Consider the following 57671-nt stretch of genomic DNA (forward strand, 5'->3'; position numbering starts at 1 on the left):
ATCGTCGAGTCGGGCCCGGTGGAGCAGGTGCTGACCGCGCCCCGGCACCCGTACACGCAGGCGCTGTTGTCGGTGCTGCCGGAGTCGCCCGAGCGGGTGGTGCTGGCCGGCGAGCCGCCGGACCCCACCCGCATCCCCGCGGGGTGCCGCTTCCACCCCCGCTGCCAGGTGCTCGCCTCCGGCCGCGCCGCCGAGGCGGGAGTGGACGGCAGGTGCCGGTCTGAGCCGCCTGCCGTGCTGCCGGCCCGTCCCGGACCGCAGGCCGCCTGCCACTACGCGGCCGAGGCACGGGACGCCCAGATCACCCGCGACCCCGGCTGAGGGTCACACCCGATAGCCCTTCTTCACGTCCTCGACGAAGCCGAGGTAGTCCCGCAGCGGCCAGACCTGCTCGTACTCGAGGTACTCCCGCATCGGGAGCCGTCCGAGCGCGGTCCGGTCCAGTTCCTCGGCGTCGGGCGAGTCGACGATCGCGATCAGCCGCTTCTGCGCGGCGACCTTCCATATGCCCACGCAGAACCCCGATTCGATCGACTTCAGGACGTGTTCCGCCTCGTCGACCTCGATGTCCCACAGTTCGTCGAGGTGGATCCGGCCCTCGTGATTCCACTTCATCTGGACGTAGAAGAGCATGGGTCTCCTAATGCTCGGAGCATGACGGTGGTCACGGCGCCGGAACAGGCCCGCCGTGCGACGGGATGCCCGCGCCGGCATTCCGGCCGCGAGCGGTTCGGCGACGGCCGTCATGGCCGGAGGGCGGGGCGAGGCGCCGGCATCCGGCGGGATCCCGGCGACGTGCTCATAGCCATGCCACAGTGCGTCGTGCAGTGGAGCGATCGTCCGTGACCTCTGGAAACGAGATCCGTCGAACCTGTCTGCCGCCAGTCTTCCCGCGTCCCGGGAAAGGCACAAAGACCTACGCCACATCCACTCCGATTACGTCATATACGGATATGTCGCACAGGGCGATCCGTTCACCGGTTACCAGAAAGCAGCGCCGCCCCGCGCCGTGCCGGCGCGGGGCGTTCATCTCGTACCGACGTCGTGGTGCGGACCGTGGGGAAGGCCGCGGTAAGGCGGCGAATGTCCCGTCTTACGGGACGCTCCACAGGAACCACAGGTTGTACTGGTACTCGCAGCGGTACCAGGTCCACAGGTGGTTCTGGACGCCGTAGTCCCCGTACCGGTAGCAGTCGGAAGAGGAGTAGTAGACGTTGCGGAGGGTGTCAGCGTGCGCGGGCGTGGCGCTCCCGGCGACCACCAGCCCGCTGATCAAGGCGCCGGCGACGGCCAAGGCTCGGATCTTGCGCATCAATCCTCCGTCGAGTGGACGATCGTGGGACTTTCAATGCGGAGCATTACAGCGCGAACGGCGTGAATCCAGATCATGGTGTCCTCCGTCGCCGATCCCGGCGATATGACCTGGGACGGCCCCGGACAGGCCGGCCGCGATCGGTGAAACTTTCCCGTCCGCCTGCTGAAGCCCTTCGCGGGCGACCGGGATCCCGCGGCCGGTGGTCTCCCATTTCCGGTGAAGTGGCCGTATCGGACAGGCGACCGGGGACGGCTTTGTTTCCGTGGCGCGAAAGCGATGTCGCTCGCCGGTCCGGCATCTGGGCATAGTGAGACCACCGTTGATGACCGCCACGAGGCGTCGCCGCGGATTCTCCTCTATCGCCACGGACGCCGTCGTGTCCGCTCGAATCACGAAACGAGGATCACATGAGGATGACCGCGACACGGAAGAACGATTCGTGACCGAACCCGGCTTCGTCATGGCCGAGGACCGAGACGCCGTCACCGCGAGGCTCCGCGCGCAGCTCGCCGGGCTGCCCGCGCGCTCTCCGTTCTACGCCGGCCTGTTCGCCGAGCACGGGGTCGATCCGGCGGCGCCGGTGTCCTTGGACGACATGCGCAAGCTGCCCTTCACCGACAAGCGGATGCTGCGCGACTCCCAGGCGGCCTCACCTCCGCTCGGGCGGCACGCGGGCGTGGACATGGTCGAGGTGATCCGCGTCCACGCCTCGACCGGCACCACGGGCACCCCGAGCTGGGTGGGGGTGACCAGGCGCGACGCCGAGGCGTGGACCGCGATGGCGGCCCGAGCGTTCGTCACCATGGGCGCGAGGCGCGAGGACGTCGTCCTGCACGGCGCGGGGCTGACCCTGTTCGTGGGCGGGCTGCCGATTCGGGACGCGCTGGAGCGCATCGGCTGCACGATGATCCCGGTCGGCACCGGGGCGTCGGAGAAGGCGGTGCAGGCGCTGGACACCTTCGGCGTCACCGCGCTGCACGCCACTCCCTCCTACGTGCGCTACCTGGCCGAGTATGTGCGCAATCTGGGGCGCGACCCCCGGGAGTTCGGCATCCGCAAGGTCTTCGTGGGCGGTGAGCCCGGCGGCGGCGAGCCGGCCTTCCAGCGGTACATCGAGGAAGAGTGGGGCGCGCGGGTCACCGAGGGCCTGGGCAACGCGGACATGGCGCCGGTGCTGTTCGGCGAGCCTCCGGGCGCCGGCGGCATGCGGTTCACCGGCGGCCGGCACGTGGTGGTGGAGCTGGTCGACGCCGGCAGCGGCGAGTCGATCACCCCCGAGCCGGGCGCTTCCGGTGAACTCGTCTACACCTCGGTGGACCGCGAGTGCTGCCCCCTGGTCCGCTTCCGCACCGGGGACCGGGTGCTGGTCACCGGGCTGGCCGCCGACGGGGCGCCGCTCATCCGCTGCGTGGGCCGCACGGACGACATGCTGATCGTGCTGGGGGTGAACGTGTTCCCCACGGCGATCCGCGATCTGGTGCAGACCGTCCGTCCCCGCGCCAACGGCATGGTGCAGATCGTCCTGCCGGGCCCCGGCCCGCGGGTGGAGCCGCCGCTGCGGGTCGAGGTCGAGCTCGGAGACGAGCCCGGCGACCGCGAGCGGTTGCGCCGCGAGATCGAGGAGCTGATCCGGGCCCGGCTGACGGTGCGGGCCGAGGTGATCCTCGTCCCTGCGGGCTCGCTGGAGCGCACCGAGATGAAGTCCCGCCTGACCCGCGTCTCCGGCTGACCCACTTCTCAGCGGGCTCCGCCGGCCGGCCTCGGCCCCTGACGTCTCGCCGGGGTGGAGTGCCCGACCTCGCGCGCCTGCCAGTGCGCGGGCGTGCGAGGCGCCCCGGCGGCGGCCGACGGCGCTCCGAGGGCGCGAGAGATGCTTCGGGCGGTCGAGGCCAGAGCGGGCACCAAGGAGTGGGGGGAGCGCGATCTGCTCGGCACAGTGATGCCGACCGCGGCCACGACGTGCTCCTGAGGACCGCGGATCGGCACCGCGACGGCCATCACGCCGGGGGTGAGCTGGCTCTCCGCGACGGCGACGCCCGACCTGCGCACCTCGGCCAGGAAGGGCCTGAGCGCGTCCGGCTCGGTCAGCGTGTTCGCGGTGTACCGGCACAGGTCGGAGGCGAGCACCTCCTCCTGGAACTCCTGGGAGGAGTGGGCGAGCAGCACCAGGCCGGTGCCGGTCGCGTGCATGGGCCAGCGTCCGCCGAGCCTGCTCCGCACCGGCACGGTGTCCCTGGCGCGGAGCGACTCGACGTAGACGACGTCGTGCCCGTCGGGCACTCCGAGATGGATGTTGGCCCGGGTGGCGTGCTGCAGATCGTGCAGCAGCGGAAGCGCGATCTCGCGAAGCTGACCGCCGTCGGGAGCCAGGGTGCCGAGCTCCAGGATGCGCAGGCCGATGCTGTACTTGCTGTCGCTGTGCCGGGACAGCGCGCCCCAGCAGCGGAGCTCGTTGACGAGCCGATGGGTGGTGCTGAGCGTGAGGCCGGTTCTGCGGCTGATCTGGCTGAGGGACAGCGTCAGGTTCTCGGCGTCGAAAACGCCGAGAATCGAGAGCACGCGCTGGGCCGACGTCAGGCGACGGGATTCCGCAGACTTGTCTGCCAGGACAGTCACCTACGCACCTGCCTGTCCACATCGTGATTTAAGTTTCAAGGACATTAACCCAGGCTATCCAAACGGTCAATCCTGCAATGGCAGAATGAAGTCACCCAAATTGTCTTCCGCCTGACGGAAGTGGCCTTCCCTCGCGGTCGCGGCGGAAATAACCAGAGGCGCGCAGGTCAGGGCGCGAATAGGGTGACCGGGTGCTGAAGCCCTCGTATCCCATCGCGACTCCCCGGCTGCTGCTCCGTCCCTTCACCATGGACGACCTGGACGACCTGTACTCCTTCCACTCGCTCCCCGACGTCGCCCGCTACCTCTACTGGGACGCGCGCACGCGCGACGAGACCGGCGAGGCGCTGGCGACGAAGATCGGACAGGCGGAGCTGCGCGAGGGTGGTGACGTCCTCGCCGTCGCCGTCGAGCTCCGCGAGACCGGTGCGCTGATCGGCGACCTTTCCCTGTTCTGGCGGAGCGCCGAGCACCGCCAGGGCGAGATCGGCTTCGTGTTCCATCCGGCCTGCCACGGGCGCGGTCTCGCCACCGAGGCGTCCCGGGAGATCCTGCGCCTCGGCTTCGACGGTCTCGGCCTGCACCGCCTCTACGGCCGCTGCGACGCTCGCAACACCCCCTCGGCCAGGCTCATGGAGCGGCTCGGCATGCGGCGCGAGGCCCACCTCGTGGAGAACGAGATGTTCAAGGGCGAGTGGAGCGACGAACTGGTCTACGGGATGCTCCAGCGGGAGTGGAACTCCTGACACGGCCCCTCACCGGGCTCGATCCGGTGGAAGGGTGAGGCGCCGCCGGGCGCCCGTCCTGGGCGGGCGAACACATGCTTGACGATCAGGGCGATTCGCGATCTCTTAGGTGAAGCGGCCGAGCCTTACGGAGATCTTGACGCCGTGGGCGAGGCATGCTGTGATCAGAATAACCGGTATTTCCTACGTGTTTAGTGGAAAATGGGGAGTTGTGAGGGTTCTCCGGCACGCTGCCGCCATGGCCGCGCTTCTGATGGGCGTGGTCGGCATCCAGGTCATCCAGGGCGGAGCGGCGCATGCGGCCCTGCCCACCGCCGCCGTCGCGCTCGGCGACAGCTTCATCAGTGGGGAGGGCGCGGGCGACTACCAGCCCGTCGTCGACGCCTCCGGGACGGCACAGGCCTTCCCCGGCTGGTCGGCCGCCAACGGCAACGCCTACTTCTGCCACCGTTCGGCGAACGCCTCGTTGTTCAAGGGGTCGCTCCCGGGCATCCAGGACCGCTTCAACCTCGCGTGCTCCGGCGGCCAGCCCGCCGACATCGCCAACCCCTCCGGCGCCCGCCCCCACGGCCGCGACGTCGCCTCGCAACTCGACCAGCTGCGCGCCGTCGCCCAGACCCACGACATCGACGTCGTCCTCATCGGCCTCGGCTCCAACAACGCCCAGTTCACCTTCGGCGACGTGGCCACGCTCTGCGCCAACCGCTTCATCGCCGACGCCTGGACGGGCTGGTGGGAGTTCTGGGCGTACCTGAACGGCGAGGTGCCGCAGGAGCCCTGCGCCGTCTCCGACCTGGCCACCGACGCCGAGGTCGCCGCCGCCACCAGCGAGACCACCGCCGCCCTGCGCCAGGTGCTCGACACCCTCGCCCAGGTCGACGCCGACGGCGTCCACCAGGTGGTCCTGCAGACCTACACCAACCCGCTGCCGCTCGACGTCGCCCCGCAGTACCGCGACGAGGACGACCGCACCGACACCCGCGACAAGTTCCGCGCCCTCGGCGCCGAGCGGTACGCCGCCGGCTGCCCGATCCACCGCGCGAGCCTCGCCCCCGGGCACGTGTTCTCCCAGAACCTCGGCTCCCTGGTCAAGAACGCCTACACCACCCTGGCGGCCGAGCGTCCGAGCGCCGACCTGCGCGTGCTGGACGTCCAGAGGGCCTTCGACGGGGCCCGGCTCTGCGAGAACCCCGGCAGCCCGGCCGGAACGCTCGCCACGCCGCTCCGGGTGCAGGACGGGCCGTCCGGCACGTTCATCACCAGCCTGTCCGGCTGGGACAAGATCGGCATCCAGCGGCTGGCGAACACCTGCGTCACCTACTTCCAGACCTGCCAGGAGTCGTGGCACCCCAACGCCGCGGGCCACGCCGTCCTCGGCCAGTGCCTGTCGGGGGCCCTCACCGCCGCGCCCCGCACGGTCGTCACGTGCGCCCGCAACGCGAACGGCACCCTCACCATCTCCTGACATCTGCCTCCGTGCACCACAGCGCGCGCCCCGCCCCCGGGGCGCGCGCTGTCGCGTCGCGCACCCCGACGAGGGCGTCGCGGAGTCGGCCAGCAGCGTCCCAGAAAGTGTCAAACGCGCTTTGTGGATCTTCCCTGCCGTGCATGGTCTCGATCTCGGCTCCGTCCGGGTGGGGCAATCAGCAGCCACGTCTCGACCCGGTCGTCGCTCCTGTCCTGGAGATTGATCCCGGCGAGCCAACCGGTTCGATCCGCCTCGGCACCGCTGCCGGCCTCAAGGAGCACCGCATGGGCCCCCGACATTCGCGAGCCGGCCGAAGGCTGATTTCCGTCATCCTGGCCGGCGTCCTCGCGCTCGCCGTGCCCGGCGTGGCGCTGTCAGGCTCCCACGCGGCGGCGCGGGCCGAGGCCGAGTGCATCTCCACACCGCTCGCGTACAGAACCGCTTGGGAACAGCGGGAGGTCCGGTGCGTCTCGCCCAATCTGTTCGGGACCGCGCACACCCGCGGCAGCACTTCGCTGTATCCCAGCGGCTTCTGGTACGCGTGGGCGGGCTCCAGCACCAACCTTGAGCGTTACCTGGCGCTGCACAAGATCTACGGTGCCACTCCGCCGAAAGTCGGCATCGGAATCCTGTCGTACATCGGGTTTCCGGGCCTCAATGACTGGTCCATCCCGATGAATCTCGCCGTCTACACCCTCCCGGCCGGCGTGCAGGCCCGGGTGCCCGGCTTTGAGACCTGGTTCCGCCTGCTCGACGAGGAGTTCGGCACGTCCGCGGCGTATCCGCTCTCGGCCCAGACCGACCTTGTCGTCGCCTACTCCCGGCTCGGCCCGCACGAGGACGTCGTCGGAGCATTCCAGACCGTGACCGGCTGCAGCAGGACCGCCCTGCTCAGGGGGAAGGAACCGTCGGCGGACATCGGCTGCGACGCCTCCTTCCTCGATGCGCTGGCCGCCGCCGGACCCTCTCCTTACGACACCGGCGAGTCGAAGTCGTGTTTTCAGAACTTCGCCTCGGGCTACAAGGGGCCCCGCGACGCCGCCGCGATGCGCGCTGTGCTGTACCAGTGTCAGGACGTGGGGTTCCTCAACACCGGCGTCGGGCTCGGCTACAACACCTACGCCAATCCGTTCGTCTGCAAGCCCGCCGTCAAGCAGTCGGTGCTGCAGAAGTACACGGGCAGGGAGTTCATCGTGCCGAACGCGAACTTCGACGCGCTCCCGAGCCACATCGACATCGAACTGGACCTTGGGGAGCCCTCGGAACGAGGTTTCCTGGAGGCCGGTTACTGCTCGACGGGTTGCTGGTTCCCCAGGTTCGCGAACGTGCTCGGGGCGCTGCCGAAGCGGGCCCGGCCCGGCGCGAGGAAGGCCCTGGCCGCGATCTGGAACGCCGAGGACAGGAACCACACCCTGCTCGCGGTCAGTGACTTCGAGACCGCCTACGGCGCCAAGTACCCCAAGGCCGTCGCCAAAGTGGTCGACCATCTCGATGATCTGCTCGTCCGCTACGATCCCCCGGCCGAGTCCTGGGTGCACCTGCGCGCGACCAACACATGGCGGGGGTGAGGACCTGGCCGGTGGCGGTGGTCCGCCGGTTCGAGGACTTCGAGCACCGGGAACGCCTCGCCCTTGAGCGATCCACTATCGAGTCAGGGGGAACGACGGTGCCGGGCAACGCGGCGAGCGGTCGCGGCGCTGACGTCGGCGCGTCAGAACCGGAACCGGACGATGCGGGTGGCCCGTCTCATGCCCGGCAGCAGGTTCAGCAGGCGGTAGACGCGGCGTATGTTCGCGGGCGCCTTGGCCATCAGCACCGGTGAGTCGGACAGCGGCGCCTCGTCGACGTATTCGAGCCGCGGGTGCCACTCGGCCAGCGCGGCCGGGTCGTTGAAGCCGCAGTGGAACTGGGTGCCGTATCTGCGCAGCGTAGGGTCCCATTTCGAGGTGCGCCACGCCCAGACCGCCACTGTGTCGAACTGTAGTTGGCCGGTGGGGAAGGCGTCGACGACGCCGGTCAGCAGCCGCCGGGCGTCGGTCTCGGTCAGGTAGGGCACCAGTCCCTCGGCGATCATCAGCACCGGGCGGCCGCGGGGGACGCGTTCCAGCCAGGTCAGGTCGGTGACGCTGGAGTCGATCAGGGTGTAGTGCTCGCGCGGCGGCAGGAAACGTCGCCGCAGTTCGATGACGGACGGGTAGTCGAGGTCGTACCAGTCGACGGTGGCGGGCGGGTCGATCCGGTACACCCGGGTGTCGAGGCCGCAGCCCAGGTGCAGCACCACCGCGTCGGGGTGGCCGGCGAGGAAGCTTCGGGCCCAGTCATCGTGGGCCTTGGCGCGCACCACCGCGACGAGGCCCATCTGGCTGGTGCCGAACCTGCGCTTGTCGTAGTCGGGGTCGAGGCGGCGCATCGCCCGCTCGGCGTACTCGTCGCCGAGGATCGGGTGCGGCAGTCGGTTGTCCAGCGCCTTGGCCCTGAGCACGGGGCTGAGGGTCTTCTGCACGCCGACGAGTTCGGTGTCCTTCATGGCAGTGACGTTAGCCGTACTTCACGAATTTTGTGAAGTCCATGAATGGTCTAAACTGTTGAGGCCACGCCAAGGAAGGGAGCTTCGTGACGCGAGCGGACGAGGGCGCCATCGCTGTCTTCCGGGAACGGTTCGCGCAGATCATGGTCGAATCCGGCATGCCCCGGATGGCCGCGCGCGTGTACGCCGCGCTGCTGGTCACCGACTCCGGCAAGCTGTCGGCCGCCGAGCTCGCCGAGCGACTGGAGGTCGGCGCGTCGGCGATCTCGGGGGCGGTCAAGTACCTCGTGCAGGTCCGGCTGGTCGAACGCGGCCGCGAGCCCGGCACGCGGCACGACTTCTGCCGGATCCACGAGCACACCTGGAGTCACTTCGTCGGCCAGTCCGACCCGACGTTGGTCCGGGTGCAGGTCGGCGTCGGCGAGGGCGTCGCGCTGTTGGGGCTCGACTCCCCTGCCGGACGGCGGCTGGACGAGACTCGCCGGTTCTTCGAGTTCCTCCGGGAGGAGATCAAGCTGTCGATGGAGAAGTGGCGGCGACTCCAGGCGGCCGAACGCGAGGCCGGCCAGGCGGCCGAACGCGAGGCCGGCGGCATCTCGCCGAGTTAGCCGCCGGCCTCCAGCAGCCGGTGCGCACCTCGGCGGCCCGGGAACGGGTGCGGGTCACGCAGGCTCGCTCACCGAGCCGGAGGATCTCGTACGGGCCGCCGCACCGAGCGCGAGCAGCAGCAACCCTGCCGAGGCCCATGCCGCCCAGTCTCCGAGGGTGGTGTAGAGGGTGGACGAGCCCTCCCGGGGCAGGGTGGCCGTGACCGTGGTCATGCCCGTCAGGTCGCTGTAGCGCTCGGTCAGGATCCGGCCGCGGTCGTCGCTGACCGTCAGCCATCCCTCGCGTGCGGCACGGGCCACCGCCAGGCCGTTCTCCACGCCGCGCACCACCGCCATGCGGCTGTGCAGCCACGCGTCCTCGTCGAAGTCCCAGGCCGGCGCGAGCAGGGCGGCGGCGCCGGCCTTGCCGTACTCCCTGACCAGACCGGGGAAGTCCAGGTCCTTGCAGATGATGAGGCCGAGCCGGCCGCCGTCGAGGAAGGCCAAGCCGGTGCCGGGCCGGAATCCGCGCTCCACTCCGGGGATCATGTGGTGCTTGTCGTAGCGCACGCCGGAGGGGAGGCTCACCGCGCTGTTGGTCTCCATGGCGATCCCCGCGACCACCTCCGCGCCCGGGCGGGCGAACGGCAGGTCGGCGGTCTTGAAGACCTTCTCGGGCAGCACCACGATCTCCGCGCCGTGGGCCACCGCGGTGTCCACGGCCTCGCCGTACCGGCGGACGAGATCCGCGGAGTTGTCCGTCGCGACCAGTGCGACCTTCCGCCCTCCGGAGTCGGCGGGCGCCGCGAGCCGTACGAGACCATGGCCGAGCGTGAGCGCGACCAGCACACCCGAGACCGCCGCCGCGCGTGGCCGCAGGACCGCGACGGAGGCGGGCACGAACAGCAGGAGAAAGGTGATGCCCCATACCCCGGTGACCGAGGCGGTCTGCAGCACGGGCAGGAAGTCGGCCTGCGTGTACGCCAGGCTCCACCAGGCCCCGTGCGGTCCAGCGACGTTCATGACGTACTCGGCGGTGACCCAGACGGCCGGTACGCTGACCGCCGCCAGGAGCGGTCTGCCGCGCACGAGCAGGGTGCGGAAGAGCAGCACGCCCAAGCCGTAGCAGAGCGCGGGGCCGGCGATGAGGGCGGCGGCCGGCGCGGGTGGCATTTCCAGGGGTCCGGTGAAGTACGGCCACATCTGCGCCTGGCCGGCGAGCCAGACGAGCGTCCCGCCGACGAAAGCCGTGCCCCTGCCCGCCTGGCGAGCCAGGAGCAGGACAGGTAGCGGCGCGAGCCAGGTGAGCCACCAGACGGGGTGGAGGCCGGTGCCGAAGTGCGTCAGGACGGCGGAGGCGAGGATGAGGAGGATGCGTTCCATGCCGATGATCGTGCTTTTCACCACCTCGCGGGCGCGTCACTCGCGAGGGTGATCTCCGTTGTCACTCCCGCCGGCGACCACCAGCCCGGACTCGTAGGCGAGCACCACGGCCTGGACCCGGTCCCGCAGGTCCAGTTTGGTGAGCATGCGGCTGACGTGCGTCTTGACCGTGTGCTCGGTGACCACGAGCGCGGCGGCGATCTCCGCGTTCGACAGGCCGTGCGCGACCAGCCTCAGCGTCTCGCGCTCGCGTCCGGTCAGCGCGTCCAGCCTGGCCGTCAGCCGGGGGGCGACGCCGTGGGCGGGTCTGCGCACCAGGTCCTCGAGCAGCCTCCTGGTCGCCGCCGGGGCCAGCAGGGCCTCACCTGCGGCGACGGTACGCACGGCGTGAGCCAGTTCGTCGCGCCGGATGTCCTTCAGCAGGAAGCCGCTCGCTCCCGCCCGGACCGCGTCGTAGACGTACTCGTCGAGGTCGAACATGGTCAGCACGAGCACCTTGGCGGCGGTGGTGGCGCAGATCTCCCTGGTCGCCTCGATGCCGTTCTTCCCCGGCATGCGCACGTCCATCAGGACCACGTCCGGCTGAAGCCGCCTGGCCGCGGCGATCGCCTCATCGCCGTCGGCGGCCTCACCGACCACCTCCATGTCCGGCTGCGCCCCGAGGATCAGCCCGAACCCCGCGCGGAAGAGGTCTTGGTCATCGGCGATGAGCACCCGCAACATGCGGGCTATTCAAGCGGAAATTCAGCTGTCACCATGAATCCCCCGCTTCGCCTCGCCTCGGCCCTGAGCGTCCCTCCGCATGCCGCCGCCCGTTCTCGCATCCCGGCCAGCCCGTACCCGCCGCCCTCACCCGGACCTCGCCCATCGTCGGCGATCTCCACCGTCAGGCGCTCCCCCCAGGTCAGAGCGAGGCGGACGGCACGCGTACCGGCGTGCTTGCGCACGTTGGTGAGCGCCTCCTGAACGATGCGGTAGACGGCGGCCTCGACGCTCTCGGCGACCGGGCGCGGGGTACCGGCGGTCGTGCTCACCACGTCGAGACCGCTGCGATCGAGCAGCGCGGGGAGGTTGGCAAGGCGTGGCTGACACAGTGACCGGCCCGGGCGCTCGCCGGCATGGCCGCACACCGGTCCGCCGGCTTCGCCCGGGGTCCGCAGCGCGGTGAGCACCCCCCGGAGCTCGGCCAGCGCACCCCTTCCTGTGTCGGCGATCGCATCGAAGACCACCTCGGCCTTGTCCGGGTCGCTGCGCACCACCACCGGCCCGGCCTCGGCCTGGACCACCATCAGCCCGACGGAATGGGTGATGATGTCATGCATGTCGCGCGCGATCCGGGTGCGTTCCTCGGCCGCCGCCGCGATGTGCTCCTGCTCCTGCCGTCGTGCCCGCTCGGTCAACTCGGCGGCTCGCGAGCGGCTCGCCCTGACACTGGTGCCCAGCGCGTAGGCGGCCACGAAGGCGGTCCCCACCAGCCGGAAGGTCTCGCCGTTCTCGCCCGGCAGCACCAGCGAGGTGCCCACGGCCGCCACGATCGCCGGAATCGCCGCCAGCCGCTTCCACGTGGGACTCAGGTCGGCGATCGTGTAGACGGCCAGCAGCGGCCCGAAGGGCAGCAACGGCTTCTCCCACGTCACCAGCACCGACATCGCCGCCCCGACCACCACCGCCACCACCATCGGCGCCCGCCTGCGCCACCCCACCGGCGCCGACGCCAGCAGCCCCAGTCCGATGATCCACCAGGGATTGGGATCGGGCAGGAGAAGCGGCGTCACCGTGGCCAGGACGACGCCCACCGCAAGCGCGCCATCGACCGCTCTGTCGGTCCGGCCCGCTGCGAACATCCGCCCATTATCCAGAGTCGCCCGTCCGCTGGACCTCACTCCCAAGAGTGATCATTCCGGCCATGCGGCCCGCCCCTTATGGACCATCCGGCCACGCGCCGAATCCGCGCTTTCCGGGTCCGGGTGGTGCGCGGTGACGATCAGGTGCTGCCACGGGGCGGCCGCTCGCTTCTGCCGCATAGGATCGCCATTCCGGTAGCCATCCCGGAACGACGGACAAGCGATGGTCGCCGCCTGACCTGCGCCTTCTTTGCCACCGATCGCTCCGGCCGGAACAGACCGCAAGAACCAGCAACGTCGACAGTCCGCTGAGCACATAACTGCCGGTCAGTGACATCAGCCACGTTCCGGCGTGGGCCGGATACATCAGAAGTGTCGCCAGGGTGATGTATCCAGGCAGGAGAAAGATGAGCCACAACAGTCCCACGCCCACCTTCTCAAGCGTAGCGTCTACGCGCTGAGCGCGCTGTGCCCAGAGCACCAAGAGCGGTATGCACCAGACCCAGTGGTGCGGCCAGGAAACGGGTGAGACGAGCAGCCCCACGATGGCGCAGGCGGTGATTCCGGCGAGCTCGCCCGCCTTCTTCGCGGTCCATGCGGCGACCAGAAGCCCACCCGCACCGACTATCGCGCACAGGGCGAGCCAGAGAGGCACGGTGGGCCAAGAGCCAGGCATGATCATGAGCATGCCGCGTAGCGATTGATTGAAAAAATCGGCGCCCTGCCCGGCGACCACCCGGTGCGTGTCGAGAAATGCGCCGCCCCAGTAATCATGTGAATCGGCCGGCAGTAGCACAAATCCGACGATCGCTGTGCCGAGAAAACCGAGGCCGGCCGTCAGGGCGGCCCGGAAGCGACGCGTGATGAGAAGATAGAGGATGAATATCAGAGGGGTGAGCTTGATGCCGGCCGCAATGCCCGTTCCTATGCCACGCCACTTCTCCTTGCCGTGCGTCAGGTCTACGACTATCACCAGCAGCAGAATAATACCTATTTGCCCGTTCCATAGCGTGAGCATCACCGGGTACAGGGGAAGCGTCGCGATGACGACCAGCAACGTGTGAGTCGCCCGGCGACCACGGTGCTTCGTCGTGGTACGGCCGATGAGAATCCATATCACCACCTCAAGGGCGAGAATGGAGACCAGCACCCAGAGGCCGGCGGCGATCTCCATCCCAACCAGGGCGAGAGGCGTGAACAGTATCGCCGCGAACGGTGAATAGGTGAACTTCAGCCATCTTTCACCTACGGTCAAGTCGTAGACAGAGGTGTGCCGAAGTACCGCCGCCCCGCCTTCCCGGTAAACCTCCAGATCAATCCAGCCCTTCGCGTAGATCGCGTTGAAGGCGAAGGCCGTCAGCGCGCAAGTCAACGCGATCAGCACGCCGCATGCTATTTGGAAAGAGCCGCCACCTCTTCTGCCCAAACGAATTCGCGGACCGGCTGACACTGAAGAAGGCATGGCGACTCCCCGGCTTGGCTGCGGTACACGCTAGCCACGCCGGCTTGTCCAGAGCTTGTCGTGCCTTCCTGCGACTAAGGAGAAACGACCCAAAGACGACATGATCCCGATGATCCGCGCGGATTCGGCAGGGGGCGCATCTCGTGCATTGTGATCACATCACCCGGCTCGAGGTGCTTTCTCATCAAGCCGCACCCCGCCGCGTTCTGCCAACTCCGCCACCTGGCGCATCACGCCGACCGCAGCCTGTGTCAGGCCCCGGGGTCGACGTTCGGGTCGAAGTCGAAGTCGATGATGTCCTCGTGAACCGCGAACGGCTGCCGGTCGCCGAACAATCGCCGACGGCGCTCCGCCTCCCCGCGGCGGGTCTTCTCGCGGGCTCGCTCGACCACCTCGGGACTGAAGGTCCGCCGGCTCCAGCGCTGCCCGTCGGGGTCGTCCGTGCCGGGGTTCGCCTGGTCGCTTGCGTCGGTCATGTCGTCCTCCTTCCCCAGAGTAGCCAGAGGCTGGTATGCCCGTCGACTACGCCTTTACCGTGCACTGTGGGCTCGGCCTCGTATCGGCCGCATTGATGTATGGGCGCTGATGCGCAGGCATGGGGTCAGGGGCACGCGCAGGGCCTTGTCGGATGATGGCTCGTGCCGTGCGACCGATGATCAACCGCTGGTACCCGGACTTCGGCGATTACGGGATGCGGGGCCGAGTGACCGCCGCTGAATATTCGGTGGCGTCCCGGAGGCCTCATGGCCGACGATGCGATGATGACTACCTCGGATGCGAGTGAACCCGTTTTGACGCGGTGGACGACGGCAACGGTGTTCCGCGATATGTGGGTCGATCCGGACGACGATCCGCGGGAAACCGGCGTCGAGGCCGTCGACGAACGCGGCGTACTGCTCGACTATCTGCGCCACTACCGCCTGACGATGGAAATGAAATGCGCGGGCCTGGATGCCGAGCAGCTTGCCCGACGATCCGTACCGCCGTCCACGATGTCCCTGCTCGGCCTGGTGCGGCACCTGACCGAGGGGGAGAGACATCTTCGCCGGGTCATGGCCGGCGAGGACGCGCCGAAGCTGTACTGCACCGACGAGGACCGTGACGGAGACTGGAACGGCGCGACCGCCGACCCGGCGGTCGCGGAGGACGCCTGGCGGCAGTGGCGGGCCGAGGTAGAGCTCACCGACCGGTTCGTGGCCGGAGTCGCCGACCTCGGCACCCGGAACGCCGGCGTCTCCGACCTCGGTCCCGACGGGGCGGACTTGCAGCTTCGCGACATGCTGGTGGCGCAGATCGTCGAGTACGCGCGGCACTGCGGCCACGCCGACCTCCTGCGCGAGCGCATCGACGGCCGCGTCGGCCAGTGAGCGCCGCGAGACGGCATGATCACCGAACGTCCTGACCACGCAAGATCCTGGAGGAAACCGACTGGGCCGGCCTCGAAATCAGGAGCGGGTCGGCGCACCCCGGTACGCCGACCATGCTCAAATGTTCTCCGGCGTCGCCGCCTGCCTCGACGATCAGGATCCCGTCGTCAGGAAAGCGGCCTTCGCTACGGCGGTTCTCATCGCGCAGGCTCCGAAGCCGGCGTCTCATCGCGAGGCACCGGGCACACCGTCCACTGACACATCGGACTCAGCACGTTCGTCCCCTAGACAGCCCGAACGCGGATCCGACGCTCAAGCCGGTTCGGAAGACGGTGACGGTGAAGATCATTGCTCCGGTGCATCCGGTTCCCCGGGCGCCGATGGCGGGGCTGCCCTTCACGCCAGTCGAGTCCGACGGGTCACCGTCACGCCGTAGGTCAACCGGTCGGACCGGCTGGCCTTGGCCATCTCTCGTGTCTTGAGGTCTACTCCGTCGACGATGAGCCGGCCCCGCTCCCACCGCCTGAGGATCTCATCGTTGACGCGCCCGGTTCCTGACTCGTGTGAAGCCCGTGGGAAGCGCACGCTCTCCTTGTTGCTGCCAATCCCTTGACTCGGTGGCCTCAACCGGGACACTCCTCTGGGCCGGGCCGACGAATGAGCCCGGCCCTTCGGATCGCCGTCAACCGGTTCGGTGATCAGCCACAGCGCGATCGTGACCTGTATGGGTGTGGTGGCTGACCCATGGCTCTAGTCGTGCTTGGGCCAGATCGGGCCCTGGTCGGTCCAGATGACGCCCTTGTTGCGGCACAGGCAGAAGGGGTGGCCGATCGGGTCGGTGTAGACCCGCCAGCCGTAGCCCTCGGGGCCGATGAAGTCCTGTTTCAGTGTCGCGCCGAGATCGAGGACGCGGCGCTGCTCGGACTCGATCTCGTCCACTTCGAAGTCGAGGTGGAACTGCTTGGGGTGCTCGCTGTCGGGCCACTGCGGAGCGCGGTAGTCGTCCACCCGGATGAAGGCCAGCTCGATCTCGCCGAACTTGATGCCGGCCCAGTCCTCGTCGCTGCCTTCCTTGATCGGGCGGCCCGTCACCTCGGAGTAGAAGGCCGCCAGCTTCATCGTGTCCGGGCAGTCGATGATGAAATCAGTGAGTCGCAGCATCCCGCGATCTTGTCACAAGATCCAGAAAGCCTCGGGGCTGTGCCTGAGCGCCTCGACCCCCGCCGGCCGCACTCAGCCGACCTGGAGCACTGCCAACCCGGAGAGCGATCATGCCGCTGATTGTCCCGCGACACCGCCGAACCCTCACACTCTTCGGCCGATAGTGATTCCTGGGATGGCCGGCCCTCAGGGCACCGGCTCGGCGCCAGGCCCGCGCGAGGACGGCGATCGTGCCGACGTCGGTGGAATCGACGCTCGTCGGGGGACACGGTGACGGATCACCCGGTTCTCACCGTGAGGTGCCGTGATTGATCATCTGCACTTTTAGGATCTTGCTCGTGCGCCCGCGTCCTCGCGGTGGGCATGCTCGGTCCTCTGGGTGGCGATGAACGCGGCCTGGTTCACCGGATCGTGTTGCCAGGGGGGTGCACACGAAGCGGCAGAGTGTCGCGGACCCCAGAAGTGCCACGTATGGCGGTGAAAGCTAGTGTGGACGTACATAAGTGGTGACTTGCCCCATTGTCGCGCTTATGCCGGGAGGTGAGGTGGTGGCCCGGAAAGTTAGGTCCGAGGGCCACCCCGAGCAGTCGCAGGCGGAGCAGCTCGGCGTTGTGGGGACCTCGGACGAAGGGCAGTGGAGCGCGCAGACGCTGATGCTGGCTCTCCAGCAGGCGACGACGGGTCTGGGCGGCTTGGGCGCACTCGTGCACAGGTGCGACTCCGCCACCGGTTGCCTGCGCCTGGCGGCGGCCAGCGGGCTTCTCCCGGAGACCACCGAGGCGTGGGCGGTTCTTCGCACCGTGCAGGACGTGGCGCCCACAGGCGCCGTGCGGCACGGTGGCTACGTCTGGGTGAGCGGGGACAGCTTGGGGATTGGGGCAGCCGGCACGGCGGCATTGCCCCTCCCGGGTGCCGATGGGCCGGTCGGAGTGTTGTCCGTGCTCACGGCAGGGTCCGCCGAGCCGGATGACGAGCAGCGGTCCTTTCTCGGTGCGGTAGCGGCATGGGCCGCGGCGCGCCTGGAAGACTTGCCCGGCACGTTGCCGGGCCTTACTTCGGCGGCCGGGTCCGAGCGGACGGTCCGGATGGGCGAGCTGACCGTGGCGCTCGCCGAGGCCGTCACCACCCGGGACGTCGTGCAGGCCGTCGCGGACCATGTCCTGCCTCCGTTCCGTGCCGACGGGCTCGTGGTCTGGCTGATCGAAGGCGGCCGACTGGATGTGGTCGGCGCCACCGGGTATCCCCAGGAATTCCTCAATCTTGTCGACCGGCTCCCGGTCACCGAAACCGCCCCGGTGACCGATGTGCTGGGGACCGGTACTCCCCGGTTCATCGGATCGCTCGCGGAGTATGGCCGGCGCTATCCAACGATGAGGCACGTGGCGGAGGCGTCACCGAGGAACGCCTGGGCTTTCCTGCCCATGATCGCCTCCGGGCGGTCCGTCGGCTCGTGTGTGGTGTCGTTCACCCAGGAGCGTGTCTTCAGCGACGAGGAGCGCACCCTGCTGACGGCGTTGAGCGGTCTGGTCGGCCAGGCGCTGGAACGGGCCCGGTTGTACGACGTGGAACACGCGCGTGCACAGGAACTGCAGCGCGGCTTGCTTCCCCGGGAGCTTCCCTGTCTCCCCGTCGCCTGCGCCGCCGCGCGATACCTGCCCGCGGGCCGGGGCGAGGAGGTGGGCGGCGACTGGTACGACCTGATCCCGCTGTCCGGCGACCGGGTCGCCATGGTGATCGGCGACGTCATGGGACACGGCATCACCGAAGCGGCCACCATGGGTCGCCTGCGCACCGCTGTACGCACCCTCGCCGACCTCGACCTGCCGCCCGACGAACTGATCGGCCACCTCAACGACCTGGTCAGCGACCTCGGTGACGACTTCTACGCCACCTGCCTGTACGCCGTCTTCGATCCCACCACCCGGACCTGTACGTTCTGCCTGGCCGGCCACCCCCCACCGGTCATCGTCCACCCCGACGGCACCGTGCTGTGCCCCCACCTGGCCGCCGACCCGCCGCTGGGCGCCGCGGAACCGCCCTTCGAGATCCACGAAGTGCATCTGCCTGAGCAGAGCCTGCTGGTGCTCTGCACCGACGGCCTGGTCGAATCCGCCACCCGCGACGTCGACAAGGGACTGGCCCAGCTCCGCCGGACCCTGGCCCAGGCCGTGCCTCGCATTCCCCACCTCTGGTCAGGAGGCCAGGGAGACGACGTCGGGCGCCTGGAGGATCTCTGCGACGTGGTCGTCTCGGCGCTGCTGCCCGCCCGTGAACAGACCGACGATGACGCCGCCCTGTTCATCGCCCACATCCGCGGTACCGCCGCCGACGATGTCGCCACCTGCAGCCTCCCCGACAATCCCAGAGCAGCCGGACAGGCCCGCAAATATGCCCGTAGACAATTGGCCATCTGGGGACTGGACGATCTGACGATCACCACCGAACTTCTGGTCAGCGAGCTCGTCAGCAACGTGGTCCGGCACGCCAGGGGCCCCATACGCCTGCGCCTGCTGCGCAGCCGCTCACTGATCTGCGAGGTCTACGACGGCAGCCTCAGCACCCCGCGCATCCGCCACGCCTCCTACACCGACGAAGGCGGCCGGGGCCTGCAGTTGGTAGCCGCCCTCTCCCGGCGCTGGGGCGCCCGCTACCTCCATGACGGCAAATGCATCTGGACCGAGCAATCCCTCCCTTGCTGACGACAACGCGAAAAGGCCTCTCGGACGAGATGGACTCTCTTGATGACTGGGGGCCGAGGCCGAACGAAGCCAAGTAAGATCAAGGAACGCGCGAAGCAGCTTCTGACCTGGCGTCCTATCACTTCTTGCCTTGCAGGCGGCGCGAACGGTGTAGCACCCGGGAGGGAGTTCTACGCGTAGATGTCTGCTCCGTGGCGATTCCCCGTGAGTCCTCCTCGTTCCCTCTGCTAACGGGCACGCGAGGGGCACGGTTTGACCCGCCGGTTATGGCCGTGAAGCCAACCCGCCAAAAGTCCACGTAGACGCGTTAGTCGGAAGTGGCAGAGAATTCAGCGGATGAACTCATGCCCCTTCTGTCTCATCGGCGCTGGTGACGTGGACGGCGCGCTCGTCGCCTACCGCACCACCAACGTGTTCGTTCTGCCCGTCCCTTGGCAGCGAGCCAAAAACCTTGGTCACTGTCTCGTGCTTCCGACTTCGCATGTGACGAGTCTTCATAGCGCCCCGCGCGCTCTTCTAGCGGAGCTGTTCGATGTGGTTGCTCAAGTGACCGCCGCCGTTCGGGAGGCGTTCGGAGCACCGGGGAGCATGGTCCTGCAGAATGACAACATCCCAGGCCAGACGCTGTCTCATCTGCACGTCCATGCGATTCCCCGTTCTCCCGATGACGGATTTATCCTCGCGGACCCTGCCAAGCTTGAGATCCCCTTCGAAGTACGAGCGCAGCAGGCTGCACAACTCCGCAAGGCGCTCACCAGGTGATAATCCGCGATTGGCTCGCCGAGGAAATCATGCGCAAGGACGAGGATCAAACGGATCTGGGCACGTAACGAGCACGGAAGAACGAGAAGGCGATATAAATGATCAAGGCCCGGGTCCGGATTCATCCTCCGACCCGCCCGAAGGGGAAGCGGGACAGGGCCAGGGGGGCAAGGTGGAGCGCCCCACCGGACGAACGACCCTGAACCCCTGGCCCTGATCCGCTCGGCTGCTTGTCCGGGGTCGATGGCGGGCGGGATGATCAGGATTCCACCTCGGCTACCTACGAGCAGGCGGCGATGCGCTGTCCCCATCCCGGAGCCGGAGCACCCCGCCGGAGGCTTGTTTCTATGCCTCGCCCTTGGCGGCGGTGCCGTAGAGATGCTGTTTGACCGTGGTGTCGTTCTCCAGGATGTGGTCGATGGTTTCCCAGTAGTCGGAAATCCAGGGGTGTGTCAGGGCTTCATCGCGGGTCAGTTTCCGTCCGTAGAAGGGCGTATCCGGTGCGACCTCGGCGCCGGCTACCAGGGAGCAGGCGGGGGCGAGCCGGCCTTCCACTGGGCCGACGCGGCATCCGAAGGTGACGCGATTGGGGCTGGGACGGCTGACAGGTTCATCGGGGTGCCAAGCGTCGTCGATGATCACATCGATCCATGCTTCATGGATACCGTCGTGGTGGTAGCACGACGCGTAGTAGATCGCGTAGGCGCCGTCGTCGTTGTTGATGAAGCCAGTGATGCGTTCAAACGGCGTCTGGCAGCAGTCGCAGGTGCCCGTTTGGATGTCGCGGTCCGGGTCGATTCGCAGTCTCACGGTCGAATTATGGGCGGCGTGCCGGTGGTCGGCGAGTTGTTTGGGTACGGCGGGTTGGCGGTGCGACTACGGCCCGGGGCGCCGCCGACGTGGACCGGTGCCCACGCCGCACGCCTGGCCATCGGGCGGCTTAGAAAGAATCAAGGCCCGGGTCGGGAACGTATCCCTGACTTGGGCCTCGGTACGTGGAGCGGGCGATGGGAATCGAACCGCGCTGTCAGCTTGGGGAGTACATCGATCACGCCTCGTCGGGCGGCAGGCCATGGTGTCGGGCCGGTCGTGAGTGACCGTGGTTGACCCCTCGTCACCCTGGCTAATGGCCCGCGGATGGCCCGGTGATCAGCTCATGAGCTGCCCACGTTCACGCCGACGAATCTCGAAGCCTCGGATGGGGCCGCCACTCAAGGCCGATCACGAGGCGTGTCACTGACGCAAGCGAAGTCGCTTGCGTAGACTCGTCGCTATGAGCGCCGAGCATGCGCATGAGGAGCTTCACCACCTGGTGGACCGGCTGTCGCTGGATCAGGCGCGTCGTCTCCTGCGTTTGGTGAAGACAGATCCAGACTTGGCTGAGGTGGCGGAGGAACCTTCTGAGCCGGCTCGTCGCAGGAGGTTGTCGATCGCGGGGATCGGTGCCTCCGGTGAGGGAGATCTGTCGGAACGGGTCGAAGATCTGCTGGCGGAGCGGTTCAATCAGTCAACGTGACCGCAACGCTCCTGGACACAGGCCCCTTGATCGCTGTTGTCGATCGAGATGACAGGCACCACGCCTCATGCGTGCGTCTCCTTGAAGAGTTGGAGGGACCGCTCCTCCTGCCTTCGACCATCTTGATCGAGGCCGGGTGGACCGTTAACAGGCACATGGGATCTCGTGTGCATGCGCGGTTCCTTGATCTGGCGGCTGAGGAGTTCGAATTGGTCGATCTCGTGCCGACCGACGTGCGACGAATGGCAGAACTTGTTCGTACCTACCAAGATGCTCGGCTCGACCCAGCTGACGTGTCTGTAGTTGCCATCGCCGAGCGCCTGAACGTTGCTCAGATCGCGACACTGGATCGACGCGATTTCACGTTGATCCGACCTCGACACGTGTCAGCGTTCACGTTGTTGCCGGGGGTGCTCCGCTGACCTTGTGGAGCAAGAGGGTGGAGCGGGTGACGGGAATCGAACCCGCGCTGTCAGCTTGGGAATCATCTACTGACCTTGCTGCCCTGAGCTGGGAAAACGGGGGTGCAGGTCAGAGCGGCGCGAGTCCCCGTGAGTCCCCCTGTGTGACCGTGGTTCCCCGTCTGTTCTGGCACGCATCTGGCACGCGATCAAGCTTCGGATCATGCGCGGACGCGCACGCTTCCCCCGCCGGATCTTCCCGTGTGCCTCGTCCCACCCCGCAGGGGCAACAGCTCGGGGACGGAGGGGCAAGGCCGGCTTCGCGTGTGCATCGGCCGGTAGACGTTCTTCGACCATGGGACGCCAACGATCACAGACGGCCTTGATCCGGAGGAGTCGAGATGTTGGGCTTGCCTGGGACGTGGCAGACGGGAAGATCCGGCTTCCACCTCAACCACCTACGGTCTTCGTGGTGCAAGGTCGATCATCCCGGAGCCGGAGTGCCCCGCCGGAGGCATAGCGGTTCTCTCGATGTGTGGTCTCAGGAGATGCTTGACCTCAGCCGGGGTGGGTGCCTTTGCCTCGGACGTAGAGGCGGGTGACGGGACTGGTGTCACGGCGGGGTCTGATCGCGAGTTCTTCCTCACCGTGTAAGACCCGGTAGCAGGTGTCCTCAACGATGATGGTGACGAGCTTGCCGGCGTGCCGGGGGCCGAGCTTGATGAACTGCTTGTTCACCATGAACCGGCCGCTGGCGTGCACTCGCCGCTGGACCCGGATGGATCCGGCGGGGAGTGGCAGTGGTGGCAGCGGAGTCGAGGCCGTGCGGGCGCCGGGCAAGCGGGCGGCCCGCTCGGCGGTGATGGGGCAGGGCCAGGTTCCCACCAGGGCGCCCTCGGCGATGGCGTGCATCAGATGGCCATCCAGCCGGATGGTGACGCTCTGCCCGGCCAGGGCGAAGGCGATCTGGCGTTTGATCCCGGCGATGGTGACGTGTCCGTCGCGCTGGACCTTCCGATCGACTTCTAAAGCTTCGCCCGCGGCCAGTTGGGTGTTGCCGTTGATACGGCAACGCCGCCGCACCGGGCGCCGGCCCGGCGGGGCGAGCTCCGTAGCGCATCACCAGGTAGGCCAGGTCCTCGGGCAACAAGCGGGAGACGATCGTGCGGACCAGGTGCCCGTCGAGCAGGATGTGCAGGCTGCGCAGATCAGCCCACACTGTCAACGTCCGCCCGGCCAGTCCCCGGGGGACCGAGAACCGCTGCCGTCCCGGCGCCAAGGTGACCTCTGCGCTGGGCGGGACGCGGACCTTGAACGTCACCGCCGACTCCTGCGGCCGGTCCATCGGCGGTTCGATCACCTCGATTCGCAGCGATTCCGCCACCTCGTCGAGGGTCTCATCGTCGGTCGCGGTCGCTCGCTCGTCCTGGTTGGCGGGGGTGTGCGGGCGGAACACGCCGGCCGGGGTGGCCATGTTCAGCGCCTGGTGGGGCCGTTGGTGGTTGTAGGCGTGCACCCACGCCTGGATGGCGTCCTGAGCGGCGGTCAGCGACTCGAACGGTGCCACATGGTCCAGCAGTTCGCGGCGGAGGGTCTTGTGGAACCGCTCGATCTTTCCGGTCGTGGTGGGCGAACGGGGCTTGGTCAGGCGCTGATTGATACCGTTCAGGCGGCAGATGCGCTCGAACAGCACCTCCACCGGCTGCGGCCGCGTGTGCCGGCCGGTGAACTGTTTACCATTGTCGGTGAGCACCTCGAACGGCACCCCGTAACGGCGCATCGCCGCAGTGAACGCCGAGCACCCCGCCCGCCCCGACGGCACAGCGACCACGGCGGCGATCACCACGAACCGTGAATGATCGTCGATCCCGGTCACCATCTTGCACTCGCGGCCATCAGCCAGCGGGACCCCGCCGACCAGGTCGAGCTGCCACAGCTGCATGGGGGCCTCACGCTGCCATCTGCGGTACTTGCGCTTGTGCTCTTGCTGCTGAGACCGCACCAACCCGTTACGGACCAGCATCCGATGCACCGTCGCCTTACCGGGAACCGGATCCACACCCCGCAGCTCCAGCTCATAAACGATGCGACGAGCGCCCCATCGAGGATGCCGGCGCCGCAACTCGCACACCAACGCCTCGACCTCGGCGGGCACCCGGTTCGGGCTGGTCCTGGGGCGCCGCGACCGGTCGGCCAGCCCTGGCATGCCCTCGTCCTCGAATCGCTTACGCCAGGTGTGCAGCGACTGCCGCGAGGTTCCGTACCGGGCCGCGACCTCCCCGATCGGGGAACCTCCCAGCACCTCACGCACCGCTCGATACCGGTACTCCACCAGCGCCTGCTGATCCACGATCGCCACCCGAGACATACCGCCACCACAGTCACCCTGGGTAAACAGCATGCCGCGATCGGTCAAGCCTGTCTTGAGAACGAACGGTAAGCATGTCCCGAGCCCTCACATCGACAGGTTCTCAAGAGGACTACGATCATAGCGGAAACATGGCTCCATCAGGGCAGGAGCATCTTTCCTCGACTTGCACCATCTAAGATCATCCCGAGCATATCTCGTATCGGCCATATATCGACCTCAGCATGCCTGGCCCGCTCTTACGGTTGGCGTAAGCGGCGATCGCCCCGGCCAGCACAGGCTTTTGTTAACCAATCGAACCTACGAACCTAAGAAGCTGCATCAAAAACCAGTATGGACAAGAAGCATCAAACCCCTCACATGGGACCTTAAACAGACATTTTATCTCTAAGTGACTCATGAGGCTGAAGCCAGCCCTCGCTCAATGCTTGATCGCCAGCTAAAGCACCTTATCTTGACATTTCTACTCAAAACGGGGCTAAGAAGCACATCTTCCTGACCTAAAAGCGCGTTCGGTGTACAGTTCTATAGGTGACTTCTCGATCATCCGAGACTGCATCCAATGATGAACCTCAAGGTGCACCTCAAGGCCAAGCGCCCGGCGACTCTACAGTTAAAGTCGCAGTGATCACTGCTGTAGCCAGCATTGCAGTCGCTCTCATAGGCCTCATAGGAGCCTTAGGAACTGGCTATTTACAATATGTAGGACCGGGAACCTCGCCCACGCCCGCCACAACTGTCACCGAAACAATAACCATAGATACACCTGCTCTACCAGCGCCTTCTCCTGGGAGCAGCAGTGCGACAAACGGCAACATTACAGGAGGAGGAAAACTGCTTTCTCAAGTTCGGCGCGTTGGACAATGGGAAAAATTTGAATGGGCCCAACAAAGTGTCAATGGAAAAGCTTGGCTAGATTCCTTAAGCGCACAACAGCATCAATGGTGTCAGGGGGCGATAAAACAAACTTATGCCCTTGACGGAAAATACAGTAAATTTGAAGCGCTCGTCGCTATAGGAGATGATGGTTCAGAAATGGAGACGCAGGTAGAGTTTAGCATTGACGTTGATAAAGCTGTTAGGAATTTCAATGTTCGCTTCGGTCAAGAGCCGATGCACATCGCGGTTCCCCTTACTGGAAATAAAGGAAAAGCGCTACGGCTTACCCTTGGCGTCGAAAGTAAGGACTGTAAAAGCGTTAGAGCAGTTTGGATAAGTCCCAAGATCTATCCCTGAATTGCAATCCGTGTAACCGCGGCGCCCATCTTCTCTTCCCTCTCTCTGCCTGTCGGGACCTTTCTGCTCTCGTTTCCCTTGCCTTCCGGTGACGTGACAGGCGGGGAAAGCCAGGTTACGCTCTGACTTGGTCAAACAACCTGTCGGGTGATGGACGGTCGTGATGTCACTAGAGTCCGTGCCTCCGAAGTACGCCCAGCTTGTTTCAACGGCGCATCGAGTCGGGGGACTACCCTCCGGGCTCACTCCTGCCCAGCGAGAACCAGCTCATCAACGAGTTCGGCGTCTCCCGGCCCACCGTCGTCGCCGCACTGCGCGTGCTGCGCGAACAGGGCTGGATCGACTCCCAGCAGGGCAAGGGGCGCTTCGTGCGCGGTCGTTCGGCGATGACCTCGATGGAACAGCCCCGCCCCGGACAGGCGTACCTGACCGGTCCCGAAAATGAACCGCGCCGGGATTGATGGAGACTCTGATGTGCCCCGAGTTCCGTGGAGTCGGCTTGGTTGGTTGTCATGCCAGCTGGGTGTTTGAGTGGAGCATCTCGTACTCGATCGGGGTCCGCATCCCCAGGGCGCTGTGGCGTCGTTGCCGGTTGTGGAAGATCTCCAGGTACTCGAAGATGGCATTCGCCAGTTCGACGCGGGTTCTCCACCTTTGGCGGTTGAGTAGCTCGGTTTGCATCCGGCCCCAGAACGACTCGATGACGGCGTTGTCGTAGCAGTCGCCGATCGAGCCCATGGACGGCACCAGTCCGGAGGTCTTGGCTCGTTCGGTGAAGGCCCAAGAGCTGTACCGCACGCCGTGGTCGGAATGGATCACCGTGTTGGCCTGCGGGCTGCGGTTGTGAATGGCCATGCCTAGAGCGTTGGTGACCAGGGCCGCGGTCTGGGCGGAGTCGATGGACCAGCCGACCACGCGGCGGGAGTAGACATCGAGCACGACGCAGCAGTAGACCTTGCCTTCCCTCGTCGGGTGCTCGGTGATGTCGGTGACCCACGGCTGGTTCGGACTGGATCGGGTGAACAGCCGGTCGACCATGTCGGTGGCGGTGGGCACCTGCGGGGTGGGACGACGGCGGCGATGGCCGGATAGCCCCTTGATGCCGGCACGGTGCATCAGCACGGCGACCGCGCCGTGCCCGACTGCGATGCCGCGGCCGAGGGTCGGTTCGGCGTGCACCCGACGACCGCCGTAGACGCCTCGGGAGGCGGCGTGAATCTCGTGGATCACCTCGGTCAGCCATGCATGGCGCACAGCGCGAGCCGATAGTGGGCGGCTGCGCCAGGCATGGTAGCCCGACTCTGAGACACCCATCACCCGGCAGCTGACCTGGACAGGGAAGCCTTCGACGGCCATCATCGCGATGGCCTCGAACCGCCTTTTGGGGACACCGCCTCTCGCAGAAGCTCACTGGCCCGCCGGATCACCGCCAGCTTGGTCTCCAAGTCGGCGATCCGTCGCCGAGCGGCGACCAACTCGACCTGGTCGGTGGACGTGATGCCCGGCTCCAGGCCTGCATCGATACGGTCTTGTCTGCGCCAGTTGTAGATCGCCTGGTCGCTGATCTGCAAGTCGGCGGCTACCTGCTGCACCAGTTCGTCCGGCCTTGAGCAGGTCCAGGACCTTACGACGGAACTCGGGGGGATAGCTCCTCGGCATGCTGACCTCTTCTGGGAGTCCAGGCATGCAAGTCAACCAAAGTGACTCCACGAAAGCCGGGGAACATCACTCCACGAAACCCGGCGCGGTTCAGTAGTGACATCGACCTCAAAGCAGGAACGGTGCGCGTCCGGGCGGCCTACGTCGAGCGCTCGACCGGGCCGCTGGTGCTCGGGCCTCCCAAGTCCAAAGCCGGCCGACGCATCGTCGGCGTCCCGCAAGCGATCATTCCGGCGCTTCGCGAACACCTCGCGGTCTTCGTCAAGGCGGAACCTGATGCGCTGGTCTTCTCGGGGATCAAGGGCGGTCCGATTAGACGTAGCGGCTTCAACCGGCTCGCGTCGTGGCGGGAAGCCGTTCGGGTCATCGGTGCGGAGGGCCTCCACGTTCATGATCTCCGGCACACCGGCAACATGATCGCGGCAGAGTCCGGCGCGGGCCTCAAGGATCTGATGGCGCGGATGGGCCACGACAACGTGAGGGCCGCGATGATCTACCAGCACGCCGTACGCGGGGCCGACAAGTCGATCACCGACGCGATCGACAAGCACATCACGGGAGAAGGTGAGGAGGACGACGACGGGCCGGCGGGTGTGCTCGTGCCCGTGGGCTAATTGCACGTTAATTGCACGGAAGATCGATTAGGCCCAGAAACAATCAAGGCCCGGGTCGGGAATCGTTCCCTGACCTGGGCCTTAGGCGTGGAGCGGGTGACGGGAATCGAACCCGCGCTGTCAGCTTGGGAAGCTGATGTTCTGCCATTGAACTACACCCGCGTCGATCAGTGGCTGACGACGCACCTACTCTAGCGGAACTTGGGGCGTGCCACCTCCCTTGGTGCGGGGCGAGTTCGGTGGGGAGCGGTGTCGACGGGCCGTGGTGGTGGGGGTCGGGTTGGTAGGTTGCTGAGGTGCTGCTATCGGATCGTGACATCAGGGGCGAGATCGAGTCGGGCAGGGTCAAGATCGACCCGCTCGACAAGGAGATGATCCAGCCGTCGAGCATCGACGTGCGCCTGGATCGGTACTTCAGGGTGTTCGAGAACCATCGTTATCCCCACATCGATCCCGCGGTCGAGCAGCCGGAGCTGACGCGGCTGGTGGAGCCCGATGGCGATGAGCCGTTCATCCTGCATCCCGGGGAGTTCGTCCTGGCGTCGAGCTATGAGGTGATCGGCCTGCCGGACGACATCGCCAGCAGGCTGGAGGGGAAGTCGAGTCTCGGGCGGCTCGGGCTGTTGACGCATTCGACGGCGGGTTTCATCGACCCCGGGTTCGAGGGGCACGTCACTCTGGAGCTGTCGAACGTCGCCACGTTGCCGATCAAGTTGTGGCCGGGGATGAAGATCGGTCAGCTGTGCCTGTTCCGGCTCAGCTCGCCGGCGGAGCATCCTTACGGCAGCGAGAAGTACGGGTCGCGTTATCAGGGGCAGCGGGGGCCGACGCCGAGCCGGTCGTTCCTGAACTTCCATCGCACCCGGGTGTGAGCGGGTTCGTCCAGCCTTGGGGTGAGCGGTCCGTCCTGCCTCGGTGTGAGTGGAGTCGTCCGGTCTCGGGGGCGGCCGGGTTCGTCCGGCCTCGGGTGTGAGTGGGTTCGTCCCGGTCTCGGGTGTGAGTGGTTTCGTCCGGTCTCGGGTGTGAGCGGGTTCAGGCGGCCTCGGGTGTGAGCGGTTCCCTGCCTCGGGGGGGCGGGTTCGTTCGGTCGTGGGTGTGAGGCCTTCGGTAGAGGGGTGAGCGTCGTCTTGTGGAGGGCTCTGGGCGGAGGGGTCTCGTGGGGTGGCTGGCCTTCAGGTGGGCGTTGGGCGGTTGGGGTTGCTGGGGCTCGGGGGTTTGAGGGGTGTGGTGGTCCGAGGGAAAGATCTTGAGGGGGGACGGTGCTCGGTGGGGCGGCGGGGATCGGGGGCCGGTGTGGGACATAGTCGAGTGGACCGGGAACATCTGAGGGTGGAGTTCCGATCCCTCGGTGTGAACGGGCGAACGGAGGGCAACGCCTGAGAGAAGGGAGGGTTACAACAGGGAGTGCGTGTCACGAACTTCGCATTTCAGCCGGTACCCCTTACTCTTCTCTGCGGACCGTCCCCGCACATCTGGAGAACGACGTGCGCCTGCGTCTCACGCCTCGTGAGGACAGCTACTACGACTTGTTCGCCGACTCGGCGAACAATCTCGTCACCGCATCCCGTCTGCTGGTGGAGATCATCAGCGATGGCTCGGACAGGGAAGCCCTGGCCGAGAAGATGCGTGCCTGCGAGCACGCCGGCGACGAGCGTACTCACGCGATCATGAATCGTCTCAACGAGAGTTTCATCACGCCGTTCGATCGCGAGGACATTTATCGTCTCGCCTCGAATCTCGACGACGTGATGGACTACATGGAGGCCGCCGCTGATCTGATCGGCCTCTACCAGATCGACCACCTGCCCAAGGAGGTCGTCCGACAGGTCGAGGTGCTCGAGCGCGCGGCCGAGCTGACCGCCGAGGCCATGCCCCGCCTGCGCGGCATGAACAACCTCAACGAGTACTGGATCGAGATCAACCGGCTGGAGAACCAGGCGGACCAGGTCTACCGACGCCTGCTCGCCAAGCTCTTCGGCGGAGAGTACGACGCGCTCACCGTCATGAAGATGAAGGAGGTCATCGATCAGCTGGAAATGGCCGCAGACGCCTTCGAGCACGTGGCGAACACGATCGAGTCGATCGCGGTCAAGGAAAGCTAAGTGGAGCTAGCACTTGTCATCGGCGTCATCGTCATCGCCCTGGTGTTCGACTACACCAACGGCTTCCACGACGCCGCGAACGCGATCGCGACCTCGGTCTCGACCCGCGCTCTGACCCCACGGGCCGCCTTGTTCATGGCCGCTGCCATGAACTTCGTCGGCGCCCATATCAGCACGGAAGTGGCCAGGACCGTCGGCACCGGCATCATCGAGCCGCCGACCGGTACGCACGGCCTGGTCATCGTGGGCGCCGGCCTGATCGGCGCGATCACGTGGAACCTCATCACCTGGTACTTCGGCCTGCCCTCGTCGAGCAGCCATGGGTTGATCGGCGGGCTGGTGGGCTCGGCTCTCGCGGCGTCGAGCGTCGTCCACTGGGACGGCGTGGTGGAGAAGGTCGTCATCCCGATGATCCTTTCTCCGTTCGTCGGATTCCTGCTCGGCGCCATCATCATGATCGCCATCCTGTGGATCTTCCGCCGGGCCAACCCGCACCGGACGAGCAAGGGGTTCCGGTACGCCCAGACGGTGTCGGCGGCCGCCATGGCGCTCGGCCACGGCCTGCAGGACGCGCAGAAGACGATGGGCGTCATCTTCCTGGCGCTGTACACCGGAGGCTTCCTCGCGCTGGACGACCCCATCCCGCAATGGGTGATCCTCGCCGCGGCCGCCGCGATCTCGCTGGGCACCTACTCCGGTGGCTGGCGCATCATGCGGACGCTGGGCCGCCGCATCATCCACCTCACACCCGCGCAGGGCTTCGCGGCCGAGGCGGCGGCGTCCGCCGTCCTGTACACGATGGCCATCGCGGCAAAGGCCCCGATCTCCACCACCCACACCATCACCAGCGCCATCATGGGCGTCGGTGCGACCAAGCGCCTGTCGGCGGTCCGGTGGGGCGTCGCCGGCAACATCATCACCGCGTGGGTCCTGACGATTCCCGCCGCGGGGCTCGTGGCCGCGCTGTCGTACTACGTCATCCATTGGATCGTCGAGTAGCAGCCCAGAGCGGCCGAGGGGCCGCCGGACCGGAGAGGCGTCACGAGCCGGAGAAGCGTCACGAGCCGCCGGGCCGCTGAGGGGTCACGAGCGGCCGAGCCGGTGAGGGGTCACGAGCCGCCGAGCCAGCGCTGGATGTTCTGGATGCGCTGCTCGCACTCCTGCACCTCGCGGACGTTGCCGATGGCCTGGTGCGACAGGCGCAGCGCGCGCAGCGCCTCCACCTGGCCGGTGTGGTTGCCGGTCTCGCGGTGGAGGCGCAGGTTCTCGTCCAGGTCGCGCAGCGCCTCCGCGTGGTCGCCGCGGTGCTGCGCGACGAGCCCGAGCGTGTGCCGGCACGCCGCCTGCTCCCGCAGGTCGCCCACGTCCTTGACGATGTCGAGCGCCTTCCTCGCGTAGGTCTCGGCCTCGGCGGGCCGGCCGAGGGCGAGGAAGACGCGCGCGAGGTTGTTGACGGCGGCCCCCTCGTACTGGCGGTCGCCGGTCTCGCGGATCGCCCTGATCGCCCGCACGGCCTTGTCCAGCGCCTGCTCGGGCTGGCCGGTGCGCAGCAGGACGCGGGCCATGGTGTCCAGGCCGAGGCCCATGCCGTTCCCGTCGCGCTGGCGGATGGACAGGGACGCCTCGGCCGTCCGCAGCGCCTCCTGCGAGCGGCCGAGCCGGACGTAGGTGCGGGCGAGGCCGCCGAGCGCGCGCGCCTCTCCTGTGCGGACGTCGAGCTCGCGCCACAGCCGCAGCGCGTGCAGCCCGTGTTGCAGGGCGTCCTCGTAGCGGGCCAGCCGCCGCAGGGTGCGGTTGAGGTTCTCCAGGTCCTGCGCCTCGCCGGCCCGGTCGGCGATCTCCCTGCGGATCTCCAGGGCGAGGTTGAGGTGCTCGCGCGACTCGGCGTACCGGCCGAGCTTGAAGTACACCAGCCCGATGGCGGCGCGCGCCTCGGCCTCGCCCCGCTTGTGGCCGATCTCCTGCGCGAGCCGCACGGCGTACCAGAGGCGCGAGAGCGCCTCGGCGTGCGCGCCTTCGTCGCGCAGGAGCTTGCCGAGGACGATGAGCGTCTCGCCCTCGCCGTGCCGGTCGCCGCTGACGCGGCAGATGCGCAGGGCCTGGGCGGCGTCGTGGCGGGCGAGGTCGCGCAGCCCGAGCTGGCGGTGGATGCGGGCCAGCTCGCGGTAGGCGTCGGCGGACTGCGGCTCGTCGCCGAGGTCGACGCGCAGGGCCAGGGCCGAGAGGCCGTGGACGGCGGCCTGGCGTGGCGCGCCCCAGTAGTAGTACAGCCGGGCCAGGTTGAGCAGCGTCTCGGCCTCGCCGGCCTGGTCGTCGATCGCCCTTCTGATGGTCAGGGCCTGCCGCGCGTGCTGCTCCGCTCCGGCGTACTCGCCGAGCCGGCGCAGGTTCTGCGAGATGGTGTCCAGCGCCTCGGCCTCCCCGGCCTGGTTGTCGGCCAGGCGGTGTAGGCGCAGGGCCTCTTCGGAGTGCTCGATGGCGAGGCGGTAGCGGCCGAGCACGCCGCGCACGTCGGCCAGGTTGTCCAGGGCGCCGGCCTCGCCGAGGCTGTCGCCGAGCCGCTTGAACCCCCACCGGGCGTCCTCGCCGTAGCTGAGCGCCTTGACGTTCTGGCCGGTGGTGCGGTGGGCGATGGCCAGGTGGTGCAGCATCTGGGCGGTCGCGGGCCACTCGTCCACCGCCTGCGCCGAGGCGAGGCCGGCCTTGTGCACGTCGATCACGTCCCGTACGTAGCCGCGGGAGGTCATGAAGTCGAAGACCGCGTCGGCGAGGTTGAACGCGTAGGAGTGCAGGCCGTGCTTGACGGCCTGGTGGGCGGCGGCGACGAGGTTGCGGCGCTCGCTCTCGAACCAGCGCAGGTGGCGGTCGCGTTCGGCGCCGGAGGCGGCGGGGGGCGTGACGGCGCGGGCGTGCAGGACGCGCCGTGGGCGGCCGAGCGCGTCCCCGGCGCGCATGGCGGTGGCCAGATAGTGGGTGAGCAGGCGGCGGACGGCTCCGGTGCGTTCCGCCTCGCCGTCCTCCAGCAGGACGCGTTCCCTGGCGAAGGCCCGCAGCAGCTCGTGGACCACGAACCGCTCGCCGCCGCCCGCGCCGGTGTTCTCGGCGCCCGTGACGGCCACCAGGTGGAGGCGGGCGAGGGACCTCAGCCGGTGGAGGGTGCCCGGCGCCGCGTCGTCCAGCAGCGAGGCGCACGCCTCGACGCCGACGTCCGGGCCGGTCATGAGCCCGAGGTACCGGAAGGTGCGCCGCAGCTCCGGCGGGAGCGCCCGGTAGGACACCTCGAAGGCCGGTCGCACGGCGGCGCGCGGCTCGTCCTCGCGGGCCAGTTTGGACAGCCGGTCCTGCCCGTCCAGGTCGCGGACGGTGTCGGCGATCTGCTCGGTCGGGTTCTGCACCAGTTTGGCGGCGGTGATGCGCAGGGCGAGGGGGAGCATGGCGCACTGCCGGACGAGCCGGGTGGCGTCGGAGGGGTTCTCCCGGACACGCGAGTCGCCCGGGCCGAGGACGGCGGCGACGAGCTTGATCGCCTCGTCCTCCGGCAGGACGTCCAGGGGGAGGGGCTCGACGCCGTCGGCGGGGGTGAGGCCGGGCCGGCCGGCCAGTCCCGCCTGGGTGGTGACGAGCATGAGGCAGCGGTTGGACGGCGGGATGAGCGCCCGGATCAGCTCGGGATCCTCGCCGGCGTTCTCCACGACGATCAGCAGCCGGCGGTCGGCGAGGCGCCGGTGGTAGGCGGCCACGAGCTCCGCCTCGTCCAGGGGCATCTGGTGGCCGCCGACGCCGAGGCCGCGCAGGAGTTGCCCGACGGCCTCGGCGGCGGTGAGCGGCCGGTTGGCGGTGCCGTGCAGGTCCAGGTACAGCTGCCCGCCGCTGAAGTGCTCGTCCTTGACGGAGCGGCCCCAGAAGGTGGCCAGGGCCGACTTGCCGACGCCGGCCATGCCCTCCACGATGACCGCCCGTGGACGGTTGGCCTCGGTGACCAGCGCGTCCAGGAACTTCAGCTCGGTCTCTCTGCCGGTGAAGCACGGCACGACCGGCGGGAGCTGCGCCGGGCCGATGCCGGTCGCCGGGATCCTCAGCGCGGGCAGCTGCCGTTTGGCGGTCGTCCTGCCGGGTGGGCCGCCGGCGGCGAGCGGCGAGGACTCCCATTCGGCCGCCCAGGGGCCGGCCGCGGCGCGCAGGGCGTCCATGTCCTTGACGGTGATCGTGGAGCCGCGCTGCTCGATGATGTCGGCGTGCGGGTGGGCGCAGGACACGCGGGCGGCCTTGGGCCGCCATACGTGGAAGGCGCGGGCGACGGCGATGCGGTCGACTCCGGCGAAACTGGCGAGATCGGCCTGGGTGAGCGGCGGGCCGATGACGACGCCCGACCCGCAGGGGCGCCCGAAGCGCAGCGCCAGCTCGATGAGGTGCAGGGCGATCTTGGCGGGGGCGCGGACGCCGGCGCCGGGGGCGCGCCGCCGGGCGACCAGGACGCGGCGGTGGCCGAGGCTCTTCATGAGCGCGGCCCCGGCGGGCAGCTCTTCGGCGAGGAAGTTGACGAACCTGTCCTTCGGGACGTGCAGGGCCCGGACGGCGGTCAGGGTCTCGATGCGCCCGCGGTGGGGCCAGTCCCACAGGGCCAGCTCGCCCTCCAGGTGGCCGGGGCCGAAGATCTCGATGATGGCCTCGTCGCCGTCGGCGGAGCCGTACAACTCCTTGGCGTAGCCGTCGAGCAGGACCGTGACGCTGTCGGGCAGGGAGTCGCGGTCGCCGAGCGTCTCGCGGGGGGACAGTTCCCTTACCCAGCCGATGGCGTGCAGGGATTCGCGTTCGATGCGGCCAAGGAGGGACCAGAACGTGCCGGGGCCTCCGGAAGTGAAGCTGTTCACGTTGTGCCTCGCTGTGCTTGTCGGCGGCGGGGCGGTCACGCGCCGGGGTGTGCGCGCGCCTCAAGCGTGACGGTCGGCCCGGTCGCGAGATGTGTCAAATGACACATCTCGCGCTGTCGCCCGGCCCGGTGGAGCGGAGCGCTCCACCGGGATCCGCGCGGTCAGACGTGGCGGTACATGACGTCGACGTCCCACCGGGTGAAACCGAGGGACTCGTACAGGCGGATGGCCGAGGCGTTGTCCTCGTCGACGTAGAGCATCACCTGGGGGAGCCCGCGCGCCCGCAGGTGGGCCAGGCCGGCCAGGGTGAGCGTGCGGCCGAGGCCGCCGCCCTGCTCGGAGGGGTCGACCCCGACGACGTACACCTCGCCGATCGCGTTGTGGCCGTGCGGCTCGTCGGGGTCGTCGTCGCCGTGCACCTTGGTCCAGTGGAACCCGACGAGCCGCGAGCCGTTCGCCGTCACCGGGGCGTCACCCGCCCCGGAGCCGCCGCCCGTCGCCGTGGCGTCGCCCGTCCCCGAGCCCACGCCCGTGGACGGGGAGCCCTCCGCCGTCCCGGAGCCGGGTTCCCGCCGGGCGGACGGGGCCGGGGCGTCGCGTACGGCGAGGAAGAAGCCGGCCGGGTCGAACCAGGGCTCCTGCTCGCGGCGCCTGAGGTCTTCGATGGTCCACGACCCCTGCTCGGGATGGCGGGCGAACGCGCGGGCGTTGACCGCGAGCCACGCCTGCTCGTCCGAGCCCGGTTCGAACGTGCGCATCCGCACGCCGGGCGGCAGCTCGGAGCCGGGCAGGGGGGCGAACAGCGAGCGGCGCATCTGCCACAGGGAGCGCACCCTGGTGAAGCCGAGGGAGGTGGCGAGCCGCTCGGCCTCCCGCTGGTCGCCGTGCGCCCACAGGCGCAGCCGGCCGTCGCTCTGGGCGAGCGCGACCTCGGTGAGCCGGCGTCCGAGGCCCCGCCGCCGGTGCGCGGGGTGGACGACGAGCTCACCGCTCGGCCCTTCGACCGGGTCGGTGGGATCGATGTGGGCGAATCCGGCCAGCGCGTCGCCCTCGTAGAGAAGCACCACTCTGGCGCCCGTGTCACCGCCATAGCGCAGGTGGAGCATGACATGTTCGTTGAGGGGACGGACGGAGTCGGCCTCGGTGGCGGCGTCGACGAGGGCGACCACGGCGGCCACTTCCTCGTCGTCGAGCCGCTCGCGGATGTCCACGCGCGCGTTCATGTTCAGACTCTAATCTGGCAGAAGACGCCATTAACTAGTGGGGTAAATCGTTACCTCTGCTTCGTTTTGTGCTGAGGTTCCGTCTCTAACCTCGTGAGTTATGACCTCACGATCGTTCACGCGGATCGCGGTCGCCGGCATCATCGCGGCCGCCGGTCTCGCGTTCGCCGCCGGCCCCGCCGCGGCGCACCCCAAGCCTCCGAAACCTCCGGTCACCGTCCCCGTCCGGCTGATCTCGATCAACGACTTCCACGGCAACCTGGAGCCGCCGACCGGCTCCGGCGGCGCCATCGTCAACGAGAGCGGGGTCTCGGTCCCGGCGGGCGGGGCCGCCTACGTGGCGACCCATCTCAAGTCACTCGTCAACGACCACTCCACGGTCGTGGCCGCCGGCGACCTGATCGGCGCCTCGCCGCTGATCTCCGCCGCCTACCACGACGAGCCCACCGTCGAGCTGCTCGGCAAGCTGGGCCTCAAGGTCTCCTCCGTCGGCAACCACGAGTTCGACGAGGGCATCACCGAGCTCAAGCGCATCCAGAACGGCGGCTGCCACCCGGTCGACGGCTGCTCGCCGGCCGGGAAGTGGAGGGGCGCCAAGTACGAGTACCTCGGCGCCAACGTCCTTTCGGAGAACAGCGGCCGGTACGCCCTGCCGCCGGTCGCCGTCAAGAAGATCAACGGCGTCAAGGTCGGCTTCATCGGCCTGGTCACCCGGACCACGCCGACGATCGTCACCGCCTCGGGCATCGCGGGCCTCGCGTTCGACGAGGAGGTCGCCTCGGGCAACCGCGCGGCCGCCCTGCTCAAGCGCGCGGGCGTCAGGGCCATCGTGGCGCTGGTCCACGAGGGTGACAGCGTCGCCCCGAACCAGAGCCCCGACGCCTGCCCGGTCACCCCGGGCGCGGGCACCCGCATCGCCCAGGGCCTCAGCGCGGACGTCGACCTGGTGGTCATGGGCCACTCGCACCAGGCGTACATCTGCAAGACCGTGGACCCGGCCGGAACGGACCGCGTCTACACCCAGGGGTCGTCGTTCGGCCGCGTGCTGACCACGATCGACTTCAACGTGGACAAGAAGACCGGCGAGGTCGTGCGCTCCTCGGTCGCGGCCGACAACCACGTCGTCACCCGCGACGTCGCCGCCGACCCCGAGATCACGCAGTTCGTGCAGACCTGGAAGGACCGGGTCGCCACGGTCGCGAACAAGGCGGTGGGCAGCATCGGCGCCGACCTCACCCGCGCGGCCGGCCCGTCCGGCGAGACGACGCTCGGCGACGTGATCGCCGACGGCCAGCTCGAGGCCACCAAGACCGGCGGCAACGCCGAGATCGCGCTGATGAACCCGGGCGGCGTGCGCGCGGACCTCACCTACGCGCAGAGCGGCTCGGAGGGCAACGGCGTGGTGACCTACGGCGAGGCCTTCACGGTGCAGCCGTTCAACAACCTGATGCAGGTCGTGACGCTGACCGGCGCCAAGCTGGACGCGCTGCTGGAGCAGCAGTGGCAGAGCGGCGGCGCGACGGTGCGCATCCTGCAGCCGTCGGCGTCCCTGACCTACACGATGAACCTCTCGCAGCCGATCGGCTCGCGGGTGTCGGACATCAAGATCAACGGTACGCCGGTCACGGACACGCAGTCGATCAGGGTCGCGGCCAACAACTTCCTCGTCGGCGGCGGCGACGGCTTCTCCGTCTTCAAGGAGGGCACCGACCTGTGGAGCGGGCCGCTGGACATCGACGCGTTCGTCGCCTACCTGGGCGCGCACTCGCCGGTCGCTCCGCCGGCGCTCAACCGCATCACGGTGGCCGGCTGACCGGTGACCTGGACCGACGGTTGACATGGCACGCTCCCGCGGCACCGCCCGCGGGGGCGTGCTCCCCCCTCGGTCCCCATGGACGGCGCGCGTACGGCGCGGAGGCGTGCGCGGGTGCCGACGCAGGGCCGACGTCATCGGCGGCCCGTCTCGGCTCGCGTCAGTGGTGGGCGGGCGCGGGCTCGCGCTCTTCGGCCGGCTCGCCGCCGCGGTCGGGCACGAAGCGGTAGCCGACGTTGCGGACGGTGCCGATCAGCGACTCGTACTCGGCGCCGAGCTTGGCGCGCAGGCGCCGCACGTGGACGTCGACCGTGCGTGTGCCGCCGAAGTAGTCGTACCCCCAGACCTCCTGCAGCAGCTGGGCGCGGGTGAACACCCGGCCGGGGTGCTGGGCGAGGTATTTGAGCAGCTCGAACTCCTTGAACGTCAGGTCCAGGGCGCGGCTGCGCAGCCGGGCGGTGTAGGTGGCCTCGTCGATCGACAGGTCACCGCTGCGGATCTCGTCGGGCACCTCGTCGGTGGCGGCGATGGACAGCCGGCCGACGGCCAGCCTGAGGCGGGCCTCGACCTCCGCGGGACCGGCCGTGTCGAGGAGGACGTCGTCGGCTCCCCATTCGGCGGTCATCGCGGCCAGGCCGCCCTCGGTGACGATCACCATCAGCGGGCAGTCGATTCCGGTCGTGCGGAGGAGGCGGCAGAGGCTCTTGGCGTGCACCAGCTCCCTTCGCGCGTCGACCAGCACGGCGTCCGCTGGAGGGGCGTCGATCAGCGCCGACGCCTCCGCGGGGGCGACCCGCACCGAGTGGAGCAACAGCCCTAGTGCGGGCAGAACCTCCGCTGAGGGCTCCAGAGCATTCGTGAGCAGGAGCAGGTTACTCACAGCACCTCCTAGTCCAGAGGCTGATCGGGGCGAGGCGGCACGGTTGCGCTCACTCACCGCATCGGCCTCCTCCCCGCGTTGTAACGGCGGCAGCCGTACAAACACGTAAAGGACCCGGGGGCTACGTCGCCCAGGTCCCGTCAGTACGTGAGGATAGCCCACGGGAAAGGGGCGTCCATAGGGCGGCCCATCTGGTGAACGAACCATCACGCGGGAAATAACCGTAACCATTCCCTTGCGGTGAGTGAGCGAAGCGTGAGCGGTGTTGAGCTGTGAGCAGGGGAGAGGGCCCGATGGCAAAAGGAATCGTGCGCTACTGGGCCGCGGCGAAGGAGGCCGCGGGGGTGGCGGAGGAACCGTTCGACGCGGTGACGCTTGGCGACCTAGTGGTGCAAATCACATCAAAATATGAAAATCCACACCTGGCGCGGGTGTTGAGCCGCTCGTCGTTCCTCGTCGACGGCGCTCCCGCCGGCACCCGCGACCCGCACACGGTCGAGCTTCCCGACGACGCCACCGTGGAGGTCCTGCCGCCGTTCGCGGGCGGGTGAGCGTCCGGCCCGTTTCCGAGGTTCGCGCGCGGATGGCCGCCGCCGTGGTGACCAAGCGTCACCATCGCCTCCGGCGGGCGGTGAGCCGTTCCGCGGCCCGGCGTCCGTTTCGCCGGGAACGGCGGGGGAAAGAGGGCGGCGCGCGGATACCCTGGTGCAGGCTGACCCCCGAAGGAGCCGGATGCGCAAACTGATCGTCTTCCTCATCCTGCTGGGCGTCCTGCTGGCCGTGCTCGACCGGGTCGCCGTGGCCGGGGTCGAGAGCGAGGTGGCCCGCCAGGTGGCGGCCCAGTACGACCTCGCCCGGCCTCCCGCGGTCAAGGTGAAGGGCATCCCCTTCCTCACCCAGGCGGTCGCCGGCCGGTACGAGGAGGTCACCGTCTCGATCGGGAAGATGACCCTGCCCGACGGCGCCCAGATCTCGCGCATCGACGCCGTCCTGCACGGCGTCCGCGCGCCCCTGATGGACCTGATCCAGAACACGGCCGCGGCGAGCGTGACCGCCGACAAGGTCACCGGCACCGTGGTGATCGCCCGGCAGACCCTGGACGCCCGGGCGCCGCGCGGGCTGCGCGTGTCGGGCAACGGCGACGACAGCCTCCAGGTCACCGGCAAGATCACCGTCGCCGGCATCGTCATCCCCGTCACGGCCAAGATGAAGATCGAGGTCGTCCAGGGTGGTGTGCGGCTCACTCCCGAGAACGTCAACGGCATCCAGGTGCCGAACGCCACCCGCTTGCTGAGCTTCACCGTGCCCATCAAGAACCTGCCGCTCAACCTCAAGATCGAGAAGGTGCGTTCCACGCCCGAGGGTCTGGCGGTCGAGGGCACGGCGACGGACGTGCCGCTGCGTGGCTGAACCGGAGCGGGCCGCCGTACGTCAAGAGGATGTGAGTCCCGCCGGAACCGCCGACGAGCAGCTTATTCGAACACTTTTCGACGAGCACGCCGGGTCACTCTACGGTTACGTGTTGCGGCTGACGGGCGATCCGGGCAAGGCGGAGGACGTGGTACAGGAGACGTTGTTGCGGGCATGGAAGCACCCTGACGTGCTGACCGACCGCCCTGTCCGGGCGTGGCTGTTCACGGTCGCCCGCAACCTGGTCGTCGACCACGCCCGCGCCCGCAGGTCCCGCCCCCAGGAGACCGGCGACGAGGCCCTCGCGGTCCTGCCCGCCGACGACGAGCTCGAGCGGGCGGTGGAGTCCTGGGGCGTCGCCGACGCGATCGCGACCCTGCGGGCCGAGCACCGGGAGGTGCTGCTCGAGACCTACTACCGGGGACGGTCGGTCAAGGAGGCCGCCGAAGCGCTGGGCATCCCGCCGGGCACGGTGAAGTCCCGCACGTATTACGCGCTGCGCGCGCTGAAGCTCGCGCTGGAAGAACGGGGGCTCGCGCCATGAGCGCCTGTGAGGACGTGAGGATGTCGCTCGGCGCGCACATGCTGGGCGCGCTGGACCCGGACGAGGCCGTGCTGGTCGAGGCCCACCTGGCCACCTGCCCCGAGTGCCGTGCCGAGTTCGAGGAGCTCAGCGGCATCACGGCGATGCTCGCCGGCGTCTCGGAGGAGGACATCGAGCAGGCGGCGAGCCCGCCGCAGGCCGTCCTGGACCGCCTGATCGCCGCCTCCGCCCGCCGGCGCCGCGCGCACAGGCTGCTGCTCGGCCTGGCGGCGTCGCTGGTCGCGCTCGTCGTGGGAGGCACGGCCTGGTTCGTCGTCACCGAGCCGCGCGGCGAGTCCTCCACCGCCGCCGGCGCCCCGGTCGTGGCCGCCCAGAGCGGGGAGGCCGCGAAGCGCGGGTCCCAGGACTCCGGCGACGCCCGGATGTTCGCCGCCACGCCCGTTCCCTCCGGGTCGCAGCAGCCCATGATCAAGGACGCCCCCGGGACGCCGAACGCGCGCGCCGGCGTTCCCATGGAAGGCGGCACGGGCACGGTGCACGCGAAGATCCTCATGATCCCGGGCAGCGAGGGGACGACGGTCGAGGTGTCCATCACCGGCGTGCCCGACGGCACCTCGTGCCGGGTCAGCGCTCTCGGGTCCGACGGCACCGTGTCCCCGGCGGGCAGCTGGACGATCGGCCAGGCCGACTACCAGGGCGGGCCGGCCACGTTCACCGGGCACACCGAGCTGACGATGGACCGCATCCGGGGCTTCGAGATCCGCGAGTCCAGCGGGAAACGGCTGCTGTCGGTTCCTTAGCGCCCGTCTCCGAGCCGGGGTGGCGCCCCCTGCCGGAGGCCGGGGCACCCCGGCCGGGACCGCCTCCGCCCCCTGCCGCGGTCCACGGCGCCACCCCTGATCGTCCGCGCGCCGGCCGCCGCTCGCCCGGGCGGGAAGTCCGCGACGCGGACGGCGCCTCCGGCGGGGAATGGCCCGCGGAGGGCCGATGTTGTCGGAGTCGATGACAGGTCTGCTGGTGCTTTGCGCGACGCTCGCCGCCGGGGTCATCATCGGGGTGACGATGCGGCGGCGCGGCGGCGCCGTGCGCGCCTCAAGGAGCGACATGGACGTGGTGGCGGCCGGCGATCTCGGCTCCGAGCTGGGCGAACGCGCCACGCTCGTGCAGTTCTCCAGTGCCTTCTGCCAGCCCTGCCGTGCGACCCGGCGCGTGCTGTCCGAGGTCTCCGGCATGGTGCCCGGGGTGCGGCACGTCGAGATCGACGCCGAGTCCCGCCTGGACCTGGTGCGCCGCTTCGACGTCCTGCGCACCCCGACGGTGCTCGTCCTGGACCACGAGGGCAGGGTGGTCAAGAAGGCGTCGGGCCAGCCCAGGAAGGCCGACGTGATCGCGGCCCTCGGTTTCGCCGCGTCTCATGAACCGGACGCGACGTGACAGATGTCGAGACGGCGGGTACTGTCGTGGACATGAATCCCTCGACAGAGCTGCTGACGAAGCGGCGCGCGGTTGACTTCTGCCGCGTCGCCACCGCGCTCTGTCGCATGGCCTGAGAGGCGATCCCCGCGGCCCCGGCCGCGCCGATCTGAACAGTGCCCGATCTTAGCGTCTCCGGCACGATCCTTCAGGAGCATCTCGCCATGCAGGTCGATCCCAGAAGCACGCGGTTCACCGCGGCCGTCACGACGGTCGTATTGGCGCTGGTCCTGACCACCGGCAACGTCTGGCTGCTGCTCGCCCAGGGTGTGGTCTTCGCCCTCGGCCTCGCCGGAGCGTCGCCGTACGGGCTGTTCTTCAGACGGTTGGTGCGGCCGAGGCTCGGTCCGCCGGCGGAGCTGGAAGACCCCGCCCCGCCCCGCTTCGCACAGGGGGTCGGGCTGGTGTTCGCGCTCGTCGGGGTGGCGGGGTTCGCCGCGCAGATCCCGGCGCTCGGGCTCGGCGCCACCGCCGCGGCCCTGCTCGCCGCCTTCCTCAACGCGGCCTTCGGCTTCTGCCTGGGCTGCGAGATGTACCTGATCATCCGCCGTCTAATGCCCGCCGCAACCCGATAAACGGGAGGTTTCCAATGAGCCGTTCCGCCGTACTGGTGGACGCCGACTGGGTCGAGGCCAACCTCGACACTCCTGGTGTCGTTCTCGTCGAAGTCGACGAGGACGCCAGCGCCTATGACAAGGGCCACATCCGTGGCGCCGTGAAGATCGACTGGAAGAACGACCTGCAGGACCCGGTCCGCCGCGACTTCGTGGACCGTGAGGGCTTCCAGGCCCTTCTGTCGGCTCGGGGCATCGGCAACGACGACACCGTGGTCCTCTACGGTGGCAACAACAACTGGTTCGCCTCCTACGCGTACTGGTACTTCAAGCTCTACGGCCACGACAACGTCCGCCTGCTCGACGGCGGCCGCAAGAAGTGGGAGCTCGACTCCCGCGAGCTGGTCAAGGACGTGCCCGCGCGTCCGCACACGCAGTACACCGCCAAGGACCAGGACCTCACGCTGCGCGCCTTCCGCGACGACGTCGTCGCCGCGATCGGCAAGCTGAACCTGGTCGACGTCCGTTCGCCCGACGAGTTCACCGGCAAGCTGCTCGCGCCCGCCCACCTGCCGCAGGAGCAGGCGCAGCGCGCCGGCCACATCCCGACCGCGCGCAACATCCCGTGGTCCAAGGCCGCCAACGACGACGGCACCTTCCGTTCCGACGACGAGCTGCGCACGCTCTACTCCGAGGCCGGCGTCGACCTCGACAAGGACACGATCGCCTACTGCCGCATCGGTGAGCGTTCCGCGCACACCTGGTTCGTGCTGCACGAGATCCTCGGCCAGCCGAACGTGAAGAACTACGACGGTTCATGGACCGAATACGGCTCGCTCGTGGGCGTGCCGATCGAGCTTGGGGAGGCCCGATGACCACCATCCAGGGGTGCGCCGCACCCGAACAGACCATCGCCCTGCCGGCGGGCATCGACCTGTCGACGCAGGCCGTCATCCAGGGTGTCGTCACCAGCAGCGGGCCGGCCTACGCCCGCCTGCTGGACCACTCCGGCGAGTTCACCGGCGAGGTGGTCGTGTCCGACGAGGGCATCTTCCGCTTCTTCGCCGCGCCCGGCACCTGGACCGTCCGCATCATCGCGGGCGGCGGCGTCACCAAGGACGTCGCAGTGGAGGCCCACCTCGGCGAGGTCTCCCAGCTCCAGGTCACCATCTGACCGATCTCACCCGACCACAGGGCCGGCATCCCCGACACGGGGACGCCGGCCCTCTGGCGTGGGCGCCCGCGCGGATGAGGCGGCCCGGGGCTCCGCGTCCCGGCCCGCTTTCCGGCCCGCTTTCCGCTCGTCCGCCGATGCCCCCGGCGCTCCAGGCCGCGCATGATCGCGCGGGGTTGCCGTTGTTGGGTACAGGCTGCGAGCGGCGCCGTCTGATCGATAACATGTGCCGGATGTCTGATTCCTCGGCTGTGGCAGCCCCTTCTCGCCCTGCGCCCGGCCGGGCGGCGTCGAAGGCGCGCCCGTCGACGCCGTCGCTGTACGCGCTTCCCCTGCACACCCTGCGGCTGGCCGGGCGGTGCATCCTGCCGCTGGTCATGTGGTACTCGGCCGGAGAGCTGGTGCGGTTCGGCCTGATGGTCGGCGGCACCGAGCTGGCCCACGGCTCGATGCAGGATCTGCGCCTGGCGCTGACCATGCTGGTGTTCATCCTCATGGTCATGGCCGGCCTGGTCGTCAGCGTGGGCATGTTCTACGCGCTGCGCGGGTCGTTGTGGGAGATGCGGGCCAGGCGGGCCGACGGTGATGAGGACGACGGGTTCGTCGCGAGCCTGAGCAGGGTCATCGTCCCCTTCGTCGCGCTGTACCTGGCCTGGGGATGGCAGATCGACGACGTCCGCGCCTTCCTCAACATGGACCTGCAGCGCCAGACGGACGACAACGGGGCGTTGGGCGCCTTCTATGACGCGACGACCGGGGCGCGCCTGAACACCGGGCTGATCCTCACCGGGCTGAACTTCACCGTGACGCTCTGCATCATGGGCGCGGCCTTCCTGGGCCGTTACCTCTTCACCATCTGGTACGAGCGGAACCAGGGCCGCGCGGCGGCGCTCGCCGTGGCGTTCTGCGAGCTGTCCTTCTTCTACTACGGCGTGCAGGTCGTCGCTTCGCGGGGCGAGTGGGTGGGCGGCTGGCTGGGGAGCCGGGTCGCCTGGTCCTGGCTGGGCGACCTGCTCGACCGGCTGCAGGTGAGCATTCCGGCCCTGGCGGCTCTCGGAGAGCTGGCGAACGCCGTCAAGCCGTACGCGTGGAGCGCGCTGGTGCTGCCCGCCGTCTGGCTGACGGTCGCCATCCTCATGTACGGCGCCTACGCCGAGGACGCCAACACGGTGATCAAGGGCACCCGGCTGGAGGGCGTGGCGACCCAGGTGGGGACGGCGCTCAACGAGCGCACGCATTCGCTGACGCGCCGCACCTTCGCCCGCTTCCTCGGCCGGTGGGCCGCCTGGGTGCCGCTGGTGCACACCGTGCGCCTGACGGCCCGGGGCGGGGCGCCGCTGTTCGGGTACTTCGCGTTGTGCTTCGTCGGCCTCCAGGTGGGCGCCGACTACGCGTGGCGCGGAGCCGCCTACCTTCTCAGCGGCGACCACCCGATGCTGTACCTGAACGTGCTGTTCGTGCCGGCGAACTTCGTCATCGGCCTGGCGCTCACCGTGCTGACGACCTGCCTGCTGGCGGCGACGTTCGACATCGCCGCCGGCGCCGAGCGGCGGCGCCGGGCCGCCGCGGCCCTCAGCGGTCGAAGCGCAGAGCAGGCCCCTGCTCCCGCACTCCAAAGTACTCGTTAGGCCACAGCAGCAGCTCGACCTGGCCGGCCACGTCCTTCGGCACCGAGCTGATCAGGGTGAAGCGGGCCGGCGTGCCCGGGGTGAGCTTCTCCGGCGCCTTCCACGTGAGCGCCATCCAGGTGCGGCCCGAGGAGTCACCCATGTAGTAGTACGGCGGCGTGGTGGTGTAGAAGACGCCTTTCTCGTTCAGAGGGGTGCCTTCGAGGTCGATCTGCACCATGACGGTGCCGGGGGCGAGGTTCTCCGGCTGCTTCGCCATGCGCTCGATCTTCAGCAGCCGCCATCGGGCGTCTCCCAGCTCCGCGGCCTGTCCCTTCGGGACCTGGCGCACCTCGGCCCGAGGGGTGTCCCGCTCGAACCGGGCCATCGCGTCGTAGCCCTGCACGCCGAGAAGCGCGGCGGAGAGCGCGAGCGCGCCGAGGAGTTGTAGGCCGATCTTCACCGGCCTGGGCATCCGCCGGCGGGGGCCCTGGGCGGAAGCCGCCGGCGGATGCGCGGCGGCAGCGGGGCCGGCCGGTGGCTCGGCCGGGAGACCGGCAGGAATGGCGGACGGCGGCGTAGCCGGTGGTGTGGCCGGAGCCGGGGTGCCGGGTGGCGGCCACGCCCGGCGGACGGGGGCCGGCCCGCCGCCCACGGCGGGCATCGGCACCGTCGAGGAACCTTTGGGTTCCTCCGGTTCCGGTTCCGGGGGCGGCCAGACCCGAGTGTCGGGGCGGGGGAGACGGGGAGCGGGCTTGAACCAGGACGGCTCGGCGGCGGGAGGCGTCCAGACGCCGGTGTCGTTGGGGTTCTGAGGGCTCATCTGCCGCTCGCTTCGTAGACGTCCTTGGCGGCGTTCATCGCCTCGCGGGCCCGTGCCTGGTCCAGGCCGAGGTCGAGGGACACTTCGGGCAGGTACTGATCATCGTAGAGGGAGTTGACCTGTTGCTCGGTCACCACCACCCGCGCGCCGGCGACCTTGCCGGGCGGGATCTCGAAGAAGCAGAGCCCTGAGCGCCACCACCCCGTCTGGATCCACTTGTCGGTGAGCGTCGCCGTCTCGTTGATCTTGTCGGTCGCATTGAAGCGCAGGCCGTCCGCGGTGACCAGGTAGGGAACGAGCTTGATCGGCCGCCGGGGGGTGGTGGCGCCCACCTTGACGACGAGGAAGATCTGGTCGGTCGCCACCTCGTCGGTGGTGTAGGTGCGCTTCACCCGCACCGAGCGGGCGAACTCGATCTGCTCCAGCCGGGCGGAGAAGTGGTCGCTCGCCAGAATCTCGCCCTTGCCGCCCGACACGGTCAGCGGCGCCGCCTTCTCGTCCGCGGTCATCACGAAGGTCTGCAGGCAGACGGCGCCGATCGCCAGCGCGATGCCGATCACGGCGGCCATGACGCGGCGCCATGCGGGCGGGCGGGGGCCTCGCGGCCCGGGCCGGGGCGACGGCGCCGAAGCCGGGTGAGGCACGAGGTCGGACGAGAGGGCCATCACGAGGTCTCCACTCGGACCGGGAGGTCGACCTGCGCGGACACCACGGCGAGCTGCTGGGTCTGCGGCTGCGCCAGGCCGAGCCGCGGGGGCTCGGTGCCGGTGGACGACGGAGTCGGCGTGGGGGTCTTCTTGGGCGCCGGGGTGGCCGGAGGGTCCTCAAGGACCCTCTGCCAGTAGTGCTTCTGGGTGAAGAAGTCCCGGTGCCATTCGTAGGTCGCCGCGTCGATGCGCACCTTCTTGGGAACCGGGTCGCCCGGTTTCATCTCGAAGGACAGGATCACGGTCGTCGGCACGCCCGGCTGCAGTTGCGAGTACGGGTGGTCCTTGGAGATCGACCTGATGTAGGGCCCCGAGTCGCCGGGCTCCGACGACGGCTTGATCGTCGTGGCGTCGGCGCGCACGGTCGGAAGCGCCGTGTCCATCGTCTGGGCCTCGATGGTGCGGTCCGACTGGTTGGTGACCTTCAGGACGATCTGGAGGTAGCGCTTGCTGGGAGCGCCCATCTCGTACTTGGCGCCGGAGCGGACAACGGCGTCCTCGAAGACCGTGCGCATCTGGCCCTGGTCGACCTCGGCGCCCTTGCCGAGCTGCTCCGGTGGCCTCTTGGGGGCTTGCTCCAGGCCGCCGAGGGCGGCGCTCACTCCCACGGTCGCGGCGGCCAGGACGACGACGACCGGGATGAGGACCGGCCGTCTGCGCCTGGCGCCGCGAGGAGGGGTGGACGTCATGGCAAAGGATGGTAGCCGGTACGTGATCCTCTGCCGTCTCCTTCACCCCATAGATACACACCAGACACCTGTAGATGGTCACATAAGCGGCAAATCGCCGGAGGGTGATCGTTCCGCCACGGCTCGCGTTCGCCGCGGCCGGAACGCGGATGCGGGCTGGGGCACCCTCCCGGCCTGCCCTCCTCGCACGGTGATCTCGGCGGGCGACAGGGCCCGTCGCTCTGGCGCCGCATTGTGGTGATGCCCTGCGCGAGGGGTGATGCCGTGGATAGCATGCCCAGGATGTCCGATTCGTTGACCTTGGGGGCTGGGTCACGGCCCGTGTCCGGCGCCATCCGATGGTGGCGGCGCTCTCCGTACGGGCTGCCTCTGCACGCGCTCGCGCTGTGGGTCCGCTGCCTGGCGCCGCTGGTGCTGTGGTTCGGCGCCGGCGAGCTGGGACGGTTCGGCCTGCTGGTGGCGGGCTCGGAATTCTCGCACGGCTCGTTCCGCGAGTGGCGGCTGGCCGGCACCATGTTCCTCTTCATCGTCATGGTCATGCTCGGCATGGTCGTGACCGTCGGCATGCTGCACGCCGTGCGCGGGGCGCTGACCGAGACCGCCGCCAGGCGCGCGGAGGGCGAGGAGCCCGAGCCGCTGTTCACCGCGCTCGGCCGCGCCATCATCGCCTACGTCGCCATCTACCTCGCCTGGGGATGGCACGTCACGGACTGGCGGCGGTTCGCGGACGCCGACATGGAACGCTACGCCGAGCAGTACGACCGCTACGTGGCCGCGGGCATCGAGAACGCCCTCGGCGCGGCGACCGGGAAGCCGCCGGCGCCGCCGGTGCCGCCCGACGCCGGCACCGACCTTCTGCTCGACGTCAGGGTGGCTCTGGTCTTCACCGGCCTGGCGATCGTGCTGCGGTACGTCCTGTCGGCCCTCCACGACCGGCGAGGCGGGCCGCGGCTCGCCTTCGGCGTCGCCTTCTCCGAGCTGGCGTACACCTTCTACGGCGCCGTGCTCGTCGTGGCCCTGGTCGGCGAGCGGTCGGAGTGGCTGAGCCGGCGCGCGGCGGTGACCTGGTGGAACGAACGCTGGGCCGCGCTGGAACAGGCGGTGCCCGGCTTCCCCGCGGCGATGGAACGGCTCGCCGGGCTGCGCCCGCACATCGGCGGCGCGATTCTCGTGCCGCTCACCTTGCTGACGCTCGTCATCCTGGTCTACGGGGCGTACACGGAGAGCGGGCGGGACGTGGTCAAGGGCACCGGGCTGGAGGAGACCGTCACGAAGGCGGGGCGGCGCGCCCACCGGCTCACCCGGCGGGGCGCGAGCCTGTTCGCCGCGCGGTCCGGCCTGGACCGGTGGCCGCCCGTGCTGGGCGCGCTGCGGGCGACCCTGCGGGGCGGCGCTCCGCTGTTCACCCTCGTGTGCCTGTGCTACGTGCTGCTCGGCGTGGCCATGGACTACGCCGAGCGCGGCGCCTACTACCTGATCGGCACGGCGCACCGGCAGCTCGACTGGCTGGTGTACCAGATCCCGGTGCGCTTCGGCCGCGACCTGGTCTTCACCACGCTGACCCTGTGCCTGTTCGCCGCCGCCTTCGACATCGCGGCGACCCGTCAGCGGGCGAAGCGCAGCGTCTCGCGTTCGGAGTAGCTCAGCACGAACTCTGCGGTGTCCCTGAGCCGCTCGGGCACGACGGCGACGACCTTCATGCGCACCGGCTGCCCGACCTTCAGGTCCGAGCGGATCGGCGTCTCCTCGGCGTCGGCCAGCCACACGTGCCCCGCCCGGTCGCGCATGGTGAAGCGGGGCGGGAAGGAGCGCTGGATCTCCGCGGTGGAGGTGGGCGTCACCTGCACGTCCACGACCAGGGACGCGGTCCCGGGGTCCTGCCCGGGCACCGCGGGGCCGCCGGTCACGGCGGCCTTCCAGCGCACGCCGCGCATCGTCGCCTCCTGGCCGCTCGTGACGTCCGTGACCACCGTGGCCGGGTACCGGTCGGCCACCCAGGCCGACTTGTCCCACCACTGCACGCCGATCGTGGCGGCGACCACGCCGGCCGCCGCGACCAGCAGTCCGGCCCCGCGCAGCGCCCGGACGAGCCCGCCGCGCCGCGGGCGCTCCCGGCGCTGCGGGGGCGCCGAGGATCGCCGGGTGCTCTCGCGGGAGCCGGGCGCGGCCTCGGCGGCCTCCTGCCCGCCGGCCGCGGAGACGACCGGCGCGGATCCGGGCCCCGTCCCGGGCGCGCCCCCCTCGGGGCCGAGCGCCGAGCCGGGCACGAACATCGAGGTGCCGGACGTCGAGCCGGGCGCGGTCCGCGCGGGGTGGGGCGCCGAGCCGGGCACGAACATCGAGGCGCCGGACGTCGCGTCCGCCGCCTCCGGTCCCGCCCCTGGTACGGCCCCTGCCGGATTCGTGGCGCTCCTGCCCGGATGCGGCGCTTTCCCGGGCGTGCGGCGCGGCAGTGGCGCCGAGGGCGGGTCGTCCGGTGTGACGACCGGGATCGGGAAGGTGGTGGGGAACGCCTCCCATGACCCGGTCGAGGTGACCGATCCGCCGTCCGGGGACGGGCTGTTGCGAGGGTTCGGCGCGAAGGCGTCGAAGTGCTCCTCCTCCGGCTCGGGCGCCTGGTCGCGCCCGTGGTCGCGGCTCACGGCCGCGCCGTCAGCCGCACGGAGGCGGGCATGTCGTCGAGCAACCGCCGGGTGGCGGCGTCGTCGGCGGTGAGGGACAGGGAGGCCTCCGGGAGAAGTTGGTCGTAGCGGCCGGGATAGATGCCGTCGTAGACGCCGTTGGTCGAGGGCGCGGTCACCACGATGGTCGCGCCGGGCAGCGCGTCCTTCGGCACCTCGAAGACGTAGTCGAGCTCGGACCACCAGCCGTGCTGGACGGGGTGGTCGGCACGCCGGTAGATGCCGTAGACCCGGTCGCTGACCGAATAGTCCAGCCCGTCGCGGGTGTGCAGCCGGGCGTCCTTCAGCCAGAGCGGGTCGCCGGCCGAGGTGGCCTTGACCGTGGCGACCACGAAGACGTCCTGGGTGCCCACGTGCCCGGTCTCCTTGATCGTCTCGGTGCCGGTGCCCGGGTCGCCCGACGGCGTCGCCAGCCGGATCGTCCGGGTGGCCACGACGCGTTCGAGCCGCACGCCGAACCGCCCGGCGTCGGCCGCCGCGCCGGCGCCCGCGTGGACGGTCAGCGGGGCGTCGAGGGCGTCCTTGTCCATGGCGTACATGTGCGCGTACACCGCGCCGGCCGCGATGACCAGCGCGGTCGTCCCGCCGGCCAGGCGCCGGCCCGCTCGCCGCGCGCGCGACGCCGGCAGGGGCTCCTCGGCGGCGTGGCGTGCCGTCCCGTGCGCCGTGCCTTCCGGGGGCGCCACGGTCCGCTGGACCATCACGCCTCCTCGCGCACGGGCAGGGTGACCCGCGCGGCGACCACGGGCTTGAGGTCGTCTCCCGCCACCAGTTCGGTCCGGTGGCGTCCGGTGAAGGCGTCCTCGTGCTTCTCGTAGAGGCCGAGGTCGACGGTCAGGGACGCGGGGAAGGCGGGGGCCGGTTCGCCGGCGCCGGCGTTCGAGTGGAACCGCATCACGACCGTGGAGGCCCGCTCGGGGGCGAGCAGCCTGCCGGGCAGGCCCTCGCCGGGCACCGAGGCGCCGAACCGCCACGTGCCGGATTCGCGGCCGCCCGGGGGACCCTTCAGCGGGTCGCCCTCAGGCGGCGCGACCCGCAGGAGGGACCGCTCGAGGTAGTCCAGCGGCACGCTGGTCAGGGCGGCGTTGTAGACCCGCAGGCTCAGCTCCAGGACCTGCTCCTTCGGTGCGGAGGGATCGCCGGGGTCGACGGACACGGACCGTACGACCGCGTTCTCGATCTTCGTGCGGAACAGGTCCTGGTCGACCTCCTGGCCCGCCTCGCGCCGCGGGGGCGGCTGGGCGGGGGCCTGTCGCAGGCCGCCGAGGGCGGCGGTGGCTCCGAGGCCGGCGGCGGCGAGCAGCACCGCGGCCGGCACCAGGACCGGGCGTCGACGACGGCGGCCGCGACGAACGGGGGACGACGTCATGTCACACGATCGTAATCGCTCGCTCTGTCCCGTCCGCCTCGTTTGTCCCAATGTGCATGGGCAGGGGCGAGGAATCTGGTCCGAATGGCGAGAACCGTGCCCGAATGCGGTGCCCAGCTCATACGCTGTCACAGTCGGAGAGCGGGCCACGCGAGCACACCGGCGAGCTTCCCGGCAGGCACGACCCTTGATCAGGTGGAGGTCCGGTGGCGGACGTGCACCCCGAGCATGCGCAGCTGCAGGCTGACCGGATCTACCTCGGCTGGCAGTACGCGATGCTGTATCCCGACCCCGGGCCGGCTCCCAAGCGCCCGTCACCGGCGGAGACCCTCGCGGAGCCCGTCACCGTCGACCCGGCCTGGGTCCGCAGGGAACGCCTGCAGGAAGATCTGCTCAACCGCCCCGTGAAGATCGTCGGCGTCTTCATGGCGCTGCTGGCGGTGCTCATCCTCGGCCTCGGCGTCGGCGAGATCATGGGCTGGCCGTTCGTCGTCATCGGCCTGGTCGCCACCGGGGGCATCGCCGCCATCTGCGCGTACGCCGTCCACCAGGGCGAGCGCGCCCTCCGCTCACGCGTCCGCGAGCAGGAGGCGCGGGCCGGCAAGCAGCGCGAACAGCGCGAGCGCGAGCTGTTCCTGGCCCAGGAGGAGCACGCCGCCCGCTACCGCGAGTGGGCCGCGAAGAGGGAGCAGTACGACAAGCAGCTCACCTGGTACGCCGTGGCCGTGCCCGACGAGATCGACCGCATCGACGTGGCCGGCGGCACCCTGCCCGGCTGGTCGGCGCTGATCACCCTGCTCGGCGCCACGCGCCTCTACAGCGGCGGCCACCTCACCGTGCTCGACCTGTCCGAGGGCGCCATCGCCAAGGACCTCATCGAGCTGGCCAGGCGCGGCGGCGACGACCCGCTGGTGTGGGTGCTGCCGACCGACCTGCCGAGGCTCGACCTCGGCGCGACGCTGCCGCCCGAGGCGTTCGCCGACGTGCTCGCGCACGTCGTGAGCGTCAGCGAGGAGCACCGCACCACCCGCGACCTGAGCTTCGACAACGCGATCCTCGAACGGGTGCTGGAGGTGCTCGGCGAGAACGCCACGATCAACCAGGTCACCGCCGCGCTCCGCGCCCTGGCCCAGGTGGGCGACCCGCGCGACGACCTGCGGTTCGGGCTGCTCACCGCCACCCAGCTCGAACGCATCGGCACCCTGTTCGGCCGCGGCGTGACCGACCGCGTGGTCATCGAGCGCGCCTGGGCCCTTGAGTCCCAGCTGCGCAAGCTCGAGACGCTCGGCTCCGAGGCGGTGCGGCTGCCGCCGGCGCGGCTGCGCGTGGTCTCCATGGACCGCCAGGCCGGCGTGTTCGGCAACCGCGTGCTCGGCACCTACGTCGCCACCGCGCTGACGCACATCCTGCGGCAGTCCCCGGCCTCCGAGCGCCCCTGGTACCACACGATCATCGTCGCGGGCGCGGACAAGCTGCGCGGCGACGTCCTCGACCGGCTGATGGACGCCTGCGAGACCTCCCAGACCGGCCTGGTGCTCACCTACCGCTCGCTCACCCCGACGGTCAGAGAGCGTCTCGGCCGCGGCCACGCCGCCGTCGCGTTCATGCGGCTGGGCAACGCCGAGGACGCCCGGGTGGCCAGCGAGCACATGGGCACCGAGCACCGCCTCGAGCTGGCACAGCTCACCGAGACCATCGGCACCACCGTGGACGGACTGAACGGCTCCTACACCTCGACGGTCGGCGAGGGCGCCGGCCGCGCCGCGCCCGAGAAGGACAAGGACGAAGGGGACCTCAAAGAGGGCATCACCGAGTCGACCGAGTGGGGCCGCCGGGCCAGCAAGGCGATGGGGGAGGAGCGCGTCCTGCACCGCAGCAGGGAGTTCCTCGTGGAGCCGCACCAGCTCCAGCAGCTCCCGACCACCTCGGTGATCGTCACGCACGCGACGGCCGAGGGACGGCAGGTGCGGCTGGCCGACGCCAACCCGGCCATCCTCACCTTCCCCAAGACCACGCTGGGGGAGTTCGAAGAGGTCCGGCGGGTCATGCTGACCCCGGCGGAGCCCGACCTTCCACCCGAGGCCGATCCCTTCCCGCCCAACCTCGGCCCGCCGCCCGAGCGGCTCGACTGGAGAAGGACCCCGTGAGCCGCGCGGGAAGGAGCGGGTGATCTCCGCCGGGGCTGCCGCCCGGGCGCGTAGCCTGTGACCCCCGCTCGTCCCGCGAGCGGCGACGGGCGGCGGCCGCGCGGGGGAAGAATGCATGGAAGAGGTAATCCCCTGGCAAACGCCGGTGGCGATAAGGATTCGAGCTTGATATGCAGGCAAGCGTGTCCTCCGCAGCGCCTAGCGCGCCGTTCCCGCTGAGTGGTCCGTGGTATCGCATCCAGGCGATCACCGCCCCCTCGCGTAGCTCGTCGGCAGAGTGGGATTTCGTCACCGTCCTGCCCGCCGTGCTCTCCGCCGCCCAGCGCAACCGGCCGTTCGTCATCGGCTGGCTGTCGCGCGGGTCGGGCGCGCCCCTCGAGCTGATCACCAACGCCGGCCCGCTGACCCCGCCGCGCCCGCCACGCCGCGCGTCCAGCGCCACCGTCGAGGAACCGCCCCAGGGCCCGCAGCCACTGCTGTTCCCCGGCGGCGCGCGAGGCGTCGAGATCGGCGACGACTGGCTCGCCGACCTGGCCGACCTCGCCTGGACGCCCTGCCCCGGCCGCCAGGCGCCGCCGCTCAACGGCCGCAGGGAGCCCGGCCCCGACGACCTGCTGCGCCCGACTCTGTTCGAGTCCACGCTGGTCACCCTGATGTCGCGCCCGTTCGCCTGGCTGGTGGTGGCCGAGCCCACCGATCTGCTCGACGCCGAGGTGGCCCACCTGCGCACCCAGCTCAACGTGCTGCGCCAGTACGGCGACGCCTCCGAGCGCAGCAGGTTCGACGCCGAGCGGGCCGAGCGGCGCATGCAGGAGCTCGACGCCTTCCGCGAGGCCGGGCTGTGGAACGTCCGCGTGCTGGCCGGCGCGGCGAGCCCCGACGAGCTGCGGCAGATCGCCCCCGTGCTCGTCGGGTCGGTCGAGATGAGCCATCACCCCTACCGGCTGCGCAGCGCCCTGTCACTGCCCATCCTGGCCGGGTTCGGCCGCTCCACCAGCGGCGAGCCTCTGTACGGGTTCGCCGAGGCGCTCGGCGTCACCCTGCAGGACTCCGCCGACGGGGCGGCGGCCCCGTTCGCCGCCACCGCCGGGGCCCTGGCCGCCCTGGCCGGGCTGCCCCGCCGCGAGGTGCCCGGCGTGCGCGTCCTGGACGCCGGGTTCTTCGACGTGACCAGCGAGGCCGACGTGCGCAACACCGGCGAGCCGGTGGTCGACCTCGGCGCCATCATCGACGGCCAGGACCGCGCCGTCGGCTCGTTCCGGGTGCCGCTGGCGACGCTCAACCGGCACGCGTTCGTCACCGGAGCCACCGGTTCGGGCAAGTCGCAGACCGTCCGCCACCTGCTCGAGCAGCTCACCGAGGCCGGCATCCCGTGGCTGGCCATCGAGCCGGCCAAGTCCGAGTACGCGGCGATGGCCGGCCGCGTCGAGCACCTGTCGCCGCTGACCGTGATCAACCCCTCGGCGCCCGACACCGTGCCGTTCAGCGTCAACCCCCTCGCCCCCGAGCCTGGCTACCCGGTGCAGGCCCACATCGACATGGTCCGCGCGCTGTTCATGGCGGCCTTCGACGCCGAGGAGCCGTTCCCGCAGATCATGTCGCTGGCCCTGCAGCGGGTGTACGAGGCCAACGGCTGGGACGTCGTCACCGGCGGCGGCATCCCCGGCGCCGCCGTCCAGCCGGCCGTGCCGACGCTCGCTCAGTTACAGACGCAGGCACTGGAGGTCATCCAGGAGATCGGCTACGGCAACGAGGTGCAGGCCGACGTCGAGGGCTTCATCAGCCTGCGCCTGCGCAGCCTGCGCGTCGGCTCGGCCGGCCGGTTCTTCGAGGGCGGCCACCCGGCCGACATCGGCGGGCTGCTGCGGCGCAACGTCGTGTTCGCGATCGAGGACGTCGCCAACGACGAGGACAAGGCGTTCCTCATGGGCACGCTGATCATCCGCATCGTCGAGCATCTGCGCATGCGCGCCCGGAAGGAGAAGTCCAAGGGCCTCCAGCACGTCATCGTCATCGAGGAGGCCCACCGGCTGCTGCGCGACCGCGGCTCCCAGCGGGCGAGCACCCACGCGGTCGAGCTGCTCGCCGGGATGCTGGCCGAGATCCGCGCGTACGGCGAGGGCATCGTCGTGGCCGAGCAGATCCCCACCAAGCTCATCGCCGACGTGGTCAAGAACACCGCTCTGAAGGTCGTGCACCGGCTGCCCGCCGAGGACGACCGCAGGCTGGTCGGCGCCGCGATCAACCTCAGCGAGGAGCAGTCGCGCCAGGTCGTGTCGCTGCAGCCGGGCATCGCCGCCGTCTTCGCCGACGGCATGGACCGCCCGCTGCGCATCCAGGTGCCGCTCGGCGAGGACCGCGAGCACACCGTGCTCGGCCCCATCCCGCCGATCCACGGCCGCAGGTCCGCCGCGTGCGGGCACGAATGCACCAGCGGCACGGCGTGCACGCTGTTCGAGCTGCGCGAGGCCGACCTGCTCGCCGACGCGCCCGAGTGGGCGTGGCTGCGCATCTGGACCGACACCGTGGTGCTCGCCTTCGCGACCGACCGGCCCCTGCCGGGCGTGCCGCGTGTTCTGGCCGAGATCTGGGCCGAGCTCCCGCCCCGGCGCCGCGAATGCCTGCTCGCGACGCTCGTCGAGCGGGCGGTCGCCCGGCGGGCGTGGTCGCTGCGCACCTTTTACGACCCCTCCCTGCTCACGGTGAAGGCCGCCGAGGTGGCGGCCCGGCTGCTCGACCCGTCGCAGGACGGCGCCTCCGGGGCCGGCGAGCGGCCGGGGGCCGCGTGGGTGATCCCGCAGGTCCGGTGGGTGCACGAGGTCGACAGGCTCTTCCCGTACGGCCGTCCGGCGCCCAACCTGCGCAGTCCCGCGCCCGCGATGGAGTACGCCCTGTTCGGCACCGACCCGGCCGGGCGTCCGTACCCGCACCTCGGCGTGAACGGGGCGGAGGGAGGCGACGCCACCGCCCGCACCGAGCTGCTCGGCCACCGCGCCAAGGCGCTGCGCCACCACCCGCTGTCCATGGAGATGGACCGCAACCGCGCCCTGGCCTGGCGGGTGCTGCTCGGCGACGACGAGCACGAGGGCATCGAGCGGGACTTCGCGACCGTCGCCATCGGCCTCGATCCCCGCGACCGCGTGCGGCACATCGCCCAGACCATGGGCGCCGCGTGGCTGGAGACCGTCCTGTCCTGGCCGCGGCGCTTCGTCCTGCCGTTCGAGGGCGGCGCCGAGAACCATGCGGAGCTGTCCTTCATGGACTGACGAGGCGCTCGGGAGGGGCGCTTTGGCCGCTCGTGAGGGACTCTTCGCGCGCGTCGCACTAGGATCTCGGGCATGACCCAGCTACCGCTGCGGGCTCAGCTCGCGAGTGCACTCGGGCGTACGGCCGCGACCCTCTCACGGGTCACCGGACGCGGCGACGGATCGGTGATCGGCGGCCGCGTCGGGCTGATCCTCGAGCCTGATCTGCTGCGCAAGCTGGCCGCCGACCGCAAGCTCGTGCTCGTCAGCGCCACGAACGGCAAGACGACCACCACCCGGCTGATCACCTCCGAGCTCCAGGAGCTCGGCGAGGTGGCCACCAACGCCTTCGGCGCGAACATGCCGGCCGGCCATGTCTCGGCGTTGTCGCAGGCCAAGCAGGCGCCGTTCGCCGTGCTGGAGGTCGACGAGAAGTACCTCCCCGAGGTGCTCGACACGACCGGCGCGACCGTCATCTGCCTGATGAACCTCAGCCGCGACCAGATGGACCGCGCGGCCGAGATCTGGCTGCTGGCCCAGAAGTGGCGGCGCGCCCTGGCGGGCAAGGACGTCCACGTGGTCGCGAACTGCGACGACCCGCTGGTCACCTGGGGCGCCTCGACGGCGA

51 protein-coding genes, 1 tRNA gene and 4 pseudogenes (2 of these 56 running past the window's edge) are annotated in these 57671 nt (G+C 69.5%); 32 read left to right on the forward strand and 24 right to left on the reverse strand.

The features are described from left to right. Positions 1-321 carry the 3' end of an ABC transporter ATP-binding protein gene (locus tag ACFO60_RS05300; RefSeq protein WP_380837675.1) on the forward strand. Its footprint begins 711 nt before the window's first position, so the window shows 321 of its 1032 coding nt (coding positions 712-1032); its start codon lies beyond the left edge, outside the window; the stop codon is at positions 319-321. A 3-nt stretch (positions 322-324) separates the two neighbouring features. Here the strand turns inward: ACFO60_RS05300 and ACFO60_RS05305 are convergent, their stop codons facing one another. Then, a complete protein-coding gene (locus ACFO60_RS05305; RefSeq protein WP_354838641.1) occupies positions 325-633 on the reverse strand; it encodes a muconolactone Delta-isomerase family protein in 309 nt (102 codons plus the stop codon). A 460-nt stretch (positions 634-1093) separates the two neighbouring features. Next, entirely contained in the window at positions 1094-1312 is a 219-nt protein-coding gene (locus ACFO60_RS05310) for a hypothetical protein (protein WP_380837678.1), read from the reverse strand. Between the two features lie 442 nt (positions 1313-1754). On the opposite strand from ACFO60_RS05310, the gene ACFO60_RS05315 reads away from it, so the two are divergent. Next, positions 1755-3044, forward strand: coding sequence for a phenylacetate--CoA ligase family protein (locus tag ACFO60_RS05315; protein ID WP_380837680.1), 1290 nt, complete (start codon positions 1755-1757; stop codon positions 3042-3044). Between the two features lie 8 nt (positions 3045-3052). Here the strand turns inward: ACFO60_RS05315 and ACFO60_RS05320 are convergent, their stop codons facing one another. Next, a complete protein-coding gene (locus ACFO60_RS05320) occupies positions 3053-3931 on the reverse strand; it encodes an IclR family transcriptional regulator (protein WP_380837683.1) in 879 nt (292 codons plus the stop codon). A 191-nt stretch (positions 3932-4122) separates the two neighbouring features. Between ACFO60_RS05320 and ACFO60_RS05325 the strand changes: the two genes are divergently transcribed. The 3 genes and pseudogenes from ACFO60_RS05325 to ACFO60_RS05335 form a co-directional block, all read left to right on the forward strand. Further along, positions 4123-4677 carry a GNAT family N-acetyltransferase gene (locus tag ACFO60_RS05325; RefSeq protein ID WP_380837685.1) on the forward strand — a complete coding sequence of 185 codons (555 nt, stop codon included), beginning with the start codon at positions 4123-4125 and terminating at the stop codon, positions 4675-4677. 238 nt (positions 4678-4915) lie between these two features. Continuing rightward, complete coding sequence (locus ACFO60_RS05330) at positions 4916-6142, forward strand: SGNH/GDSL hydrolase family protein (RefSeq protein ID WP_380837688.1); 1227 nt, start codon at positions 4916-4918, stop codon at positions 6140-6142. A 1304-nt stretch (positions 6143-7446) separates the two neighbouring features. Continuing rightward, positions 7447-7698: pseudogene (locus ACFO60_RS05335) on the forward strand (transposase); the annotation flags it as partial. A 158-nt stretch (positions 7699-7856) separates the two neighbouring features. Here the strand turns inward: ACFO60_RS05335 and ACFO60_RS05340 are convergent. Further along, the gene (locus ACFO60_RS05340; protein WP_380837690.1) at positions 7857-8672 is read right to left on the reverse strand and encodes a class I SAM-dependent methyltransferase; all 816 of its coding nucleotides are present in this window, start codon (positions 8670-8672) and stop codon (positions 7857-7859) included. Between the two features lie 86 nt (positions 8673-8758). Here ACFO60_RS05340 and ACFO60_RS05345 point away from each other — a divergent pair, with 86 nt between their 5' ends. Then, positions 8759-9280 carry a GbsR/MarR family transcriptional regulator gene (locus tag ACFO60_RS05345; protein WP_380837692.1) on the forward strand — a complete coding sequence of 174 codons (522 nt, stop codon included), beginning with the start codon at positions 8759-8761 and terminating at the stop codon, positions 9278-9280. Positions 9281-9334: 54 nt separating this feature from the next. Here the strand turns inward: ACFO60_RS05345 and ACFO60_RS05350 are convergent, their stop codons facing one another. The 5 genes from ACFO60_RS05350 to ACFO60_RS05370 form a co-directional block, all read right to left on the reverse strand. Then, the gene (locus tag ACFO60_RS05350) at positions 9335-10642 is read right to left on the reverse strand and encodes a nitrilase-related carbon-nitrogen hydrolase (protein WP_380837695.1); all 1308 of its coding nucleotides are present in this window, start codon (positions 10640-10642) and stop codon (positions 9335-9337) included. 36 nt (positions 10643-10678) lie between these two features. Beyond that, entirely contained in the window at positions 10679-11365 is a 687-nt protein-coding gene (locus tag ACFO60_RS05355) for a response regulator (RefSeq protein ID WP_380837698.1), read from the reverse strand. A gap of 5 nt (positions 11366-11370) precedes the next feature. Continuing rightward, positions 11371-12486, reverse strand: coding sequence for a sensor histidine kinase (locus ACFO60_RS05360; protein ID WP_380837701.1), 1116 nt, complete (start codon positions 12484-12486; stop codon positions 11371-11373). Positions 12487-12562: 76 nt separating this feature from the next. Further along, complete coding sequence (locus ACFO60_RS05365) at positions 12563-13870, reverse strand: glycosyltransferase 87 family protein (protein ID WP_380837703.1); 1308 nt, start codon at positions 13868-13870, stop codon at positions 12563-12565. Positions 13871-14199: 329 nt separating this feature from the next. Continuing rightward, positions 14200-14424, reverse strand: a complete 225-nt coding sequence (locus ACFO60_RS05370) for a hypothetical protein (protein ID WP_380837706.1) — start codon at positions 14422-14424, stop codon at positions 14200-14202. A 267-nt stretch (positions 14425-14691) separates the two neighbouring features. Here ACFO60_RS05370 and ACFO60_RS05375 point away from each other — a divergent pair, with 267 nt between their 5' ends. Beyond that, a complete protein-coding gene (locus ACFO60_RS05375; RefSeq protein ID WP_380837709.1) occupies positions 14692-15315 on the forward strand; it encodes a DinB family protein in 624 nt (207 codons plus the stop codon). Positions 15316-16065: 750 nt separating this feature from the next. On the opposite strand, the gene ACFO60_RS05380 is transcribed toward ACFO60_RS05375, so the two are convergent. After that, complete coding sequence (locus ACFO60_RS05380; RefSeq protein ID WP_380837712.1) at positions 16066-16476, reverse strand: VOC family protein; 411 nt, start codon at positions 16474-16476, stop codon at positions 16066-16068. 548 nt (positions 16477-17024) lie between these two features. On the opposite strand from ACFO60_RS05380, the gene ACFO60_RS05385 reads away from it, so the two are divergent. Both ACFO60_RS05385 and ACFO60_RS05390 read left to right on the forward strand, forming a co-directional pair. Continuing rightward, on the forward strand, positions 17025-19175 hold the full coding sequence (locus ACFO60_RS05385) for a SpoIIE family protein phosphatase (protein ID WP_380837714.1): 2151 nt from the start codon (positions 17025-17027) through the stop codon (positions 19173-19175). 327 nt (positions 19176-19502) lie between these two features. Continuing rightward, positions 19503-19937 carry an HIT family protein gene (locus ACFO60_RS05390; protein ID WP_380838087.1) on the forward strand — a complete coding sequence of 145 codons (435 nt, stop codon included), beginning with the start codon at positions 19503-19505 and terminating at the stop codon, positions 19935-19937. Between the two features lie 345 nt (positions 19938-20282). On the opposite strand, the gene ACFO60_RS05395 is transcribed toward ACFO60_RS05390, so the two are convergent. Beyond that, positions 20283-20747: a hypothetical protein gene (locus ACFO60_RS05395; protein WP_380837717.1), complete on the reverse strand. Its 465-nt coding sequence runs from the start codon at positions 20745-20747 to the stop codon at positions 20283-20285. 463 nt (positions 20748-21210) lie between these two features. On the opposite strand from ACFO60_RS05395, the gene ACFO60_RS05400 reads away from it, so the two are divergent. Together ACFO60_RS05400 and ACFO60_RS05405 are read left to right on the forward strand one after the other, a co-directional pair. Continuing rightward, complete coding sequence (locus ACFO60_RS05400; protein WP_380837720.1) at positions 21211-21453, forward strand: hypothetical protein; 243 nt, start codon at positions 21211-21213, stop codon at positions 21451-21453. Then, positions 21450-21875, forward strand: coding sequence for a type II toxin-antitoxin system VapC family toxin (locus ACFO60_RS05405; protein ID WP_380837723.1), 426 nt, complete (start codon positions 21450-21452; stop codon positions 21873-21875). Before ACFO60_RS05400 ends, ACFO60_RS05405 begins: the two co-directional genes overlap by 4 nt. A 951-nt stretch (positions 21876-22826) precedes the next feature. On the opposite strand, the pseudogene ACFO60_RS05410 reads toward ACFO60_RS05405, so the two are convergent. Continuing rightward, positions 22827-24222, reverse strand: a pseudogene (locus tag ACFO60_RS05410) (IS481 family transposase); the annotation flags it as partial. 531 nt (positions 24223-24753) lie between these two features. Between ACFO60_RS05410 and ACFO60_RS05415 the strand changes: the two are divergent. After that, on the forward strand, positions 24754-25458 hold the full coding sequence (locus ACFO60_RS05415; RefSeq protein WP_380837726.1) for an NPCBM/NEW2 domain-containing protein: 705 nt from the start codon (positions 24754-24756) through the stop codon (positions 25456-25458). Between the two features lie 200 nt (positions 25459-25658). Further along, on the forward strand, positions 25659-25919 hold the full coding sequence (locus ACFO60_RS05420) for a GntR family transcriptional regulator (RefSeq protein WP_380837729.1): 261 nt from the start codon (positions 25659-25661) through the stop codon (positions 25917-25919). A gap of 49 nt (positions 25920-25968) precedes the next feature. Here ACFO60_RS05420 and ACFO60_RS05425 read toward each other — a convergent pair. Further along, positions 25969-27117: pseudogene (locus ACFO60_RS05425) on the reverse strand (IS3 family transposase). A gap of 41 nt (positions 27118-27158) precedes the next feature. Between ACFO60_RS05425 and ACFO60_RS05430 the strand changes: the two are divergent. Beyond that, on the forward strand, positions 27159-27731 hold the full coding sequence (locus tag ACFO60_RS05430; protein WP_380837732.1) for a tyrosine-type recombinase/integrase: 573 nt from the start codon (positions 27159-27161) through the stop codon (positions 27729-27731). An 88-nt stretch (positions 27732-27819) separates the two neighbouring features. Here ACFO60_RS05430 and ACFO60_RS05435 read toward each other — a convergent pair. Continuing rightward, positions 27820-27893 (reverse strand) — tRNA-Gly (locus ACFO60_RS05435). 134 nt (positions 27894-28027) lie between these two features. Here ACFO60_RS05435 and dcd point away from each other — a divergent pair. The 3 genes from dcd to ACFO60_RS05450 all read left to right on the forward strand — a co-directional run bounded on the left by dcd (position 28028) and on the right by ACFO60_RS05450 (position 30832). Next, positions 28028-28603, forward strand: coding sequence for a dCTP deaminase (gene dcd / locus ACFO60_RS05440; RefSeq protein ID WP_380837734.1), 576 nt, complete (start codon positions 28028-28030; stop codon positions 28601-28603). A 612-nt stretch (positions 28604-29215) separates the two neighbouring features. Beyond that, complete coding sequence (locus tag ACFO60_RS05445; protein ID WP_380837736.1) at positions 29216-29833, forward strand: DUF47 domain-containing protein; 618 nt, start codon at positions 29216-29218, stop codon at positions 29831-29833. Beyond that, positions 29834-30832 carry an inorganic phosphate transporter gene (locus ACFO60_RS05450; protein WP_380837738.1) on the forward strand — a complete coding sequence of 333 codons (999 nt, stop codon included), beginning with the start codon at positions 29834-29836 and terminating at the stop codon, positions 30830-30832. Positions 30833-30942: 110 nt separating this feature from the next. Here ACFO60_RS05450 and ACFO60_RS05455 read toward each other — a convergent pair whose 3' ends face one another. From ACFO60_RS05455 to mshD, 3 genes and pseudogenes are all read right to left on the reverse strand, one after another. Beyond that, on the reverse strand, positions 30943-34704 hold the full coding sequence (locus tag ACFO60_RS05455; protein ID WP_380837740.1) for a tetratricopeptide repeat protein: 3762 nt from the start codon (positions 34702-34704) through the stop codon (positions 30943-30945). Positions 34705-34865: 161 nt separating this feature from the next. Further along, positions 34866-35231 (reverse strand): GNAT family N-acetyltransferase, encoded by a 366-nt coding sequence (locus ACFO60_RS05460; protein ID WP_380838089.1) that lies wholly within the window; start codon positions 35229-35231, stop codon positions 34866-34868. 27 nt (positions 35232-35258) lie between these two features. Further along, positions 35259-35915, reverse strand: a pseudogene (mshD, locus tag ACFO60_RS05465) (mycothiol synthase); the annotation flags it as partial. A 112-nt stretch (positions 35916-36027) separates the two neighbouring features. Here mshD and ACFO60_RS05470 point away from each other — a divergent pair. Further along, on the forward strand, positions 36028-37740 hold the full coding sequence (locus ACFO60_RS05470; protein ID WP_380837742.1) for a bifunctional metallophosphatase/5'-nucleotidase: 1713 nt from the start codon (positions 36028-36030) through the stop codon (positions 37738-37740). Positions 37741-37900: 160 nt separating this feature from the next. On the opposite strand, the gene ACFO60_RS05475 is transcribed toward ACFO60_RS05470, so the two are convergent. Further along, on the reverse strand, positions 37901-38620 hold the full coding sequence (locus tag ACFO60_RS05475) for a response regulator transcription factor (RefSeq protein ID WP_380837744.1): 720 nt from the start codon (positions 38618-38620) through the stop codon (positions 37901-37903). Between the two features lie 293 nt (positions 38621-38913). Between ACFO60_RS05475 and ACFO60_RS05480 the strand changes: the two genes are divergently transcribed. From ACFO60_RS05480 to ACFO60_RS05525, 10 genes are all read left to right on the forward strand, one after another. Continuing rightward, entirely contained in the window at positions 38914-39171 is a 258-nt protein-coding gene (locus ACFO60_RS05480; protein ID WP_380837746.1) for a MoaD/ThiS family protein, read from the forward strand. 181 nt (positions 39172-39352) lie between these two features. Further along, on the forward strand, positions 39353-40030 hold the full coding sequence (locus ACFO60_RS05485; RefSeq protein WP_380837748.1) for an LmeA family phospholipid-binding protein: 678 nt from the start codon (positions 39353-39355) through the stop codon (positions 40028-40030). A gap of 31 nt (positions 40031-40061) precedes the next feature. Then, positions 40062-40574 carry a sigma-70 family RNA polymerase sigma factor gene (locus ACFO60_RS05490; RefSeq protein WP_380837751.1) on the forward strand — a complete coding sequence of 171 codons (513 nt, stop codon included), beginning with the start codon at positions 40062-40064 and terminating at the stop codon, positions 40572-40574. Then, on the forward strand, positions 40571-41374 hold the full coding sequence (locus tag ACFO60_RS05495; RefSeq protein WP_380837753.1) for an anti-sigma factor: 804 nt from the start codon (positions 40571-40573) through the stop codon (positions 41372-41374). Before ACFO60_RS05490 ends, ACFO60_RS05495 begins: the two co-directional genes overlap by 4 nt. Positions 41375-41678: 304 nt before the next feature. Further along, a complete protein-coding gene (locus ACFO60_RS05500) occupies positions 41679-42008 on the forward strand; it encodes a TlpA family protein disulfide reductase (RefSeq protein ID WP_380838091.1) in 330 nt (109 codons plus the stop codon). Between the two features lie 32 nt (positions 42009-42040). Then, on the forward strand, positions 42041-42124 hold the full coding sequence (locus tag ACFO60_RS05505) for a putative leader peptide (protein WP_380838093.1): 84 nt from the start codon (positions 42041-42043) through the stop codon (positions 42122-42124). A 39-nt stretch (positions 42125-42163) separates the two neighbouring features. After that, positions 42164-42622: a DUF4395 domain-containing protein gene (locus ACFO60_RS05510; RefSeq protein WP_465269873.1), complete on the forward strand. Its 459-nt coding sequence runs from the start codon at positions 42164-42166 to the stop codon at positions 42620-42622. Positions 42623-42636: 14 nt separating this feature from the next. Continuing rightward, the gene (locus ACFO60_RS05515) at positions 42637-43476 is read left to right on the forward strand and encodes a sulfurtransferase (RefSeq protein WP_380837755.1); all 840 of its coding nucleotides are present in this window, start codon (positions 42637-42639) and stop codon (positions 43474-43476) included. After that, complete coding sequence (locus tag ACFO60_RS05520) at positions 43473-43775, forward strand: DUF1416 domain-containing protein (RefSeq protein ID WP_380837757.1); 303 nt, start codon at positions 43473-43475, stop codon at positions 43773-43775. Before ACFO60_RS05515 ends, ACFO60_RS05520 begins: the two co-directional genes overlap by 4 nt. A gap of 233 nt (positions 43776-44008) precedes the next feature. After that, positions 44009-45403 (forward strand): hypothetical protein, encoded by a 1395-nt coding sequence (locus ACFO60_RS05525; RefSeq protein WP_380837760.1) that lies wholly within the window; start codon positions 44009-44011, stop codon positions 45401-45403. Here the strand turns inward: ACFO60_RS05525 and ACFO60_RS05530 are convergent. The 3 genes from ACFO60_RS05530 to ACFO60_RS05540 all read right to left on the reverse strand — a co-directional run bounded on the left by ACFO60_RS05530 (position 45348) and on the right by ACFO60_RS05540 (position 47601). Then, complete coding sequence (locus ACFO60_RS05530; RefSeq protein WP_380837762.1) at positions 45348-45845, reverse strand: hypothetical protein; 498 nt, start codon at positions 45843-45845, stop codon at positions 45348-45350. The two genes, ACFO60_RS05525 and ACFO60_RS05530, sit on opposite strands and share 56 nt — an antisense overlap. 356 nt (positions 45846-46201) lie before the next feature. Next, entirely contained in the window at positions 46202-46774 is a 573-nt protein-coding gene (locus tag ACFO60_RS05535) for a hypothetical protein (protein ID WP_380837765.1), read from the reverse strand. Between the two features lie 95 nt (positions 46775-46869). Continuing rightward, positions 46870-47601, reverse strand: coding sequence for a hypothetical protein (locus ACFO60_RS05540; RefSeq protein WP_380837767.1), 732 nt, complete (start codon positions 47599-47601; stop codon positions 46870-46872). Between the two features lie 282 nt (positions 47602-47883). Here ACFO60_RS05540 and ACFO60_RS05545 point away from each other — a divergent pair, with 282 nt between their 5' ends. Next, positions 47884-49242: a hypothetical protein gene (locus ACFO60_RS05545; protein WP_380837769.1), complete on the forward strand. Its 1359-nt coding sequence runs from the start codon at positions 47884-47886 to the stop codon at positions 49240-49242. Here ACFO60_RS05545 and ACFO60_RS05550 read toward each other — a convergent pair. Genes ACFO60_RS05550 through ACFO60_RS05560 form a run of 3 tightly spaced genes read right to left on the reverse strand, consistent with a single transcriptional unit; the run spans position 49206 to position 51651 of the window. Continuing rightward, positions 49206-50243, reverse strand: a complete 1038-nt coding sequence (locus tag ACFO60_RS05550) for a hypothetical protein (RefSeq protein WP_380837772.1) — start codon at positions 50241-50243, stop codon at positions 49206-49208. The two genes, ACFO60_RS05545 and ACFO60_RS05550, sit on opposite strands and share 37 nt — an antisense overlap. Next, positions 50240-50983 carry a hypothetical protein gene (locus ACFO60_RS05555; RefSeq protein ID WP_380837774.1) on the reverse strand — a complete coding sequence of 248 codons (744 nt, stop codon included), beginning with the start codon at positions 50981-50983 and terminating at the stop codon, positions 50240-50242. The genes ACFO60_RS05550 and ACFO60_RS05555 overlap by 4 nt, the downstream gene beginning before the upstream one ends. After that, positions 50983-51651, reverse strand: a complete 669-nt coding sequence (locus ACFO60_RS05560; protein WP_380837777.1) for a hypothetical protein — start codon at positions 51649-51651, stop codon at positions 50983-50985. The genes ACFO60_RS05555 and ACFO60_RS05560 overlap by 1 nt, the downstream gene beginning before the upstream one ends. Before the next feature lie 206 nt (positions 51652-51857). Between ACFO60_RS05560 and ACFO60_RS05565 the strand changes: the two genes are divergently transcribed. The 3 genes from ACFO60_RS05565 to ACFO60_RS05575 form a co-directional block, all read left to right on the forward strand. Beyond that, positions 51858-53798: a hypothetical protein gene (locus tag ACFO60_RS05565; protein WP_380837779.1), complete on the forward strand. Its 1941-nt coding sequence runs from the start codon at positions 51858-51860 to the stop codon at positions 53796-53798. Between the two features lie 182 nt (positions 53799-53980). Continuing rightward, complete coding sequence (locus tag ACFO60_RS05570; protein ID WP_380837782.1) at positions 53981-57064, forward strand: ATP-binding protein; 3084 nt, start codon at positions 53981-53983, stop codon at positions 57062-57064. 72 nt (positions 57065-57136) lie between these two features. Next, positions 57137-57671: the beginning of a MurT ligase domain-containing protein gene (locus ACFO60_RS05575; protein ID WP_380837785.1), read on the forward strand. It continues 695 nt past the right edge of the window; only the first 535 of its 1230 coding nucleotides appear in the window; its start codon is at positions 57137-57139; its stop codon lies beyond the right edge, outside the window.

Origin of the sequence: Sphaerisporangium dianthi (assembly GCF_042654065.1) — a bacterium.
In the GTDB taxonomy this organism is placed as follows: Bacteria; Actinomycetota; Actinomycetes; order Streptosporangiales; family Streptosporangiaceae; genus Sphaerisporangium; species Sphaerisporangium dianthi.

Bases quoted from the DNA above. Each gene is read 5' to 3' on its own strand.
- ACFO60_RS05520 (WP_380837757.1), top strand. From the start codon at position 43,473: ATGACCACCATCCAGGGGTGCGCCGCACCCGAACAGACCATCGCCCTG.
- ACFO60_RS05555 (WP_380837774.1), bottom strand. From the start codon at position 50,983: ATGGTCCAGCGGACCGTGGCGCCCCCGGAAGGCACGGCGCACGGGACG.
- ACFO60_RS05305 (WP_354838641.1), bottom strand. From the start codon at position 633: ATGCTCTTCTACGTCCAGATGAAGTGGAATCACGAGGGCCGGATCCAC.
- ACFO60_RS05495 (WP_380837753.1), top strand. From the start codon at position 40,571: ATGAGCGCCTGTGAGGACGTGAGGATGTCGCTCGGCGCGCACATGCTG.
- ACFO60_RS05350 (WP_380837695.1), bottom strand. From the start codon at position 10,642: ATGGAACGCATCCTCCTCATCCTCGCCTCCGCCGTCCTGACGCACTTC.
- ACFO60_RS05480 (WP_380837746.1), top strand. From the start codon at position 38,914: ATGGCAAAAGGAATCGTGCGCTACTGGGCCGCGGCGAAGGAGGCCGCG.
- ACFO60_RS05355 (WP_380837698.1), bottom strand. From the start codon at position 11,365: ATGTTGCGGGTGCTCATCGCCGATGACCAAGACCTCTTCCGCGCGGGG.
- ACFO60_RS05535 (WP_380837765.1), bottom strand. From the start codon at position 46,774: ATGGCCGCCGTGATCGGCATCGCGCTGGCGATCGGCGCCGTCTGCCTG.
- ACFO60_RS05400 (WP_380837720.1), top strand. From the start codon at position 21,211: ATGAGCGCCGAGCATGCGCATGAGGAGCTTCACCACCTGGTGGACCGG.
- ACFO60_RS05340 (WP_380837690.1), bottom strand. From the start codon at position 8,672: ATGAAGGACACCGAACTCGTCGGCGTGCAGAAGACCCTCAGCCCCGTG.
- ACFO60_RS05540 (WP_380837767.1), bottom strand. From the start codon at position 47,601: ATGACGTCCACCCCTCCTCGCGGCGCCAGGCGCAGACGGCCGGTCCTC.
- ACFO60_RS05310 (WP_380837678.1), bottom strand. From the start codon at position 1,312: ATGCGCAAGATCCGAGCCTTGGCCGTCGCCGGCGCCTTGATCAGCGGG.
- ACFO60_RS05375 (WP_380837709.1), top strand. From the start codon at position 14,692: ATGGCCGACGATGCGATGATGACTACCTCGGATGCGAGTGAACCCGTT.
- ACFO60_RS05560 (WP_380837777.1), bottom strand. From the start codon at position 51,651: ATGACGTCGTCCCCCGTTCGTCGCGGCCGCCGTCGTCGACGCCCGGTC.
- ACFO60_RS05545 (WP_380837769.1), top strand. From the start codon at position 47,884: ATGTCCGATTCGTTGACCTTGGGGGCTGGGTCACGGCCCGTGTCCGGC.
- ACFO60_RS05370 (WP_380837706.1), bottom strand. From the start codon at position 14,424: ATGACCGACGCAAGCGACCAGGCGAACCCCGGCACGGACGACCCCGAC.
- ACFO60_RS05515 (WP_380837755.1), top strand. From the start codon at position 42,637: ATGAGCCGTTCCGCCGTACTGGTGGACGCCGACTGGGTCGAGGCCAAC.
- ACFO60_RS05500 (WP_380838091.1), top strand. From the start codon at position 41,679: ATGGACGTGGTGGCGGCCGGCGATCTCGGCTCCGAGCTGGGCGAACGC.
- ACFO60_RS05470 (WP_380837742.1), top strand. From the start codon at position 36,028: ATGACCTCACGATCGTTCACGCGGATCGCGGTCGCCGGCATCATCGCG.
- ACFO60_RS05505 (WP_380838093.1), top strand. From the start codon at position 42,041: ATGAATCCCTCGACAGAGCTGCTGACGAAGCGGCGCGCGGTTGACTTC.
- ACFO60_RS05380 (WP_380837712.1), bottom strand. From the start codon at position 16,476: ATGCTGCGACTCACTGATTTCATCATCGACTGCCCGGACACGATGAAG.
- ACFO60_RS05360 (WP_380837701.1), bottom strand. From the start codon at position 12,486: ATGTTCGCAGCGGGCCGGACCGACAGAGCGGTCGATGGCGCGCTTGCG.
- ACFO60_RS05525 (WP_380837760.1), top strand. From the start codon at position 44,009: ATGTCTGATTCCTCGGCTGTGGCAGCCCCTTCTCGCCCTGCGCCCGGC.
- ACFO60_RS05485 (WP_380837748.1), top strand. From the start codon at position 39,353: ATGCGCAAACTGATCGTCTTCCTCATCCTGCTGGGCGTCCTGCTGGCC.
- ACFO60_RS05330 (WP_380837688.1), top strand. From the start codon at position 4,916: ATGGCCGCGCTTCTGATGGGCGTGGTCGGCATCCAGGTCATCCAGGGC.